This window comes from Inquilinus limosus (assembly GCF_051487185.1).
GTDB lineage: Bacteria > Pseudomonadota > Alphaproteobacteria > DSM-16000 > Inquilinaceae > Inquilinus > Inquilinus limosus_F.
In genome coordinates, this window is record NZ_JAHVDK010000003.1 from 1 (window position 1) to 55399 (window position 55399).

General features: G+C 70.1%; 51 protein-coding genes and 1 pseudogene (1 of these 52 cut by a window edge). 34 read left to right on the top strand and 18 right to left on the bottom strand.

All coding sequences use genetic code 11. The annotated features are described in order from the left end of the window. From KXR53_RS03570 to KXR53_RS03595, 6 genes and pseudogenes are all read left to right on the top strand, one after another. Positions 1–201: pseudogene (locus KXR53_RS03570) on the top strand (MBL fold metallo-hydrolase); the annotation flags it as partial. Between the two features lie 1800 nt (positions 202–2001). Further along, entirely contained in the window at positions 2002–2772 is a 771-nt protein-coding gene (locus tag KXR53_RS03575) for a hypothetical protein (protein ID WP_437373471.1), read from the top strand. A 215-nt stretch (positions 2773–2987) separates the two neighbouring features. Further along, on the top strand, positions 2988–5111 hold the full coding sequence (gene pbpC, locus KXR53_RS03580; RefSeq protein WP_437373473.1) for a penicillin-binding protein 1C: 2124 nt from the start codon (positions 2988–2990) through the stop codon (positions 5109–5111). Positions 5112–5237: 126 nt separating this feature from the next. Continuing rightward, positions 5238–5714 carry a MarR family winged helix-turn-helix transcriptional regulator gene (locus KXR53_RS03585; protein ID WP_437373475.1) on the top strand — a complete coding sequence of 159 codons (477 nt, stop codon included), beginning with the start codon at positions 5238–5240 and terminating at the stop codon, positions 5712–5714. Between the two features lies 1 nt (position 5715). After that, entirely contained in the window at positions 5716–6831 is a 1116-nt protein-coding gene (locus KXR53_RS03590) for an HlyD family secretion protein (RefSeq protein WP_437373477.1), read from the top strand. Between the two features lies 1 nt (position 6832). Continuing rightward, positions 6833–8362 (top strand): DHA2 family efflux MFS transporter permease subunit, encoded by a 1530-nt coding sequence (locus KXR53_RS03595; protein WP_437373479.1) that lies wholly within the window; start codon positions 6833–6835, stop codon positions 8360–8362. 89 nt (positions 8363–8451) lie between these two features. Here the strand turns inward: KXR53_RS03595 and KXR53_RS03600 are convergent, their stop codons facing one another. The 4 genes from KXR53_RS03600 to KXR53_RS03615 all read right to left on the bottom strand — a co-directional run bounded on the left by KXR53_RS03600 (position 8452) and on the right by KXR53_RS03615 (position 12617). Continuing rightward, complete coding sequence (locus KXR53_RS03600; RefSeq protein ID WP_437373481.1) at positions 8452–8673, bottom strand: hypothetical protein; 222 nt, start codon at positions 8671–8673, stop codon at positions 8452–8454. A gap of 156 nt (positions 8674–8829) precedes the next feature. After that, a complete protein-coding gene (locus tag KXR53_RS03605) occupies positions 8830–10785 on the bottom strand; it encodes a bifunctional 2',3'-cyclic-nucleotide 2'-phosphodiesterase/3'-nucleotidase (RefSeq protein ID WP_437373483.1) in 1956 nt (651 codons plus the stop codon). A 113-nt stretch (positions 10786–10898) separates the two neighbouring features. Beyond that, positions 10899–11081: a YegP family protein gene (locus KXR53_RS03610; protein ID WP_437373485.1), complete on the bottom strand. Its 183-nt coding sequence runs from the start codon at positions 11079–11081 to the stop codon at positions 10899–10901. Positions 11082–11174: 93 nt separating this feature from the next. Further along, entirely contained in the window at positions 11175–12617 is a 1443-nt protein-coding gene (locus KXR53_RS03615) for a short-chain fatty acyl-CoA regulator family protein (protein WP_437373487.1), read from the bottom strand. Positions 12618–12780: 163 nt separating this feature from the next. Here KXR53_RS03615 and aceA point away from each other — a divergent pair, with 163 nt between their 5' ends. Continuing rightward, positions 12781–14058 (top strand): isocitrate lyase, encoded by a 1278-nt coding sequence (gene aceA / locus KXR53_RS03620; protein ID WP_437373489.1) that lies wholly within the window; start codon positions 12781–12783, stop codon positions 14056–14058. 29 nt (positions 14059–14087) lie between these two features. Further along, a complete protein-coding gene (locus KXR53_RS03625; RefSeq protein WP_437373491.1) occupies positions 14088–14291 on the top strand; it encodes a DUF4170 domain-containing protein in 204 nt (67 codons plus the stop codon). 129 nt (positions 14292–14420) lie between these two features. Here KXR53_RS03625 and KXR53_RS03630 read toward each other — a convergent pair whose 3' ends face one another. Beyond that, on the bottom strand, positions 14421–15188 hold the full coding sequence (locus KXR53_RS03630) for a hypothetical protein (RefSeq protein ID WP_437373492.1): 768 nt from the start codon (positions 15186–15188) through the stop codon (positions 14421–14423). Positions 15189–15813: 625 nt separating this feature from the next. Here KXR53_RS03630 and aqpZ point away from each other — a divergent pair. Next, a complete protein-coding gene (gene aqpZ / locus KXR53_RS03635; RefSeq protein WP_437373494.1) occupies positions 15814–16539 on the top strand; it encodes an aquaporin Z in 726 nt (241 codons plus the stop codon). A gap of 42 nt (positions 16540–16581) precedes the next feature. On the opposite strand, the gene KXR53_RS03640 is transcribed toward aqpZ, so the two are convergent. Next, positions 16582–17043: a GNAT family N-acetyltransferase gene (locus KXR53_RS03640; RefSeq protein ID WP_437373496.1), complete on the bottom strand. Its 462-nt coding sequence runs from the start codon at positions 17041–17043 to the stop codon at positions 16582–16584. Positions 17044–17146: 103 nt separating this feature from the next. Between KXR53_RS03640 and KXR53_RS03645 the strand changes: the two genes are divergently transcribed. From KXR53_RS03645 to KXR53_RS03660, 4 genes are all read left to right on the top strand, one after another. Then, the gene (locus KXR53_RS03645) at positions 17147–18400 is read left to right on the top strand and encodes a winged helix-turn-helix domain-containing protein (protein ID WP_437373497.1); all 1254 of its coding nucleotides are present in this window, start codon (positions 17147–17149) and stop codon (positions 18398–18400) included. A 107-nt stretch (positions 18401–18507) separates the two neighbouring features. Then, a complete protein-coding gene (locus tag KXR53_RS03650; RefSeq protein WP_437373499.1) occupies positions 18508–19653 on the top strand; it encodes an alpha-D-ribose 1-methylphosphonate 5-triphosphate diphosphatase in 1146 nt (381 codons plus the stop codon). A gap of 74 nt (positions 19654–19727) precedes the next feature. Then, entirely contained in the window at positions 19728–20621 is an 894-nt protein-coding gene (locus tag KXR53_RS03655; RefSeq protein WP_437373501.1) for a c-type cytochrome, read from the top strand. Positions 20622–20719: 98 nt separating this feature from the next. Beyond that, the gene (locus tag KXR53_RS03660; protein ID WP_437373502.1) at positions 20720–21892 is read left to right on the top strand and encodes a serine hydrolase domain-containing protein; all 1173 of its coding nucleotides are present in this window, start codon (positions 20720–20722) and stop codon (positions 21890–21892) included. A gap of 136 nt (positions 21893–22028) precedes the next feature. On the opposite strand, the gene KXR53_RS03665 is transcribed toward KXR53_RS03660, so the two are convergent. Continuing rightward, a complete protein-coding gene (locus KXR53_RS03665; RefSeq protein ID WP_437373504.1) occupies positions 22029–22487 on the bottom strand; it encodes a c-type cytochrome in 459 nt (152 codons plus the stop codon). A gap of 232 nt (positions 22488–22719) precedes the next feature. Here KXR53_RS03665 and ykgO point away from each other — a divergent pair, with 232 nt between their 5' ends. The 4 genes from ykgO (at position 22720) to KXR53_RS03685 (ending at position 25968) form a co-directional block, all read left to right on the top strand. Then, positions 22720–22845, top strand: a complete 126-nt coding sequence (gene ykgO, locus KXR53_RS03670; RefSeq protein ID WP_026868615.1) for a type B 50S ribosomal protein L36 — start codon at positions 22720–22722, stop codon at positions 22843–22845. Between the two features lie 120 nt (positions 22846–22965). Then, entirely contained in the window at positions 22966–24453 is a 1488-nt protein-coding gene (locus tag KXR53_RS03675; RefSeq protein WP_437373506.1) for an FAD-linked oxidase C-terminal domain-containing protein, read from the top strand. A gap of 4 nt (positions 24454–24457) precedes the next feature. Then, positions 24458–25639, top strand: a complete 1182-nt coding sequence (gene glcE, locus KXR53_RS03680; RefSeq protein WP_437373508.1) for a glycolate oxidase subunit GlcE — start codon at positions 24458–24460, stop codon at positions 25637–25639. A gap of 71 nt (positions 25640–25710) precedes the next feature. Further along, entirely contained in the window at positions 25711–25968 is a 258-nt protein-coding gene (locus tag KXR53_RS03685; protein ID WP_437373510.1) for a GlsB/YeaQ/YmgE family stress response membrane protein, read from the top strand. Positions 25969–26002: 34 nt separating this feature from the next. Here KXR53_RS03685 and KXR53_RS03690 read toward each other — a convergent pair whose 3' ends face one another. Further along, a complete protein-coding gene (locus KXR53_RS03690) occupies positions 26003–26662 on the bottom strand; it encodes a hypothetical protein (RefSeq protein WP_437373511.1) in 660 nt (219 codons plus the stop codon). 149 nt (positions 26663–26811) lie between these two features. On the opposite strand from KXR53_RS03690, the gene glcF reads away from it, so the two are divergent. Further along, positions 26812–28107: a glycolate oxidase subunit GlcF gene (gene glcF, locus KXR53_RS03695; protein ID WP_437373513.1), complete on the top strand. Its 1296-nt coding sequence runs from the start codon at positions 26812–26814 to the stop codon at positions 28105–28107. 3 nt (positions 28108–28110) lie between these two features. Here the strand turns inward: glcF and KXR53_RS03700 are convergent, their stop codons facing one another. Then, positions 28111–30684: a penicillin-binding protein 1A gene (locus tag KXR53_RS03700; RefSeq protein WP_437373515.1), complete on the bottom strand. Its 2574-nt coding sequence runs from the start codon at positions 30682–30684 to the stop codon at positions 28111–28113. A 192-nt stretch (positions 30685–30876) separates the two neighbouring features. Here KXR53_RS03700 and KXR53_RS03705 point away from each other — a divergent pair, with 192 nt between their 5' ends. Next, positions 30877–31347, top strand: coding sequence for a phosphatase PAP2 family protein (locus KXR53_RS03705; RefSeq protein ID WP_437373517.1), 471 nt, complete (start codon positions 30877–30879; stop codon positions 31345–31347). A gap of 19 nt (positions 31348–31366) precedes the next feature. Here the strand turns inward: KXR53_RS03705 and KXR53_RS03710 are convergent, their stop codons facing one another. The 3 genes from KXR53_RS03710 to KXR53_RS03720 all read right to left on the bottom strand — a co-directional run bounded on the left by KXR53_RS03710 (position 31367) and on the right by KXR53_RS03720 (position 33942). Next, positions 31367–31810: a VOC family protein gene (locus KXR53_RS03710; RefSeq protein ID WP_437373519.1), complete on the bottom strand. Its 444-nt coding sequence runs from the start codon at positions 31808–31810 to the stop codon at positions 31367–31369. Then, a complete protein-coding gene (gene irrA / locus KXR53_RS03715) occupies positions 31803–32216 on the bottom strand; it encodes an iron response transcriptional regulator IrrA (protein ID WP_437373521.1) in 414 nt (137 codons plus the stop codon). Before irrA ends, KXR53_RS03710 begins: the two co-directional genes overlap by 8 nt. Positions 32217–32295: 79 nt before the next feature. Further along, positions 32296–33942 (bottom strand): electron transfer flavoprotein-ubiquinone oxidoreductase, encoded by a 1647-nt coding sequence (locus KXR53_RS03720; RefSeq protein ID WP_437373523.1) that lies wholly within the window; start codon positions 33940–33942, stop codon positions 32296–32298. 173 nt (positions 33943–34115) lie between these two features. On the opposite strand from KXR53_RS03720, the gene KXR53_RS03725 reads away from it, so the two are divergent. From KXR53_RS03725 to KXR53_RS03745, 5 genes are all read left to right on the top strand, one after another. Then, positions 34116–34988, top strand: a complete 873-nt coding sequence (locus KXR53_RS03725; RefSeq protein WP_437373525.1) for a uracil-DNA glycosylase — start codon at positions 34116–34118, stop codon at positions 34986–34988. A 79-nt stretch (positions 34989–35067) separates the two neighbouring features. After that, positions 35068–35601 (top strand): molybdenum cofactor biosynthesis protein B, encoded by a 534-nt coding sequence (gene moaB / locus KXR53_RS03730; protein WP_437373527.1) that lies wholly within the window; start codon positions 35068–35070, stop codon positions 35599–35601. 5 nt (positions 35602–35606) lie between these two features. Then, positions 35607–36509, top strand: coding sequence for an alpha/beta hydrolase family esterase (locus KXR53_RS03735; protein ID WP_437373529.1), 903 nt, complete (start codon positions 35607–35609; stop codon positions 36507–36509). 296 nt (positions 36510–36805) lie between these two features. Then, positions 36806–38494 carry a 2-isopropylmalate synthase gene (gene leuA, locus KXR53_RS03740; protein WP_437373531.1) on the top strand — a complete coding sequence of 563 codons (1689 nt, stop codon included), beginning with the start codon at positions 36806–36808 and terminating at the stop codon, positions 38492–38494. A 104-nt stretch (positions 38495–38598) separates the two neighbouring features. Beyond that, entirely contained in the window at positions 38599–38805 is a 207-nt protein-coding gene (locus tag KXR53_RS03745; protein WP_437373533.1) for a hypothetical protein, read from the top strand. Positions 38806–38814: 9 nt separating this feature from the next. On the opposite strand, the gene KXR53_RS03750 is transcribed toward KXR53_RS03745, so the two are convergent. Next, complete coding sequence (locus KXR53_RS03750) at positions 38815–39429, bottom strand: TetR/AcrR family transcriptional regulator (protein WP_437373535.1); 615 nt, start codon at positions 39427–39429, stop codon at positions 38815–38817. A gap of 80 nt (positions 39430–39509) precedes the next feature. On the opposite strand from KXR53_RS03750, the gene KXR53_RS03755 reads away from it, so the two are divergent. Beyond that, positions 39510–39878 (top strand): darcynin family protein, encoded by a 369-nt coding sequence (locus KXR53_RS03755; protein ID WP_437373537.1) that lies wholly within the window; start codon positions 39510–39512, stop codon positions 39876–39878. Positions 39879–39890: 12 nt separating this feature from the next. On the opposite strand, the gene KXR53_RS03760 is transcribed toward KXR53_RS03755, so the two are convergent. Then, positions 39891–41147 carry a DUF1501 domain-containing protein gene (locus tag KXR53_RS03760; RefSeq protein WP_437373538.1) on the bottom strand — a complete coding sequence of 419 codons (1257 nt, stop codon included), beginning with the start codon at positions 41145–41147 and terminating at the stop codon, positions 39891–39893. A gap of 4 nt (positions 41148–41151) precedes the next feature. Further along, positions 41152–42471, bottom strand: coding sequence for a DUF1800 domain-containing protein (locus tag KXR53_RS03765; RefSeq protein WP_437373540.1), 1320 nt, complete (start codon positions 42469–42471; stop codon positions 41152–41154). 178 nt (positions 42472–42649) lie between these two features. Here KXR53_RS03765 and KXR53_RS03770 point away from each other — a divergent pair, with 178 nt between their 5' ends. After that, positions 42650–45070 carry a 1-deoxy-D-xylulose-5-phosphate synthase N-terminal domain-containing protein gene (locus KXR53_RS03770; RefSeq protein ID WP_437373542.1) on the top strand — a complete coding sequence of 807 codons (2421 nt, stop codon included), beginning with the start codon at positions 42650–42652 and terminating at the stop codon, positions 45068–45070. A gap of 4 nt (positions 45071–45074) precedes the next feature. Here the strand turns inward: KXR53_RS03770 and KXR53_RS03775 are convergent, their stop codons facing one another. After that, positions 45075–45860 carry a 2-keto-4-pentenoate hydratase gene (locus KXR53_RS03775; protein ID WP_437373544.1) on the bottom strand — a complete coding sequence of 262 codons (786 nt, stop codon included), beginning with the start codon at positions 45858–45860 and terminating at the stop codon, positions 45075–45077. 67 nt (positions 45861–45927) lie between these two features. Between KXR53_RS03775 and KXR53_RS03780 the strand changes: the two genes are divergently transcribed. The 8 genes from KXR53_RS03780 (at position 45928) to KXR53_RS03815 (ending at position 52650) form a co-directional block, all read left to right on the top strand. Continuing rightward, entirely contained in the window at positions 45928–46680 is a 753-nt protein-coding gene (locus KXR53_RS03780; protein WP_437373546.1) for an SDR family oxidoreductase, read from the top strand. A 49-nt stretch (positions 46681–46729) separates the two neighbouring features. Further along, positions 46730–47503 (top strand): FadR/GntR family transcriptional regulator, encoded by a 774-nt coding sequence (locus KXR53_RS03785; protein ID WP_437373548.1) that lies wholly within the window; start codon positions 46730–46732, stop codon positions 47501–47503. 132 nt (positions 47504–47635) lie between these two features. Then, positions 47636–48634: a Bug family tripartite tricarboxylate transporter substrate binding protein gene (locus tag KXR53_RS03790; RefSeq protein ID WP_437373550.1), complete on the top strand. Its 999-nt coding sequence runs from the start codon at positions 47636–47638 to the stop codon at positions 48632–48634. Positions 48635–48805: 171 nt separating this feature from the next. Further along, on the top strand, positions 48806–49825 hold the full coding sequence (locus tag KXR53_RS03795) for an aldo/keto reductase (RefSeq protein WP_437373552.1): 1020 nt from the start codon (positions 48806–48808) through the stop codon (positions 49823–49825). Positions 49826–49860: 35 nt separating this feature from the next. Beyond that, a complete protein-coding gene (locus KXR53_RS03800; RefSeq protein WP_437373553.1) occupies positions 49861–50784 on the top strand; it encodes a sugar kinase in 924 nt (307 codons plus the stop codon). A gap of 215 nt (positions 50785–50999) precedes the next feature. Continuing rightward, positions 51000–51632 (top strand): bifunctional 4-hydroxy-2-oxoglutarate aldolase/2-dehydro-3-deoxy-phosphogluconate aldolase, encoded by a 633-nt coding sequence (eda, locus tag KXR53_RS03805; RefSeq protein ID WP_437373555.1) that lies wholly within the window; start codon positions 51000–51002, stop codon positions 51630–51632. Continuing rightward, positions 51629–52147 (top strand): GNAT family N-acetyltransferase, encoded by a 519-nt coding sequence (locus tag KXR53_RS03810; RefSeq protein WP_437373557.1) that lies wholly within the window; start codon positions 51629–51631, stop codon positions 52145–52147. Before eda ends, KXR53_RS03810 begins: the two co-directional genes overlap by 4 nt. Further along, positions 52144–52650, top strand: coding sequence for a GNAT family N-acetyltransferase (locus KXR53_RS03815; protein ID WP_437373559.1), 507 nt, complete (start codon positions 52144–52146; stop codon positions 52648–52650). The genes KXR53_RS03810 and KXR53_RS03815 overlap by 4 nt, the downstream gene beginning before the upstream one ends. A gap of 161 nt (positions 52651–52811) precedes the next feature. On the opposite strand, the gene pgmG is transcribed toward KXR53_RS03815, so the two are convergent. Together pgmG and KXR53_RS03825 are read right to left on the bottom strand one after the other, a co-directional pair. Continuing rightward, positions 52812–54203, bottom strand: coding sequence for a phosphoglucomutase/phosphomannomutase PgmG (gene pgmG / locus KXR53_RS03820; RefSeq protein WP_437373561.1), 1392 nt, complete (start codon positions 54201–54203; stop codon positions 52812–52814). A gap of 35 nt (positions 54204–54238) precedes the next feature. Further along, positions 54239–55399, bottom strand: the 3' portion of a protein-coding gene (locus KXR53_RS03825) for a UDP-glucose dehydrogenase family protein (protein ID WP_437373563.1). Its footprint extends 162 nt past the window's final position; only the last 1161 of its 1323 coding nucleotides appear in the window; its start codon lies beyond the right edge, outside the window; it ends in the stop codon at positions 54239–54241.

Here is a 55399-nt window from a genome sequence, read left to right on the forward strand (position 1 = left end):
GTCGGGTTCGACCACCCCGAGTGGTACAACGGCTTCGAGCATGACCCCGAGGAGGCGGCCCGCGTCCGGACCCGTCTGTTGCGGGAGCTGGCGGGGACCGGCGAGCTGCTGGTGGCCACCCACCTGCCGTTCCCGTCCGTCGGCCGGGTAGCGGCCGCCGGCGACGCCTTCCGCTGGGTGCCGGTCTTCTGGGATTACTGATCGCTTGTCGGGTTGGGGCCGAACCGGACGACCGCATGCGTTCGAACAACTGGTCGATCGCTGCCTCGTGCGACACCGCCTGGAGTGGCCCCTGTGGTGAGACAGGGGCCACTCCAAGGGTCCACTCCGGTCCGCTAAAAGTGCACTGTCACCGTTCTCAACGTATTCTCAAAGTGCACTGTCATCGTATTTGTATTTGGTCGGCGCACTCGGCTCCAGAGAGCGGACATGACCGCACGCGGCCCGATGCGGACCTTTGGGAGAGCGAGTATGATGTGCGCATTCGAGCAGCCGAGGAACTGCTGCGAGAAATCTTGATCGGCCTTTCTGCTGCGGGCGAGATAGTCAATGGTCTATCGGTTGGCGGTTCTGATCGGGCTGTTGGCCGGAATTGTTGCGGGCTCTCTCGCGGTTGCGGTAGCTATGCAGCACAATCCGCAAGGCATCTATGTTGACAACGAAACAGGAAATTTGAATTACTCTGGATTGGCGGCTATCTTCGCGTCGTGGGTCGCTGTGCTAGGAGTTTGCGCGGCAGCAATTATCTCAGTCATTGCATTTGTAGCTGGCCGACTAGGTGCTATGTTTCGCGCAAGTCGCCACACGCGTTGATCGGAAGACTATCACCCGCAACTTCCACTTTCCGCCCTTTGCAGAACGGGCTCAGTGAGGGGCTCGGGGCCATAGAGCGCCCGAGCCCCAGGCCATCACAGCACGAAGTCCGACGCGGTCAGGACGTGGTCGGCATAGACCGTGATGATCGCATCCGGGGCCTTGTCGCCGTCGACGAGAGCCCTGAACCTCCGTGCAGCATCTCTGGATGGAACGCGCCCTCGGGGCCGGAATCCAGCGAAAATCGCTCGGGCACAACTTCCGCCTTTCGGCCCTTTCCGGCCGTCCAACCATAGCGCCAGTACGGCAGGTCGCAGTATAAGCGAGTAGGTCTGTCTGTGCCTTGAGCGTCTTTCGAAGCAGATATTTTGAGAGAAGGTTAAATACCATGAAGCATAATGCAGAAGGTTTTCAGAAAATAGCTGGAATTCAACTAGTCATACTTTGCACAGCCATGGCTTCGTGTGCACCTTCGAGAGGGTTTCCCGAAAATTCGAATGTCATCCCGGAGAAATGGCACGTTGCATCCGCATGGTCTTGTCAGCCGGACTCATGGCGCAAAGTGGTGTATGACGGCAAGGGGACCGAAACCGACTCGTCGTCCGGTCGCGTCGGGACAAAGAAGCTTATAAACATGCGATCCGGAATGGTAACATATAAATTCGGCGGCGATATGAATCCAGATGAAATTATAAGTGAGCGTATAATATATACTCAGATCGAAGCTGGAAAGTATATTGGAACTTACGAACCAAAATTGACCATTGTCACAGCACAGCATAGCGTCGGCGTGCACGTATATGACATCGATTTCGAGAATGGACATTATGCTGAATACGCAGCAGGTGTTCCGCTTTCTGCGATCTGGCATGGCATGTGTAGCCCCGTCCCATAAATCTGCCTGTTATTGAACGGACAGAATGACCGCTTTCCGCCCTTGGACGACGGTCGGGCGTCTGCCAAAGCATGTGTTCCACCGTGCCGAACGCATGCCCGGCTATGGAGAGTCCTGCAACCTCCCTTCTCGCCGCGAGGCGCGACGCCTTGGCGGTCCAGGAGGGGCGCTGTCCGCACAATGTTCATTGCGCGCTCTCCCGAACCTCGTTCATTATTCGTTCTATGGAAAGCGCGCCAGAAGATCTCGACATCCCGGCCTATTGCCGCGGCCTCGCGCTGCAGCAGATTGGAATGCTCACGCGGATCGCGGAGCTCGGCATGCGGATGGTCGAGGCCGAAGGCGCCCGCGCCATCGCCGCCCAGGCCCGCGCCGCTGAGCCCAAGGCCGACGAGGCCGCGGTGGAGACGGCCAGGGCCGAGGCGCAGGAGGCCGGCCTGGCCTTCACCCGCTTCTCCGGCACGGTGCAGCGCGCCCTGGCGCTGCGCGCCCGCGCCGCCGACCGGCTCTGCGCCCATGACAGGGCCGACCGCAAGGCCCGCCGCGCCCGCCAGCGCAACCATGTCACCGAGGCCCTCTACGACCTGATCTGGGATCCCCGCCAGTCGACCGAGGAGCTCGACAAGGCCGAGGAGCGCACCGACGCTCTGAACGAGCGGCTCGACGCGCTCTACCAGGACGAGGAGAACCGGGTCGAGGACCGGCCGGTCGGCTCGGTCATCGCCGGGCTGGCCTGCGGCCTCGAGCTGTCCGACGAATGGCGCCGCCGGGCCGCCGACTGGTCGGACCCGCCCTATCCGCCGCCGCTGACCGGCACCGTCGCCGAGACCAAGACGCGGCGCTGGGCCCGGCTGGTCAAGCTGATGCAGCAGCCGGTCGACCTCGCCGAGCCCGGCCAGGCCCCCGCGCTGAAGGCCGGGATCGAGGCCCGGCTCAAGGAGCCTGACGTCGCGGCCCTGCTCGAGGCCGAGCCCCCGATGCGGGCCGCCGACCGCCTCCGCCGATCGCTCGGCCTCGACCCCTACATCTTCCCCGAAGACCCGGACGAACCCGACACCGGATGACGGCTTCGGGCCGGAGCCGCCCCCTCACCCGAAATCGCGTGCCGCGATTTCGACCTCTCCCCTGGGGAGAGGTGTCATGGGCGCCGCTCGTATTTCCCTCTCCTCGGGGAGAGGGAGGGGCCCATTCGCGGCAGCGAATGGGAGGGTGAGGGGGGCGGCTCCGCCTCCTCTCGCTCCGGCCATCAATCCGCCACCGGCTGCGCTAGAATGGCGCCATGGGCGGGATGCGGAGACTCTGGCGGCGGATCGCGATCGGGGCGGGGGCGTGCATCGTCCTGGCCGCGCTGATCGTCGGCGCCGCGCTGTGGCTCGATGCCCGCTATCCGCCGGTGCTCGACCGCTATCTCGACCGCTCCGCCATCGTGCTGGACAAGGACGGGCAGTTGCTGCGCGCCTTCACCGCCCGCGACGGCACTTGGCGGCTGAAGGCGGCGGTCGAGGACGTGTCGCCGCTCTACCTCGCTCTGCTGCAGGCCTATGAGGACAAGCGCTTCCGCCGGCATCTCGGGGTTGACCCGCTGGCGACCGCGCGCGCCTTCGGCCAGATGGTCCGGCATGGCGGCGTCGTCTCCGGCGCCTCGACCCTGACCATGCAGGCGGTGCGCCTCCTGGAGCCGCGGCCGCGCACCCTCGGCTCGAAGCTGATCGAGATGGCGCGGGCGCTGCAGCTCGAGGCGCACTATTCGAAGGACCAGATCCTCGGCATCTACCTGACCCTGGCGCCGTTCGGCGGCAATCTCGAAGGCGTGCGCGCCGCCTCGCTGGCCTATTTCGGCAAGGAGCCGAAGCTGCTGACCCCGGGCGAGGCGGCCCTCCTGGTGGCGCTGCCGCAATCGCCGACGAAGCTGCGCCCCGACCGCTTCCCGCAGGCGGCGCGGGCGGCGCGCGACCGGGTGCTGCTGCGCGTCGCCGCCGCCGGGGCGCTGGACCCAGAGGCGGCGCGCGAGGCGACGGAGCAGCCGACGCCTTCCGTCCGGCTGGCGCTGCCGTTCCGGGCGCCGCATCTGGCCGAGCGGCTGGCGGCGGAGGATCGCGGCCGGGAGGTGATGCGCAGCACCATCGACGGCCGGCTGCAGGCGGGGCTGGAGGAGCTGGCGCAGCGCTCGCTGCGCGGCCTCGACGCCAGCAGCAACATCGCCGTGGTGGCGGTGGAGAACGCCACCGGCCGGGTGGTCGGCTATATCGGCTCCGGCACCTTCTTCGAGGAGCGGCGCGACGGCCAGATGGACCTCGCCCGCGCCGTGCGCTCGCCCGGATCGGCGCTGAAGCCCTTCATCTTCGGCATGGGCTTCGAGGACCGCATCATCCTGCCGGAGACGGTGGTGCTGGACCTGCCGATGCGCTTCGGCGACTACGCCCCGACCAATTTCGACCCCGGCTATTCCGGCGAGGTCTCGGTGCGCGAGGCGCTGCAGCGGTCGCTGAACATCCCGGCGGTGCAGCTGCTGGACCATGTCGGCCCGGCCCGCTTCGCCGCCAGGCTGCGCCAGGCCGGCGCGCCGCTGCGATTCGACGACCCGACGGCGCTGCCCAGCTTGGCCGTGGCGCTGGGCGGCGGTGGCATGACGCTGCTCGACCTCGTCCGGCTCTATGCCGGCATCGCCCGCGGCGGCGCCGTGCCCGACCTCGTCTTCCGTGCCGACGCCCCGCCCTCCGGCACTGACGGGCCGCGCATCCTCGACCCGTCGGCGGCGTGGTACGTCACCGAAATCCTGGCCTCGGCGCCGCCTCCGGTGGCCATGGCCGACCCCGGCATGATGCGCGACGGCCGCCGCATCGCCTTCAAGACCGGCACCTCCTACGGCTTCCGCGACGCCTGGGCGATCGGCTTCGACGCCGGGCACACGATCGGCGTCTGGGTCGGCCGGCCGGACGGGTCGCCCAGCCCCGACCGCTTCGGCCGCAACACCGCGGCGCCGCTGCTGTTCCGCGCCTTCGCCCTGCTGCCGCCGCCGGCCCGCGACGTGGTCGGCCCGGCGCCCGCCGGCACGCCGGTGCTGCGGGCGGAGGACCTGCCGCCAAGGCTGAAGCGGCTGCCCGCCGGCCCGGTCGCGGTGGCGCCGCTGCCGTCGCTGGCCGGGATCGAGCCACTGGCCATCGCCTTCCCGGCCGATGGCGCGGCGGTGGAGCGGCCGCGGGAAGGCGACCGCTTCGGCTCGCTCTCCCTCGTCGCCACCGGCGGCCGCCGGCCGTTCCTGTGGATGGTCGACGGCCGGCCGATCCCGTCCTCGCCCTTGAAGCGCGACGCCGACTGGACGCCGCCTGGGCCGGGCGCGGCGCAGATCACCGTGATCGACGCCACCGGCGCCACCGCCACCGCCCGGGTCTGGCTGCGCTGATAGTCTGATCCGCCCTGCTGCGCGAATTCCTATCGGCAGGCCCGCGCTGCGGCGATAGGTCCGTCATTTGCGAGGGTCGGTCAGTGACCATATAGTAAGGCAGATTACAGTCAGGTCGCTTCATAGATGAGCGAGACCAAGCCTCTCGTCAGCCTCTACACCCTGATCAAGGACCTCGATCAGCTGCTGCGCCGCCGCTTCGAGGAGCGGGTGCGCGCGGCCGGTCTGGACCTCACCCGGCCGCAATACCGGGTGCTGCTCTTCATCGACCGCAATCCCGGCATCACCCAGGCGCGGCTGGCGGAGCTGCTCGACGTCGAGAAGATGACCGTCACCGGCCTGCTCGACCGGATGGAGAAGCGCGGCTGGGTCGAGCGCCGGCGCGACCCGCGCGACCGGCGCGCCCATGCGCTGCATCTGCTGCCGCCGGCGCGGCCGATCGTCGAGCAGCTCGAGACGGTGATCGAACAATGGCAGGAGGACACCAGCGCCCGGCTGCCGGCCGAGGTGATGGCCCGGCTGATCGGCGACCTGCAGACGCTGAAGACCAGGCTGACCTCCGAGACGGACGAACCGGCGGCCGATGCCGCCAGGCGGGGCTGAGATGCCAGACGGAAGCAACGACACGACCCTGAAGCCTTCGCAGCAGGCCAGCGAGACGCCGCCGGCCAGGCCGCGCCGGCGCGGCCTGCGCCTGGTGCTGCTGGTCGGGGTGCCGCTGCTGATCGCCGTCGGTGGGCTCGCCCTCTACGCCATGGGCGGCCGCTACGCCGAGACCGACAACGCCTATGTCCATGCCGACACGGTGTCGATCGCGCCCGAGATCTCGGGCCGGCTGGTCGCGGTCGACGTCGCGACCAACCAGCCGGTCCAGGCCGGCCAGGTGCTGTTCCGGATCGACGACCGGGCGCCGCGCTACGCGCTGGAGCAGGCCGAGGCCGACATGCGCCAGGCCGCGTTCGACTTCCAGGGCATCAAGGCCAATCTGGTGGAGCAGCAGGCGACGCTGGACCAGGCCCGCACCACCCAGGACTACCGGCAGAAGGATTACGACCGCATCGCCGCGCTGGCGAAGAACGGCAACGCCTCGCAGTCGCAGCTCGACGATGCCCGCCAGGCGCTCGACGTGGCCCGCAGCAATGTCGAGGTCGCGCAGTCGCAGATCGGCATGACCCTGGCCAAGCTGGGCGGCAACCCCGACCTGACGCTGGACGACTACCCGCCCTACCGACAGGCCGAGGCGCGGCGCGACCAGGCGCAGCTCGACCTCGACCACACCCAGGTCAAGGCGCCGTTCCCCGGCATCGCCGCCAAGGCCGACGCGGTGCTGCCCGGCGCCTATGTCACCGCCGGCTCGCCGGTGCTGGCTCTGGTGCGCACCGACAAGGTCTGGATCGACGCCAATCTGAACGAGACCGACCTGACCAACGTCAAGGTGGGCCAGCCGGTCGAGGTCACGGTCGACACCTATCCGGGCGTCACCTGGGACGGCCGCGTCGACAGCCTCAGCCCGGCCAGCGGCGCCGAGTTCTCGCTGCTGCCGCCGCAGAACTCCAGCGGCAACTGGGTCAAGGTCACCCAGCGCATCCCGGTCCGCATCCTCGTCGACACCGAAGGCAAGCCGCAGCTGCGCGCGGGCATGAGCACCGAGGTCGCGATCGACACCGGCCATGCGCGCGGCCTGCCCTTCCTCGGAGGCACGGCGTTCGGAGCGCAGTGACATGGCGGCACCCGGCGAATCCGTCCCCTACCGGGGCATGATCACGGTCTGCGTGATGCTGGCGACCATCATGCAGGCGCTGGACACCACCATCGCCAACATCGCCCTGCCCTACATGCAGGGCAATCTCGGCGCCAACCAGGACCAGATCAACTGGGTCCTGACCTCCTACATCGTCGCCGCGGCGATCATGACGCCGGTCACCGGCGCCCTGGTCAGCCGGATCGGCCGCAAGAACCTGTTCATCGTCTCGGTGATCGGCTTCGTCGTCGCCTCGGTGCTGTGCGGCCTGGCCCAGAACGTCACCGAGATCGTCGGCTTCCGGCTGCTGCAGGGCGTGTTCGGCGCGCCGCTGGTGCCGCTGTCCCAGGCCACGGTGATCGACATCAACCCGCCGGAGCGGCGCGGCCAGGCCATGGCGATCTGGGGCGTCGGCGTCATGGTCGGGCCGATCCTCGGCCCCGTGCTCGGTGGCTGGCTGACCGATCACTACTCCTGGCGCTGGGTGTTCTACATCAACGTGCCGATCGGCGCCCTGGCGCTGGCCGGCATGCTGATCTTCATGTCGGACAGCGGCCGGCAGGCGGCCAAGCGCTTCGACTGGCTCGGCTTCTTCTTTCTCAGCCTCGGCATCGGCGCGCTGCAGATGATGCTCGACCGCGGCCAGGACCAGGACTGGTTCAACTCGCTCGAGATCATCATCGAGCTGGTGCTGGCGGCGCTCGGCTTCTACCTCTTCGTCGTGCATCTGCTGACGGCGGAGGCGCCCTTCGTCCGTCCCGCGCTGTTCACCGACCGCAACTTCGTGGTCGCCATGGTGGTGATGGCGATCGTCGGGTCGCTCTACTACTCGATCATGGCCCTGGCGACGCCGTTCCTGCAGACCATGCTGGGCTATCCGGTGGTCACGGCCGGCCTCGTGATGGGCCCGCGCGGCATCGGTACCATGGTGGCGATGATGGCGGTCGGCCGGCTGATCGGGAAGGTCGACACCCGCCTCCTGCTGCTGATCGGCCTCGGCATGATCATCGGCTCGCTGTGGCGGATGACGGGCTACAACCTCGACATCTCCGCGACCGAGTTCATGCTCGACGGGCTGGTGCAGGGCGCCGGCCTCGGCCTCGTCTTCGTGCCGCTCTCGACCATGGCCTTCTCGACCCTGCCGCGGCTCTATCTGGACGAGGGTGCCGGCATCTACAGCGTGTCGCGCAACCTCGGCAGCTCGATCGGCATCTCGATCGTCACCGCGCTGCTGACCCGCAACATCCAGACCAACCACCAGCTGCTGGGCGAGCACGTCACCGCCTTCAGCCCGGCGGTGCGGCAGCTGCCGGAGATGATGTCCCCTGGCACCGTGACCGGCCGGGCGATCCTCGACCAGCTGGTCAACCAGCAGGCGGCGCTGATCGCTTATATCGACGACTTCAAGCTCCTGATGGTGCTGGCGATCGCGGCGATCCCTCTGCTGCTCCTGCTGCGCAAGCCCAAGGCCGGCGGCAGCGGGCCGGCGGTGCAGGTGCATGCGGATTGACGGTACGCCTTGGATCCGCTGCCATCTGATAAAGTAAGGAGGCAGGAGGCGACCATGACAGTCAAGATCTCGATCACGCTGACCGATGATCAGGAAGCCCTTGCACGCGGCTTGGTCGACAGCGGGCAATACCGAGCCTCAGCGCGGTGCTCCAGCGCCGGCTCGACATGCTGCGGCGCGACAACGAGATGCGTGACGCAGAGCTCCAGGCCCTCCGACTGCTGATCGATCAGCGTCGGGCGGGACCGTTCGTGGAACTTGACGAAGGTGAGGCGGCGACTGAAGCGCTTCTGGCCTTGAGGCGCGCTCATTAGTCGATTTGGACAAAAACTGAACTAATCTGTCATGCCCGGGCTTGACCCGGGCATCCAGAGTCTGTCGACATCTTCTGGATTGCCGGGGTCAAGCCCGGCAATGACAATAAGGGGGTGAGCTTTGCTCGGGTCGGTTCTTCCGGGGCGTTCCCTCTACCCCGCGAACACCAGCCGGTACTTGGCGAAACCGTCGCCGGCATCGCCGAGCTGCTCGATGGTCAGACCCGGCGGCACCGCCGCCTGGGCGGCAGCTGGGGCGCCGGGGAAGGTCACCACCACAGTCTTCGGCAGCGGCACGAAGCTCCAATTGCCGTCGGCGGTCGGGTTGATCCGGCCCTGCTCGTGGATGAAGCGCACCAGCACGTCGCGGTTGGTGTCCGGCGCCTCGACCACGATGGTCTTGCCGTCCAGCCCCGGGAAGCTGCCGCCGCCCCCGGCGCGGTAGTTGTTGGTGACGACGACGAACTCTTGGCTTTCGTCGATCGGCTTGCCCTGGAACTGCAGGTCGACGATGCGATGGGCGTCCGGTGCCACCAACTTGCCGTCGCCGTCGTAGCGCGAGGGCTGGGTCAGGTCGATCTTGTAGGTCACGCCATCGATCACGTCGAAATTGTAGGACGGGAAGGACGGGTCGATCAGCGGCTGCTCCTCGGCCTTCGCCGGGTCGATGCGGTTGAAGATGCCGGCCGACCGCTCCAGCCATTCGCGCACGATGGCGCCGGAGACGCGCACCGCCCGCACCGTGTTCGGGTAGAGATAGAGGTCGGCGACGTTCTTGATCGCGATCGGCCCGGCCGGGACGCTGGTGTAGTAGTCGGGCCCGCCGCGGCCGCCGGCCTTGAACGGCGCGGCGGCGGAGAGCAGCGGCAACCCCGCCGCGGGGGTGCCGGCCAGCAGCGGCGCGACGTACCAGAGCTGGGCCTGGCTGACGATCTGCACCGACGGGTCGTCCGCCACCAGGGCGAAGTAGCTGGTGATCGGCGCCGTGATCTCGCCGACCGGCTGGCGGACATAGGCGAGGGTGGCGTCGTGCTCCGCCTGCGCCGCCGCGAGGATCTCCGGCCGCGATTCGACCAGCGGCACCACCTTGCGGTCGCGGCGCTCGTAGATCGGCCGGGCCTCGGATTTGAACGCCGCGACCTTCCATGCGGCGCCGTCGCGCTCCAGCTCCAGGTCGATGATACCGAGATGGCTGCCCCAGAATCCGGCCATCACCGCCGGGATGCCGTGCAGCGTCCCGCGCTCGGCGTCGACGCCGTCGATGCCGGCGAAGTCCGGGCCGGGGAAGACCCGGTGCTGGTGGCCGGTCAGGATCACGTCGATGCCCGGCACCTCGGCCAGGAACAGGGCCGCGTTCTCCTCGCCGCCCGCGCGGGGACCGCCGGCGATGCCGGAATGGCACAGCGCCACCACCAGCTCGGCCCCTTCCTTGCGCAGCTCGGGCACGAATTTGCGGGCGGCGTCGACGATGTCGGTGGTCGTGACATGGCCTTCGAGATGGCCCTGGTCCCACTGCATGATCTGTGGCGGGACGAAGCCGATGACGCCGATCTTCACCGGCACCGTGGCGCCGGACTCATCCTTCAGATTGCGCTCCAGGATCTTGAAGGGCGGCAAATAGGGGCTGCCGTCGGTCTTCAGCAGGTTGGCGCAGACCAGCGGGAAATCGGCGCCCTGCATCATCGCCTTGCCGAGATAGTCGAGCCCGTAGTTGAACTCGTGATTGCCCATGGTCCCGCAGTCGTAGCCCAGCAGGTTCATGGCCTTGACGATCGGGTGCACCGCGCCGTTCTCCAGGCCGCGCTGATAGGCCATGTAGTCGCCCATCGGGTTGCCCTGGATCACGTCGCCGTTGTCGAACAGCAGGACATTGGTGGCCTCGGCCCGGGCGGCCGCCAGCACCGCGGCGGTGCGGGCCAGGCCCATCGTGTCGTCGCCCTTGTCGCGATAGTAGTCGTAGGGGAAGACGGCGACGTGCAGGTCCGTCGTCTCCAAGACCCGCAGCGTCAGCTTCGGCGCCGCGGCCCGCAGCGGGGCAGGCGCCAGGCCGATCGCGGCGGCGGCGACACCCGCCTTCAAGGTGGTGCGGCGGGTCAGGCGATCGGTCATGCGGCGCTCCTGCGGCTGGGACGCCGCAGTCTAGAGCGAAGAAGATGACGGTTCCTAGTCGATCGCCGCGAGGTCGAGTGCCGGGCGGGCCCCCGCCCGCCCGGCAGCCGTGGTCAGGCGGCGCTGTTGTCCTCGGTCTGGGCCTCGGGGCCGTTCTTCTTGATCGACTCGATGGCGTTCTTGGCCGAGGCCTTGCTGGCGTAGCCCTCGGTCGAGAAGATCACCTCGGAGTTGTACTTGAACTGCACCCGGTACTCGCCGGCCTTGTCCTTGTAGATGACAAATTTGTGAGCCATGGGTCGCCCCTCCGGGATTGTGACATTCGCCCGGCAGTTTGATCGCGATATCCCAATATTCGCAAGCAGCTTTGTTGATCGAAGACAAGTTTTCTACGCCGCCGGGGTGAACTGATAGGGCGTGGCACCGCGCAAATTCTCGTCCACCGACAGCACGTGGTTCAGCGGCGGGAAGGCACGCTGGTCGCAATCCGGCCGCTCGCACAGCCGGCAATGCAGCCCGATCGGCGCCGCCGCCTCGTCGGAGGCGAGATCGATGCCGTCGGCATAGACCAGCTGCGCCGCATGGGCGATCTCGCAGCCCAGCGCCAGGGCGAAGCTCTGCCCCGGCGCGCGGAAGCCGGCGCCCGGCTTGGACACGGTGCGGGCGATGGTGAACCAGCGGCTGCCGTCCGGCAGCTCCGCCACCTGGGTCTGGATCCGCCCGGGCGAGCGGAAGGCGTCGGGCAGGATCCACAACGGGCAGGCGCCGCCCATGCGGGCGAAGGCGGAGTTGGTGGCGCCCAGGCGCTTGGACACGTTGCCGGCCTTGTCGCTGCGGATCAGGAAGAAGGGCACGCCCTTGGCGCCCTGGCGCTGCAGCGTGGTCAGGCGGACGCAGACCTGCTCGAACGAAGCCTCGAACCGGCTCTGCAGCACCTCGATGTCGTAGCGCAGCGCCGTCGCCGCCCGCCAGAACCTGTCATACGGCATCATCACCGCCCCGGCCAGATAGTTGGCCAGCACGATGCGGCCGAGGCGCGACGCCTCCGGGCCGGAGAAGCCGACCGGCGCCACCATCTCGTCCAAGAGGGCCCGGTACTTGATCAGCGCGATCTGCACCGCCAGCTGGAAGCTGCGGCTGGGCAGGGGCAGCATCTCGGATAGGAGAATTCGGCGGCCGTGCCGGTCGTAGCGGCGGCGCACCGGCCCCATCACCTCGACCGGCATCACCTTGACCCGCAGCGTCAGCTCCTCGTCGAGATACCGGATCAGCCCGGGGAATAGGGCCCCGGGCTCGATCGCGCCGGCTTGCCAGATCTCCTCCGCCGCCGTCTCCAGCTCCGGGAAATGATGGCCGTGCGCCTGCACCCAGTCGCGCACCTCGTCCAGTGGTGAGGAACCCTCGGCGATGTCCGGCGCCGATTGCTGCTCGGCCAGAAGCCGCAGCGTCTCCCGCCCCTCGCGATAGGCCTGGTACAGGGCCAGCACCGCCTCGGCCGCGGCCGGAGCCTGGGCGGCCAGGTCGATGATGTCCTGCCGCTTCAGCCCGGCGGTGCCCGGCCGCGGCGTGGCGAAGAGCGGATCGCCGAACACCTCGGAGAGGCCTCCGACCAGCCGCTCGCCCTCATCCTCGGCGAAGGTCGCGAGGTCGAGGTCGAAGATCTGGCCCAGCTTCAGCAGGATCTCGACCGTCACCGGCCGCTGGTTGCTCTCGATCAGGTTGAGATAGGAGGCGGAGATGCCCAGCCGTTCGGCGAGCTGCGCCTGCGTGACCTCGCGATCGCGCCGCAGCCGCCGGATCTTGTGCCCCAGCATCGCCTTGCGCGCGGCCATGGATATTCTCCGATTTACAAAATCGACATCAACAAACTTTACAAGCTTTCCCTTTCACGCTCAACGCCGCGTTGACGCTGGGCAGAGCGCGACCCAACATCCTTCTCATCTTCGCAGCGCAACATGACGCGCCGCCGCGACGGACTTGAAAAGGATTTACAGTATGGCTCCCCTCGACTCCCCGACCCCGACCCGAAGCCTGGCCGGCCGCTTCGACGGCATCGTCCGGGACTACACCCCGGCCGATGTCGAGCGGCTGCGCGGATCGGTCCGGATCGAGCACACGCTGGCCCGGCTGGGCGCCGAGCGGCTGTGGGAGCTGATGGACAAGCGCGACTTCGTCAACGCGCTCGGCGCTACCAACGGCACCCAGGCGATGCAGCAGGTTCGCGCCGGGCTGGAGGCGATCTACCTCTCCGGCTGGCAGGTCGCGGCCGACGCCAACACCGCCGGGCAGATGTATCCGGACCAGAGCCTGTATCCGGCCAATTCGGTGCCGGAGGCGGTGCGCCGGATCAACCGCACGCTGCAGCGCGCCGACCAGATCGAGCATGCGGAAGGCGGCGCCAAGCGCCACTGGTTCGCGCCGATCGTGGCCGATGCCGAGGCCGGCTTCGGCGGGCCGCTGAACGCTTTCGAGCTGATGAAGGCGATGATCGAGGCCGGCGCCGCCGGCGTGCATTTCGAGGACCAGCTGGCCTCGGAGAAGAAGTGCGGCCATCTCGGCGGCAAGGTGCTGGTGCCGATCCGCAGCTTCATCCGCACCCTCAACGCCGCGCGCCTCGCCGCCGACGTGATGGACGTGCCGACCGTGCTGATCGCCCGCACCGATGCGGAGAGCGCGAAGCTGATCACCACCGACGTCGACGAGCGCGACCATCCCTTCATCGACCGCGGGACGCGCACGGAGGAGGGCTTCCATCCGATCAAGCCCGAGAACCGGATGGAATACTGCATCGCCCGCGGCCTGGCCTTCGCGCCCTATGCCGACCTCCTGTGGATGGAGACGTCGAAGCCCGATCTCGGCCAGGCCAAGCGCTTCGCCGAGGGCATCCACAAGCAGTTCCCGGGCAAGCGCCTGGCCTACAACTGCTCACCCAGCTTCAACTGGAAGGCCAATCTCGACGACGCCACCATTGCCAAGTTCCAGCGCGAGCTGGGCGCGATGGGCTACAAGTTCCAGTTCATCACCCTGGCCGGCTTCCACAGCCTGAACTACGCCACCTTCGAGCTGGCGCGCGGCTACAAGGACCGGCAGATGGCCGCCTATTCCGAGCTGCAGCAGGCGGAGTTCGCGGCCGAGGCCCAGGGCTACACCGCGACCAAGCACCAGCGCGAGGTCGGCACCGGCTATTTCGACGCCGTCAGCCTCGCCATCTCCGGCGGCAAGGCCTCGACCACCGCGCTCGGCGAGTCGACCGAAGCCGCCCAGTTCCACTGATCGTCTGCGCCCGAACGGAGGACAGGACCATGACCACCCGACCGAACCGCTTCTGGATCATCGGCGGCGAATACGCCGACACCCGCTTCGACCGGCTGATCGACGGCACCGAAAGCCTACAGGGTCCCTTCGACAGTTATGACGACGCGCTGCACGCCTGGCGGCAGCTGGCCTCGGCGACCACCAGCAACGCGCATCAGCGCTACACCATCGCGCATGAGGGCGCCCGGTAGGGGGGCCTGATACGCGACCGGGCCGGGCGGCGCGGGCGCACCGTCCGGCCCTTCTTTCACGCGCCGATCCTACAGACCCAACTCCGGCCCGGCCGATCCGTTCGGCCGGGCCGCTTTCCGTCGGTCTGCTCAGTTGGGCTTGGCGCCCGGGTTGAGAGGCAGATCGTTCGGCGAGATGCAGAGGTCCCTCGCCACCGCCAGAACCTGCTTGTCGACCTCGACGTCGATGCTCTGGCCGTTGCCCAGCTTCCAGTCGACCTGGGCCAAGTCCTTGAGAGCCTGGGTCTGCTTGTTGCGATCGTTCCCCGCGACCTTGTCGACATAGGCGCGGATGATCTGCTTCCGGTTGACGTCGCTGTCCTTGCCGTAATCCAGCGACAGAAGCTGCTTCACGTCATCGAACGAGGTCTCGGGATTCTTGACGTAGTCATTGATCCACGTGTTGCGCGTCTCCTGGTTCGGCGCGTCCAGGAGGCTGGCTCCGAATTTCTGGGGCGTCGAGGTGTCGGGCTTGGGGCCGGCCGGCGTCTCCGGGCCCGGCCCGGCTTCCGGCGGGACCGGAAGCATGATGAAGTCGGGAGTCAGGTCCCCCTGGTGGTAGGCGTGGATCAGATCCGGATTGGGGATGTGGTCGTTCAGCGCGACGACGCCCGCGTTGATGTCCTTGGGCGCGATGCCGGCCTCCACGCCCATGCGCCATTGCGAGTCGCCGGACTCGGGCACCTGGACGGTGCCTTCGCTCAGCAGCTCCTGGGCGTCCTTGAGGCCGTGCTGCTGGGCCAGCCCGTTCAGCGTCTGCAGCCATTGCTGCTGCTGGGCCGCGGATACCTCGTGGGTCCGCCCGTCCTTTCCCACCAGCGAGAGCTTGTTGTCCTTGTAGGTGACCGTGAGCGACATCGACACCTCCGGTTTGGGGCGCCGCCATAGGCAGGCCCTGGCCTGTCCGGCGTCGGCCGAGAAGGGCCGCACGCGATTTTCCGACCTGGGTTGAGAATAGATTCCAGTCCCCCCGAATCTCTGCACCAACCCCGCGGGAATGTAAATGTTCCGAAATGATCCCGTCATCGGACTGCAATCCAGCGCGAGCCTTTGCCCTGCAAATGATCGGTGGACCAGGATGGCCGATCTGATCGACTTTCATTCGAAGGGAAACGATCCTCGCCGCGGTCGGCCGGCCTGAAGTCTCAGGTCATCCTGGTCGGGGATCCATATCGATCCAGTCTTCGGGCGCTCTCGACAGATTCCGGCGGCGCGGATCTCTCGGCATCCGGTCACAGAATCTTATTTGACAAATAGCGGAAATTGGAACCGCGGGGACGATCGGCGGCTAAACACTCCGCAGCTGGTATCCGCCGGGCCGTCTTGCCGCGATCCATCTCGCCGGCGATTGCAATCGATCTTGAGGCAAAAGATCAACATTGGCTCAAAGTCATTTTATTGCGCACAATTACACAATACTATATGTTGGTTCTTCGATCCTCCATGCCACCAGCGGCAGTGGAGGTCGAATGGAGGGAACCACATGTTCAAACGAGTCCTTGCCGAGGCGCTGGGGACGTTCTGGCTCGTTCTCGGCGGCACGGGCACGGCGGTCCTGGCCGGCCAGCATGTCGGCTTTCAGGGCGTCGCCCTGGCCTTCGGCCTGACGGTCGTGACCGGGGCCTATGCCCTCGGCCGCGTTTCGGGTGGTCACTTCAATCCGGCGGTCACGGCCGGGCTGGTCGCCGCCGGCCGCACGCCGGTGTCCGATCTCGTGCCCTACATCATCGCCCAGGCCGTCGGCGCCATCATCGCCTCGGGCGTCGTCTATCTCATCGCGTCCGATGTGTCCGGCGGCTACGACCTCGCCAAGGGGCTCGCCGCCAACGGCTATGCCGAGCATTCGCCCGGCGGCTACGGCCTGACCGCCGGGCTGATCACCGAGGTGGTGCTGACCGCGCTGTTCCTGGTGGTGATCGTCGGCGTCACCGGCAGCCCGGCGACGGCGCCCTTCGCGCCGCTGGCGATCGGCCTGGCGCTGACCCTGATCCACCTGATCTCGATCCCGGTCACCAACACCTCGGTCAACCCGGCCCGCAGCCTGGGGCCCGCGGTGTTCGTCGGCGGCTGGGCGCTGGCGCAGCTCTGGCTGTTCATCGTCGCGCCGGTGATCGGCGGCGTCATCGGCGGCCTGATCGGCCGCTTCGTGACCGAGCCAGAGGCCTCGGCCGCCGCGGCTTCGACGCCCCCGGGCGCCCCGGCGGAGTGAACTGAACCCGGGCTGGCGCCCCGGCGGCCGATCGCCGGGACGTCAGCCCAGCTCCTTTTCCATGAACAGGCTGAGCGGGTCTGGGCCGTAGTCGCCGAACGGGCCCCGGTCCCGGTAACCGAAGCGGCGGTAGAGGCCGATCGCCTCGGGCTGGTGGATGCCGGTCTCGAGCTGGATCAGCCGGACGCCGAGGGTGCGGGCCTCATCCTCGATCCGGGCCAGCAGGTCGCGGCCCACTTTCAGGCCCCGGGCCGCAGGGTCGACGAACATCCGCTTCAGCTCGGCCTGCCCGCCGGTCCCGACCCGCAGGGCGCCGCAGCCGACCACCCGGCCTTCCCGCCGGGCCACGAAGAAGCGCACCTCCGGCCGCTCCAGCGAAGAGATGTCGAGCATGTGGTTGCTCTCGGCCGGGTACAGGCTCGCCATCAGGGCGTCCGACTGCCGGATCAGGTCGAGCACCGAGTCCTGGCGCGGCGGCTCCGGGGCGATGATGGTGGCGGTCACAATGCGAACCTCGGTCGTTTCGCCCCGACTATAGCCGGGCGCGGCGGCGCGCGAAGGGGTTTCCTCTTGCCCGGCCCATGGCGGCTATGTTCTTGTATTGTTCATGGTCGACTCTGCCCCCCTCACCATCGCCAACGCCGATGCCCGGCGCCTCTTCCTCGATCTGCATGCCCTGTCCGATCCACCGCTCGGCCGGCTGACGACGGAGGGCTGCCAGGCGGTGGTGGAGCGAATCGGCTTCGTCCAGGTCGACAGCATCAACACGGTCGAACGGGCGCATCACATGATCCTGTTCACCCGCCGGCACGGCTATGCCCAGACCCAGCTTGCGCGGCTGGTGGAGAAGACCCGCGGGCTGTTCGAGGGCTGGACCCACGACGCCTCGCTGATCCCGACCCGCTTCTTCCCCTACTGGTCGCGGCGATTCGCCGATGTCCGACAGCGCGCTGCCACCAGCCGCTGGTGGACCCAGGCCGGCCCCGATTTCCCGAAGCTGCTGGAACAGGTGCGGGCGCGGGTGGCGGCGGAAGGCCCGCTGCTGACCCGGCACTTCGAGGAGGAGCGGCAGCGCCCCTCCGGCGGCTGGTGGGACTGGACGCCGTCGAAGATGGCGCTGGAGTTCCTGTGGCGCACCGGCGAGCTGGCGGTGGCGCGGCGCGATGGATTCCAGAAGGTCTACGACCTGACCGAACGGGTGATTCCGGAGCAGCATCGCGGCCCAGCGCCCGACCCGGAAGCGGTGGTCGACTGGGCCTGCCGTTCGGCGCTGGAGCGGCTGGGCGCTGCCCGGCCCGGCGAGATCGCCGGCTTCTGGGACCTGATCACCATCCGTGAGGCGGAGCAGTGGTGCGACCGGCTGACCCGCCGCGGCGATCTGCGCGTGGTCCATGTCCAAGGCGCGGACGGCAAGACCACGGCGGCCTTCGCCTTCGCCGACATCGAGGACCGGCTGGCCGCCGCGGCCCCGGCGCCGGATGTGCTGCGGGTGCTGTCGCCGTTCGACCCGGTGATCCGCAACCGCCAGCGGCTGGAGCGGCTGTTCGGCTTCGACTACCGATTCGAGGCCTTCGTGCCGGAGGCGAAGCGGCGCTGGGGCTACTACGTCTTCCCGATCCTGGAGGGTGACCGCTTCGTCGGCCGGATCGACATGCGCGCCCGGCGCGACAGCGGCGACCTCGCGGTCGCCGCGCTGTGGTGGGAGCCCAAGGTCCGGTCCAGCCGCGCACGGCTGCGCCGGCTGGAGAAGCAGCTCGACCGCATTCGCCGCTTCGCCGGGGTCGAGCGCGTGACCTGGCCGGAGGTCAAATCGCCGCGGAATGGCGAGGGTCATCAATTCGTCGCAAAGATGAAGGCATAAAAGGCCCGGCAGGGTCCGGCTTTGCGCCGCCGGCGCGGCTGCCCATATCAAGCCGCGCGGGCGCGCCCCGCCGGACCGATCGTAGCGGAAGCGGAGAGAAGGTGGTTATGGCGGGGGATCTGATCGTCGCCCATGCGCGGATCGTGACCGAGGAGGCCGTGCTGACCGGCAGCCTCGCCGTCGCCGAGGGGCGGATCACCGATCTGGACACCGGCGCGGCCTGCCCGCCCGGCGCCATCGATTTCGAAGGCGACTACCTGCTGCCGGGCCTGGTCGAGCTGCATACCGACCACCTCGAGCGGCACTACACGCCGCGGCCCGGCGTGCGCTGGCCGGCGGTGACGGCAGTGATGGCGCATGACGCCCAGGTGGCGGCGGCCGGCATCACCACCGTGTTCGACGCGCTGGCTCTGGTCGGCGGCCGCAGCGGCGAGGACCGGCTGGAGACGCTGCGGCCGATGGTCGACGGCATCCGCCAGGCCCAGGCCGGCAGCATGCTGCGGGCCGAGCATTTCCTGCATCTACGCTGCGAGGTCACCGAGGCGCATGTGCTCGACCTGTTCGAGCCGTTCCGCGACGACCCGCTGGTGCAGTTCATGTCAGTGATGGACCACGCGCCCGGCCACCGCCAGTTCTCCGACCTCGCCAAGTACCGCGAGATCTACAAGGGCATGCTGGGCCTGACCGACGAGCAGATCGACGCCCAGATGGCGGAGCGGATCGCCGCCTCGCGCACCCATGGCGTCGCCAACCGCGAGGCGCTGGCCGCGATCGGCCGCGGGCGCGGCCTGCCGATCGCCAGCCACGACGACGAGACCCCGGCCCATGTCGAGGAGGCGGCGGCGCTGGGCATGGTCGTGTCGGAATTCCCGACCACCCTGGCCGCCGCCCGGGCCGCGCGCGAGCACGGGCTGCAGATCCTGATGGGGGCGCCGAACCTGGTCCGCGGCGGCTCGCATTCCGGCAATGTCTCGGCCGGCGAGCTGGCGCGCGAGGGGCTGGTCGATATCCTGTCCTCGGACTACGTCCCGGTCAGCCTGCTGCACGGCGCCTTCACCCTGGCCGAGGGCGAGGAGGGGATCGGCCTGCCGCAGGCGCTGGCGACGGTGACGCTCAACCCCGCCCGCGCCGCCGGTCTCGAGGACCGCGGCCGGATCGGGCCCGGGCTGCGGGCCGACCTGCTGCGCGTCCGGCTGGTCGACGGCGTGCCGGTGATTCGCGCCGTCTGGCGCGAGGGCGAAAGGGTCGCATGACGCCGGAATGACGGGTCGGAGCGAAAGATCGGGTTATAAGGGCTGAGTCGCCCGTTCGCGCTCCGGAGGCCTGCATGCGCCAGTTCCCGGTTCTGATGGCTCTGATGCTCGCCCTCGGGGCGGCCGGCGCGGCCCGGGCGGCCGATCCGGCGCCCGACCCGGCCTCGCCCGACCCGGTGGCGCGCGGCGCCTATGTCTTCGCCGCCGGGGGCTGCGCCGCCTGCCATACGGCGCCGGGCGACGCGGCCAAGCCGCTGGCCGGCGGCCGGGCCCTGAAGACGCCCTTCGGCACCTTCTACACGCCCAACATCACCCCGGACCCCGAGACCGGCATCGGCCGGTGGAGCGAGGGGGATTTCCGCCGGGCGCTGCGCGAAGGCGTGTCGCCTTCGGGCGAGGATTTCTATCCGGCCTTCCCCTACACCGCCTACACCGGCATCACCGACCGCGACCTCTCCGACCTCTGGACCTATCTGCGCAGCGTCCCGCCGGTGCAGCAGGCAAACAAGCCGCACGAGCTCGCCTGGCCCTATTCCTGGCGTGCGCTGCTGCCCGGCTGGCGGCTGCTGAACTTCACCGAGGGGCCGTTCCTGGTCCCGGCCGGCCAGTCCGCCGAATGGTACCGCGGCGCCTATCTCGTCCGCGTCCTCGGCCATTGCGGCGAATGCCACACGCCACGCGACATGCTGGGCGGGCTGAACTGGTACAGCCCCTTTGCCGGCAATCCCCAGGCGCCGGAAGGGCAGGGCAAGATCCCGAACATCACCCCGGATCCGGAGCACGGGATCGGGGAATGGAGCGACAAGGACATCGCCTACTATCTCGAGGCCGGCATGACGCCCGACGGTGATTTCGCCGGCGGGGCCATGAGCGAGGTGATCCGGGACAACACCAGCAAGCTGACCTCCGCCGACCGCGAGGCGATCGCGACTTATCTGAAGAGCCTGAAGCCGCTGGCCGGCCCGTGAGGGCGAATCGGGGCTGGGCCTGGCCGACGATCCTGTCCTAGACTGCCGCGGCCGCATCAATGCGGCGCCGCCCGCAGGGCGAAGAAGCAGGGGCAGGGATGGCGATCGAGCTGGAGACGAGTGAGGCGGCGCCGGAGGCGACGCTCGCCAATTGGCGCCAGGCGCCCTACAGCCGCTGGGGCTTCCGCAATGTCCGCCGGCTGGTGCCGGTGGCCGAGATTCCGCGCGGCGAATTCGCCGCCTGCTTCAAGCCCGGGCCGGCGCTGGAGCTGGACCGCATCGCGGTGCCGGGGCAGGGTGGGTCGGTGGCCCGGCTGATGGCCGAGAGCGACACCGACGGCCTCCTGGTGCTGCATCGCGGCGCGGTGGTGGCCGAGCATTATGCCCACGGGCTGAATCCGAAGACCCAGCACATCGTTTTCTCGATCAGCAAATCGATCGCCGGCCTCATCGCCGGCATCCTGGTCGACCGCGGCCAGCTCGACCCCGACGCGCCGGTGACGGCCTATGTGCCAGAGGCGGCGGGCTCGGCCTATGCCGGCGCCACGGTACGCCATGTGCTGGACATGACGGTCGGCATCCGCTTCGTCGAGGACTATGTCGACCCGGCCGGCGACGTTGCCCGTTACCGCGTCGCCATGGGCTGGAACCCGCCCAGCGAGGTCGCCCAGGGCGGCGACCTGCACGGCTTCATCGCCGCCTTGCCGCCGGACGGCAGCCGGCATGGCGAGACCTTCCACTACGTCTCGCCCAACTCCGACATGCTGGGCTGGATCTGCGAGCGCGCCTCCGGCATGCGCTTCGGCGCGCTGATGTCCGAGCTGCTGTGGCGGCCGATGTGGACGGAGGCGGATGCGTATATCACGCTCGACCGGCTGGGCGCGCCGCGCACCGCCGGCGGCATCTGCATGACCCTGCGCGACCTGGCCCGGATCGGCGAGCTGATGCGGCGGGACGGCCGCGCCGGCGGGCTCCAGGTAGTGCCGCAGCGCTGGGTCGACGACATCCTCGACAATGGCGACCGCCAGGCCTGGGCACGGGGCGACCTGGCGCATCTGGCGCCGCAGGGGCGCTACCGCAGCCAATGGTACGTGCTGGGCCCCGGCCGCGACGTGGTCTGCGGCATCGGCATCCACGGCCAGTGGATCTATGTCGACCGCGCCGCCGAGCTGGTCATCGCCAAGATGTCGTCGCAGCCGGTGGCGGTCGACGATGCGCTCGACCACCGCCTGCTGGCCGGCTTCCGGGCGATCGCACAGGCTGTGGGTTAAGGCGTACTTACGAGCCGGTCGTCATCGCGAGCGCAGCGAAGCGATCCGGGGCAGCTCGCACCGGCCCTGGATTGCTTCGTCGGCTTTGCCTCCTCGCAATGACGGCTCTCTCATCGGGAGACCGAGAAGGAGCTCGTCAGCTCTTCTTCACCCGATAGGTCTCGTGGCAGGCGCCGCAGGCCTGGCCGACCGCGGGGAAGGCGGCCTTCACCTTGACGGCGTCGCCGGCCTGGGCGGCGGCGTCCAGGGCCGCGATGGCATCCTGAGTGCTCTTCACCTTGGCCTGAAAATCGGCCCAGTTGGTCCAGATTTCCGGCTTGGCCGCGCTCTCGCCGACGCCGACCGCGGTGCCTTCCGGGAACAGGGCCAGAAGCTCGGCGCTCACCCCCGCCATCTTGCCGGTTGCCGCCTTGACGTCGTCGATCGTGCCTTGGTTGTCGCGCACGAAGCCGGTCAGGGCCTTGACGCCGGCGCCGAAGGTCTTCATCGCGTCCTCGCGCTTGGCGACCGCCTCCTCGGGAGTGGTCGCCCAGGCAACAACGGAGCCACAGCTGACGATGGCGGCGGTGACGGCCGCGAAACTCAACAAACGCATAGTATCTCCCCTCGGTGGATTGCCGGTCCAACGATCAATGGCGCGAGTATGCTGGAGAAGGCGAAACGATCTCCAGCCCGTTCCCGCTCCGGGCCTCGTTTCGCTGCGACATGTCGCGGGGTTACGCATGTGGTTGACAGGATGCGGGTCGGCCACTATGGTCCGCGCCTCGAATTCCGGCCCGCGAGCCCTGCTCCCGGCGGCGCCGGCGCTGCCGCATGGGATGTGAAAGATGAAAGTCGCGAACTCGCTGAAGACCCTGAAGAGCCGTCACCGCGCTTGCCGCGTCGTCCGCCGCAAGGGCCGTGTCTACGTCATCAACAAGGAGAACCCGCGCTTCAAGGCGCGCCAGGGCTGATCCCAGCCGCTCCTTCAAGTCGGTCGAAGGCCGCGTCATCGGACGCGGCCTTTTGATTTTGGTGGCCGAGCTTGCCGGATCGGCCCGGGCTTCCTATCGTCCGCGGCGGAGGTTCCGCCGATGAAGATGCCAGCCCCCGATGCCGCCGTCCTGGCGCGACGCGAGGAGATCGCCGCGGCGCTGCGCGCCATCGTGCCGGGGGAGGGCGTGATCACGGCGGAGAGCGAGCGCCGCGCCTATGAATCGGACGGGCTGACCGCCTACCGCACCCTGCCGATGATCGTGGTGCTGCCCTCGACCACCGAGCAGGTCTCGGCGGTGCTGCGCACCTGCCATGAGATGGGCGTGAAGGTGGTGCCGCGCGGCGCCGGCACCTCGCTGTCCGGCGGTGCCCTGCCGCTCGAGGACGGCGTGCTGCTGGGCCTGGGCAAGTTCAACCGGGTGCTGGAGATCGATTACGACAACCGCTGCGCCCGGGTGCAGCCGGGCGTCACCAATCTCGGCATCACCAATGCCGTCGCCCATGCCGGCTTCTATTACGCGCCCGACCCGTCCAGCCAGATCGCCTGCACCATCGGTGGCAACATCGCCGAGAACTCCGGCGGCGTGCACTGCCTGAAATACGGGCTGACCACCAACAACGTGCTGGGGCTGGAGGTGGTGCTGATCGACGGCACCGTGCTGCGGCTCGGCGGCAAGCATCTCGATTCGCCGAGCTATGACCTGCTCGGCGTGCTCACCGGCTCCGAAGGCCTTCTGGCCGTGGTCACCGAGGTGACGGTGCGCCTGCTGCGCCGGCCGGCGACCCAGCGCGCCGTGCTGATGGGCTTCCCGTCCTCCGAGGCCGGCGGCGACTGCGTCGCCCGGATCATCGGCTCCGGCATCATCCCGGGCGGGCTGGAGATGATGGACAAGCCCGCGATCCACGCGGCGGAGGCCTTCGTCAAGGCCGGCTACCCGCTCGATGTGGAGGCACTGCTGATCTGCGAGCTGGACGGGCCGGAGGCCGAGGTCGACCACCTGATCGGGCGGGTCGAGGCGATCGGCCGCGACTGCGGCGCCACCGCCTGCGTCGTCAGCCGCAGCGAGGAGGAGCGGCTGCGCTTCTGGGCCGGGCGCAAGGCCGCCTTCCCGGCGGTCGGCCGGATCAGCCCCGACTATTACTGCATGGACGGCACCATCCCTCGGAAGCGGCTGCCCGAGGTGCTGGCACGGATGCAGGAGATGTCGCGGCGTTACGGGCTGCGCGTCGCCAATGTCTTCCACGCCGGCGACGGCAACCTGCACCCGCTGATCCTGTACGACGCCAATGTGCCGGGCGAGCTGGAGAAGGCCGAGGAGTTCGGCGCCGACATCCTGAAGCTGTGCGTCGAGGTCGGCGGCGTGCTGACCGGCGAGCACGGCGTCGGGGTCGAGAAGCGCGACCTGATGGAGGTGCAGTTCGGGCCTGAGGATCTGGCACAGCAGCAGCGGCTGAAATGCGCCTTCGACCCGGACGGGCTGCTCAACCCCGGCAAGGTGTTCCCGACCCTGCACCGCTGCGCCGAGCTGGGCCGGGTGCACATCCACCACGGCGCCACGCGCTTCCCCGACCTGCCGCGGTTCTGACTTCATGACCGAGACCCTGAAGCCCGAGACCGACGACCAGGTGCTCGAGATCGTCCGCTGGGCGTTGGCCGGCGAGGTGCCGCTGGAGCTGGTGGGGCGCGGCAGCAAGCGCGGCTTCGGCCGGCCGGTGCAGGCGGCGCATGCGCTCGACCTCTCCGGCCTCGCCGGGATCGAGCTGTACGAGCCGGAGGAGCTGGTGCTGACCGCCCGGCCGGGCACGCCGATGGCTGAGATCGAGGCGGCGCTGGCGGCCCGCGGCCAGGCCCTGGCCTTCGAGCCGCTGGATCTCGGCCCGCTCTATGGCGGGCCGGCCGGGGCGGGCACGCTCGGCGGCGCGGTCGGCTGCAACCTGTCCGGGCCGCGGCGGCTGAAGGCCGGGGCGGCGCGGGATCACGTCCTGGGCATTGAGGCGGTGTCCGGCCGGGCCCAGGCCTTCAAATCCGGCGGGCGGGTGGTCAAGAACGTCACCGGCTACGACCTGCCGAAGCTCTTGACCGGCGCCTTCGGCACGCTGGCCGCCATGACCCGGATCACGGTCAAGGTGCTGCCGGCGCCGGAGACGGTGCGCACGCTCTCGATCGCCGGGCTGGACGATGCCGCCGGCGTCGCCGTGCTGACCCGGGCGCTGACCAGCCCCTACGAGGTCTCGGGCGCCGCCCATCTGCCGGCCGGCATCCTCGGCGACACCGCCCGCAGCCTGGTCCGGGTCGAAGGCTTCGGCCCGTCGGTCGACAGCCGGGTCGCGGCGCTGTCGCAGCTGCTCGGCGATGCCGGGCCGCTCACCGTCCTGGATCCCGACGAATCGGTCGAGCTGTGGCGCAGGATCCGCGACGTTGCTCCGTTTGTCGGCGACGATCGTGCTGTCTGGCGGGTTTCCGTCGCGCCGACGGCCGGGCCGCGGGTCGCGGCTGCCGCCGGCGCGGCGCATTACTTCGACTGGGGCGGCGGGCTGGTCTGGATCGCCACCCCTGTGACCGGCGACGCCGGCGCCACCGCGATCCGGGACGCGGTGGCGGCCGCGGGCGGCGGGCACGCCACCCTGGTCCGGGCGCCGGCGGGGCTGCGCGCCGCCGTGCCGGTGTTCGAGCCGCAGCCGCCGGCGCTGGAGGCGCTGGGCCGCCGGGTGCGCGAGGCCTTCGATCCGCGCGGAATCCTGTCGCCGGGGAGAATGGTCCCGGCCGCGTGAGAGGACCGGAAACCTCGCCGGGCCGTCATGGGTTATGATCGGGCGGTCGACTCGCCTCGGAGGGAGAGCCCATGGGCATCATCGGCACCATCGTCATCGGTTTCATCGTCGGTCTGGTCGCCAAGTTCCTGATGCCCGGGCGGGACCCGGGCGGTTTCATCATCACCATCCTGCTCGGCATCGCCGGCTCGGTCGTCGGCGGCTGGCTCGGCCTGCAGTTCGGCATCGTGCCGGAGACGGGGTTCGGCCGTTTCGTGCTGGGAGTGATCGGCGCGATCGTGCTGCTGATCATCTACCGGATCGTGGTCGGCCGCAGCAGCGCGGCCTGAGACCAGGGCGGCCCGCGACGGGCGGGCCGCCCCTCTACCGCACCGATTTCGCAAGATGCGCGTAGGGCTCGCCGCGGCGTGGCTGCAGCGCCTGCGCGGCATCGCTGTCGGCGTGGCTGACCCGCAGCAGCGTCGGCGTCCCGTCCGCCGCCAGCTCCACCGTCGCGAACACCAGCTCGCCGCAAGGCGCCGGCCAGCCGATCGGCCGCAGCCCCGACACCGCGGCGGCCGCGTAGGGCGAACAGTCCGAAGCGATGTCGACGCTCGCCGCCGCCGGCTGGCCGCCGACGAAGCGCCACACCGCGACCTGCTTGCCGGTCTGCTCGAACACCGCCGCCGGCTCGCCGAAGCGGGCCCTCAGCGGCGCCAGCGCGTCCGCGGCGCTGCGCGGCCCGCCGGCTTCGAAGCGCACGGTCTCGGCCACCGAATACAGCCGGTTGCCCTGGGCCGGCGGGGTGAATTGCAGCAGCAGCGTGCCGTTGCCCGGCCGCTCTGCGGCGACGAGGCCGGTCCAGGGCGCCTCGCCCGGCCCGGCGAAGATCACGGCCTGCCCGGCGAAGCCCGCGGCCTGCTGCGGCGTCTGTCCCAGCGCGATGTCCTGGATCACCGGTCCTCCGGCCAGCGCCGCGCCCGGCATGGCCAGGCCCCACAGCAGCGCGGATACCGCGAGGGGGCGCGCCCGCATGGTCGTCATCGTCGGCTCTCCCTGTTCAGGCGCCTTCCCGGCCTGCAAGGCCAAGCGTACTAACCGCCATGCCGGTTGACAACGCCGCACGCCGCATCCGCCGGGTTCCTTCGCTTGCGGCCACGAGCTAGTGTCGGCGCAACGACGGGAGGATGCGGGTGCAGACTCATTTCTCGCTGGTGCAGTTGGCCGATCCGGACAATGCGGTCTCGGAGCAGATCCTGCGCACCTGCGTGCATTGCGGCTTCTGCCTCGCCACCTGCCCGACCTATCAGGTGCTGGGCGACGAGCTCGACAGCCCGCGCGGCCGCATCTACCAGATCAAGTCGATGCTGGAAGGGGGCGGCCCGGCGCCGGCCAGCGTCGCCAAGCATCTCGACCGCTGCCTGTCCTGCCTGTCCTGCATGACCACCTGCCCTTCGGGCGTGCACTACATGCATCTGGTCGATCACGGCCGCGTGGTGGTGGAGAAGACCTATCGCCGGCCGCTGCGCGACCGAGCGGTCCGGGCGCTGCTGGCGGCGGTGCTGCCGCGGCCGCGGCTGTTCCGGCTGGCGCTGATCGGGGCGATGCTGGCCCGGCCAGCGGCGGCGCTGCTGCCCCGGCGGCTGCGCGCCATGTTGGCCCTGGCGCCGCGCCGGCTGCCGCCGCCCAGCCCGGTCGACCGGCCGCAGGTCTTCGCCGCGGAGGGGCCGCGACGGCGCCGGGTGGCGCTGCTGTCCGGCTGCGCCCAGACGGTGCTGGACCCGGCGATCAACGAGGCGACCATACGCCTGCTCACCCGCCATGGGGTGGAGGTGGTGGTGGCGCCGGGCGCCGGCTGCTGCGGGTCGCTGACCCACCATATGGGCCGGGAGGAGGCGGCGCGCGCCTCCGCCCGGGCCAATATCGAGGCCTGGAGCCGCGCGGCGGAGGAGGGCGGCCTCGACGCCATCGTCGTCAACACCTCGGGCTGCGGCACCACGGTCAAGGACTACGGCCACATGTTGCGCTCCGATCCGGCCTGGGCCGAGCGCGCGGCCAGGATCTCGGCCCTGGCGAAAGATGTCACCGAGCTGATGGACGAGATCGGGCTGAACCCGCCGGCCCGGCCGACGGGCCAGGCCGTGGCCTATCACTCCGCCTGCTCGATGCAGCACGGCCAGCGCATCGCGGCGCCGCCGCGTCGGCTGCTGGCGGCCGCCGGGTTCGAGCTGCGCGAGGTGCCGGACGGGCATCTCTGCTGCGGTTCCGCCGGCACCTACAACCTGCTGCAGCCGGAGATCGCGGACGAGCTGCGGGCGCGCAAGGTGCGGGCGGTGGAGAGCACCGGGGCGGCGATCGTCGCCGCCGGCAATATCGGCTGCATCACCCAGATCGGCCTCGGCACCGCCCTGCCGGTGGTGCACACGGTCGAGCTGCTGGACTGGGCCACGGGCGGCCCGAAGCCGGCCGCGATCCCGGACGCCGCCTGACCGTCAGTACAGTCCGCCGGTGCCGGTCAGGGCGTCCTGGCTGGTTTCGCCGAAGGTGTCGGCGACCGGCGGCGGGCCAGGTTCGGTGCCGGGGCGGAACGCCTCCAGGATCACGTCCGACCCGCCCGGCTCCGCCGCATAGCCGTTGCGGCGGTCGACATAGGCGAAGCTGACCCCGGGCGGCACGGCGAAGACGCCGGGGTCCTGCCCGGCCAGCGCGTCCTTGATGAAGTCGCTGAAGATCGGCACTGCGATCGACCCGCCGGTGGCGCCGGCGCCCAGGCTGCGCGGCTTGTCGTAGCCGACGAAGATGCCGACCGCGAGCCGCGGCGAGAAGCCGACGAACCAGACGTCGTTCGAATCATTGGTGGTGCCGGTCTTGCCGGCCAACGGCAGGCCGAGGCCGGCGAGCCGGGCGGCGGTGCCGCGCTGGGTGACGCCCTGCAGGATCGAGATCATCTGGTAGTTGGCGATCGGGTCGTCCAGCTCCGGCCCGCGCGGCCGCACCGGCGCCGGCTGGCCGGTCCAGGCGGCGGCGCAGGGCACGCAGTCGGCGCGGCCCGGGGTCACGGCGTCCTGCGGCAGGCTGCGGCCGTCGCGGTCCTGCACCCGCTCGATCAGATAGGGGCTGATCTGGTAACCGCCATTGGCGATGGTGGCATAGGCCGTGGTCAGCTTCAGCGGCGTGGTCTCGCCCGCGCCCAGGCCCATCGCCGGGTACAGCGACATCCTTTGATAGATGCCGAACGCCTCCGCCGTCTCCTTGACCGGCTGCAGGCCCATCTCGACCAGGAGGCGGATGGTCATGACGTTGCGCGACCGCTCGACGCCGGAGCGCAGCGTAGCCAGGCCGATGAAGCCGCCGCCGTAGTTGCGCGGCCGATAGCGGCCGCCGCCCTGGCCCTGGTCGACTGAGATCGGCGTGTCGTAGATCAGGCTGGACGGGGTGTAGCCGTGCTGCAGCGCCGAGAGATAGACGAAGGGCTTGAAGGCCGAGCCGGGCTGGCGCTGCGCCTGGGTGGCGCGGTTGAACTCGCTGAGCGAGAAGTCGAAGCCGCCCGACATCGCCAGCACCTTGCCGGTGAAGGGATCGATCGCGACCAGCGCGCCCGACACCTCCGGCACCTGGCGCAGCGAATAGGCGGCGAGCTGCGGCGCCGATGCCTTGTCCCCGTCCGGCTGCACCCAGATCACATCGCCCTTGGCCAGAACGTCGTCGGCGCCGCTGACCTGACGGCCGACGCGGCCGTTCTCGACCCGCCGGGCCCAGGTCAGGTCGCTGCGGTCGATGCGGCCCCGGCTGCCGTCCTCCAGCCCGATGATCGCCGCCTGGCGGTCGACCTCCAGCACCACGGCCAGGGTCCAGCCGTCGATCTGCGCCGGCCGGTCGATACCGGTGAGGAAGCGCTGCCACACCGGGCGCTCGTCCTTTGGCGGGGCGGTCGGGGCGACCGCGGGCTTCTGCTCCTGCTCCGGCAGGCGCACGCCCATGGCCGACAGCGCGCCGAGAAGCCGCCCTTGCTGCGCCGGCGGTGGGGCAGCCGGTTGGGCGGCCGGCGCCTGGGCGGCCTCGGCCTGGGCCACCTCTTCGGCCGAGGCCGGCAGGTCGAGCATGGCCGAGATGTTGGTGATCGGCCCGCGCCAGCCGCGATTGCGGTCGAAGCGCTCGAGGCCGGCGCGCAACGCCCGGTCGGCCAGGAGCTGCAGCCGCGGGTCGAGCGTGGTGCGCACCGCCAGCCCGCCGCGATAGAGCTGGTCGTTGCCGTAGGCCCGGCGCAGCGACCGGCGCACCTCCTCGGCGAAATAGGGGGCGTGCACCGTCTCCAGCGGCGCCTGGGCGCGCACCACCAGCGGCTCGGCCTTGACCGCCGCCGCCTGCTCGGCGGTGATGGCGCCGTCCTGGGCCATGCGGTCCAGCACATAGTCGCGGCGGGCGCGGGCGGCCTCCGGCCGGGTGACCGGGTTGTAGTTGTTCGGCGCCTTCGGCAGCGCCGCCAGGAACGCCGACTCGGACAGCGACAGCTCGGCCGGCGGCTTGCCGAAATAGCGGGCCGAGGCCGCGCCGACGCCATAGGCGCCGCGGCCGAGATAGATCTCGTTGAGATACATCTCCAGGATCTGGTCCTTGGAGAAGTTGTGCTCGATCTCGAAGGCCAGGATCAGCTCGCGCAGCTTGCGCAGGGCGCTGACCTCGCTGGTCAGCAGCAGGTTCTTCGCCACCTGCTGGGTGATGGTCGAGCCGCCTTCGAGCCGCCTTCCGTTCCGCAGATTGTGGATGTTGGCGACCATGGCGCGGGCCAGGCCGGAGGGGTCGACGCCGAGGTGGCGCCGGAAGTTCTGGTCCTCGGCCGAGATGAAGGCCTGCACCAGATAGGGCGGCAGGCTGGACAGCGGCACCACCACCCGGTTCTCGACATAGTATTCGCGCAGCAGCGACCCGTCGGCGGCGTAGATCCGCGTGGTCTCCGGCGGCTGATAGGCGGCGAGCTGGCCGGCGTCAGGCAGGTGCAGCTCGGGCCCGGCGGTGGCGACCAGGAGCTTCAGCAGGGCGGCGGCGACGGAAAAGCTGGCGGACATGCAGGCGGTTCATCTGTCCCAGGGCAGTTCTTACTAACCGTTCGGCCGGCGAATCGGAAACGTCTTCTTCTGGACGAAGCCATGCGGTGATGAGGGCTGGAGGGTGGGAATGGCATCCTCCCGGCTTTCGGCGATGCGATCTGCGCCGCCATGCCGCTTCGCCCGAGGCTTCGCGCATGGGATGATGGCGGCATGAAACCGATCGTCCTCCTGATGTCGATCGGCCTGCTCGGCTGGTGGTACGTCGTGATCCCTCTGCAAGTGATCGTCGCGGCGGTCGCCTTCGCCCATGGCCGATGGCGGCTGTCCCTGTTCAGCCTGACGGCGCTGGCCCTGGCGGTCGCCGCGGTCCAGGCCGCGCGGGCGCTGGTCGACTGGCACCCGGACGGGTTCGGCCAGGTCGGGGTGGTGCTGCCGAGCGGCCATTCGGCCCTGGTCGTGGTCGCGGTGACGACGCTGGCGGCGCTGGCCTGGCCGCGCTGGTCGCCATGGCGCGCCGCCGCGGCGGCGGCGCTGATCCTGGCCGTCGGGTGCGTCATGGTCGTGGGCGGTCACACGGTCGGGGATGTTCTGGTCGGCCTGGCGCTGGGCGGCGTCTCGGTCTTCGTCGCCGGCCTCACGGCGCGCCTGCGCTGGCATCGTCGCCGGGCATCGCCGGCCTGAGTCTCAACCGGCCCGAGTCTCAATAGTTCGGCCACAGCCCCGGCGTCGCCAGCTCGATGACATGCCCGTCGGGGTCGGAGAAATAGAGGCTGGTGCCGCCGCGCGGCCAAGCCATCTCCCCGGTCAGGGCCACGCCGGCCTCGGCCAGCCGGGCGCGCCAGGCGGCGAGGTCCGCGGCCGGCACGGCGAAGGCCATGTGCAGCCGCCCCGTGCCCTCGTGCCCCGGGATGGTGCCGGCGGCCTCGACCACGTTCTCCGAGGTGGCGCCAGCCAGGAACAGCAGCAGCACGCCCTGGCGGCCGGCGTCCAGCGCCACCAGCCGCGGGCTGCGCAGCATCACGCGCAAACCCAGGACGCGCTCGTAGAAAGCGCCGGAGCGGTCGAGGTCGGCGACGTAGAGCGAGGTCTCGAGCAGGCCGTCGATGCGCGGCGCGGCGGTCATGGCGCCGGCGCCGTCACTCATCCGTCAGACGGATCACCACGTCCACCCGGGCGATGCGGGTGCCGGCCGGCGGGTCGGGCAGGGCCGAGACCACCACCGCCTCGCCATGGACGTCGCGCAACTCGCCCGTCGCCTCGTGGTAGAAATGATGATGATCGCGGATGTTCGTGTCGAAATAGGACCGTCCGGCCTCGACCACCACCTCGCGCAGCAGCCCCGCCTCGGTGAACTGGTGCAGGGTGTTGTAGACGGTGGCCAGCACCATGGCCTGGCCGGCGGCCAGCGCCTCGCCGTGCAGCGCCTCGGCGGTGACGTGGCGGTCGCAGCCGCCGAACAGCAGCCGCGCCAGCGCCACGCGCTGGCGTGTCGGCCGCAGACCGGCCGCGAGCAGCCGGTCGACGGGGTCGGTGATCTCGGCTTCCGTCATTCTGGTCCCGCAATGATCCCGTCCGCACGATAATCCGTGCATGCCGGGGGGACAACACCCCGGCGCCGGGATCCGATCCTTACATCATCTGATAGTTCGGGCCGCCGCCGCCCTCCGGCACGGCCCAGACGATGTTCTGCTTCGGATCCTTGATGTCGCAGGTTTTGCAGTGCACGCAGTTCTGCGCGTTGATCACGAAGCGCGGATCGCTGCCGTCCTCGTTGCGCACCACCTCGTACACCCCGGCCGGGCAGTAGCGCTGCGCCGGCTCGTCATAGACCGGCAGGGTGTAGGCGATCGGGACCGACGGGTCCTTCAGCTTGAGGTGCGACGGCTGGTTCTCCTCGTGGTTGGTGTTCGAGAGATACACCGAAGAGAGACGGTCGAAGGTGATCACCCCGTCCGGCTTCGGATAGTCGATCTTCTTCGACTGGGCGGCCGGGCGCAGCGTCTCGTGGTCGCCATGCTTGTGGTGCAGGGTCCAGGGCAGCTTGCCGCGGGTCCACAGCTCGAGGCCGGAATAGAGCGTGCCCAGGATCGTGCCCCAGCGGAAGGCCGGGCGGCAGTTCCGCACCACCGTCAGCTCCTGCCAGACCCAGCTGGCCTTCAGCCGCTCCGGATAGGCGGTGACCTCGTCATGGCCCTCGCGGCCCTCGGCCAGGGCGTCGAACACGGCCTCGGCGCAGACCATGCCGCTCTTCATCGCGGTGTGGTTGCCCTTGATCCGCGGCACGTTGACGAAGCCGGCGGAGCATCCGATCAGGCAGCCGCCCGGGAAGGTCAGCTTGGGGATCGACTGCAGCCCGCCTTCGTTGATGGCGCGGCCGCCATAGGCCAGGCGCTTGCCGCCCTCCAGCACCGGGCGGACCAGCGGGTGGGTCTTGAAGCGCTGGAACTCCTCGAAAGGCGACAGATACGGGTTCTTGTAGTCCAGCGCGACGACGTAGCCGATCGAGACCAGGTTCTCGCCGAAATGGTAGACCCAGCTGCCGCCATAGGTCTCGTTGTCCAGCGGCCAGCCGAAGCCGTGCTGCACCAGGCCGGGCCGGTGCTTCTCCGGCTGCACCTCCCACAGCTCCTTGACGCCCAGGCCGAAGGTCTGCGGGTCGCATTCGGCGCGCAGGCTGAAGCGCTCCATCAGCTGCTTGGCCAGCGATCCGCGCACGCCTTCGCCGATCAGCGTGTATTTGGCGTGCAGCTCCATGCCCGGCGTGTGGTTGGCGGTCGGCTGGCCGTCCTTGCCGATGCCCATGTCGCCGGTGGCCACGCCCTTGACCGAGCCGTCCTCATGGTACAGCACCTCGGCCGCGGCGAAGCCGGGATAGATCTCCACCCCCAGCGCCTCGGCCTGCTGCGCCAGCCAGCGCGTCACCAGCCCCATGCTGACGATGTAGTTGCCGTGGTTGTGCAGCTCCTTCGGCAGCCCGAAGTTGGGGAACCGGAAGCTGCTGACCGCGGTGTAGTAGTGGAACTCGTCGCGGGTCACCGCCGTCTCGATCGGCGCGCCCTGGTCCTTCCAGTCGGGGATCAGCTCGTTCAGCGCGCGCGGATCCAGCACCGCGCCCGACAAGATATGGGCGCCGACCTCCGATCCCTTCTCCAGCACGCAGACGCTGACCTCGTGCCCGGTCTCCGCCGCCCGTTGCTTCAGCCGGATCGCCGCCGCGAGGCCCGCCGGCCCCGCGCCCACGATCACGACGTCGTACTCCATGAATTCGCGTTCCATCGCGCGTCCCTGTCTTCGGTTGGCGGCATGCTACAGAAATGCATCCCGGGAATCGAATGGCCGATCACATCGCGTCGACTTCGGCTCCGGCTGCGGCGCTTCAGGTCCCGATGACGCTGCGTCAGGTCGGTCGCCGGGGTTGACAGGCCGGGCGGCGCGGTCGCTTCTAGCGCATGGACAGGATCAGCGAATCAGCCGCCGCCGTGCAGCCCGCCGAGATCATCGCCCTGCTGAAATGGTACCAGGACGCCGGCGTCGACGAAGCGATCGGCGACGATCCGGGCGCGCTCGGCCGGCCCCGCGCCGCCGCGGCGCCGGCGGCCCCTGTCCAGATGGTGCCGCCGCCCCGGCCTGTCCAGCTCGAGCCGAGGCCGTCGCCGCGGCCCCAGGCCGCCGCGGTGCTGCCGGGCAGCGACGCCGCCACCGGCGATGCCCGCCGCATCGCCGCCGGCTGCCGGACGCTGGAGGAGCTGGCCGCGGCGCTCGCCGCCTTCGATGGCTGCGGGCTGAAGGCCACGGCCACCCAGATGGTGTTCGCCGACGGTAACCCCGAAGCCGACATCATGATCGTCGGCGAGGCGCCGGGGGCGGAGGAGGACCGGCTGGGCAAGCCCTTCGTCGGCCAGTCGGGCAAGCTGCTGGACCGCATGCTGGCGGCGACCGGCCTCGACCGCAGCACCGTCTACATCTCCAACATCGTCAACTGGCGGCCGCCCGGCAACCGCCAGCCCAACGCGGCCGAGATCGCGATCTCGCTGCCCTTCATCGAATGCCATATCGCGCTGATGCGGCCGAAGATCCTGCTCTGCGCCGGCGGCACCGCCGCTGCCGCGCTGCTGGCGACGCGCGAGGGCATCACCCGGATCCACGGCCGCTGGTTCGACCGCTCCTTCCCGGGCCTGCCGGCGCCGGTGCCGACCATGCCGATCTATCACCCAGCCTTCATCCTGCGGCAGCCCGGCATGAAGCGCGACGTCTGGCGCGACCTGCTGGTGCTGAAGCATCGAATGATAGAGCTGGGCTGCGCCTTCAAGCGCGACGCCTGAGCGCAACCGTTTCGCTTTTCGCGGCGCACCACCTCGGCTAGCTTGGCTGCTGCCTTCGACCACCGCATTTGGGGGGCATATGCCTGGCCGGATCGACGAGTCGCGTCCGTTCATCGCCGTCAACATCGCCCTCCTGACCGTGTCCGACACGCGCACGGCGGCCGACGACAAATCCGGCGACGCGCTGGCGGAGCGCATCGCGGCAGCGGGCCACACGGTGCGGGACCGGCGCATCGTCAAGGACGAGCAGGGCGCGATCGAGGCGCGGCTCCGCGCCTGGATCGCCGATTCGGAGGTCGACGTCGTCATCGCCACCGGCGGCACCGGCGTCACCGGCCGCGACGTGACGCCCGAAGCCTTCCACGCGGTCTACGAGAAGCACATCCCCGGCTTCGGCGAGCTGTTCCGCTGGCTGTCCTACGAGAAGATCGGGACCTCGACGATCCAGAGCCGGGCCACCGCGGGCGTCGCCGGCGGCACCTACCTGTTCGCGCTGCCGGGCTCTCCCTCCGCCTGCCGCGACGCCTGGGACCTGATCCTGAAGGACCAGCTCGACAACCGGTTCCGGCCCTGCAACTTCGTCGAGCTGATGCCGCGCCTGCGCGAGAAATAATCACCATGCCTTCGATCCTTCGCGCCGGCCGGCTGGCCGTCCTCGCCTGCCTGCTGTTTGTCGCCGCCTGCGCCGCGCCGGGCGGCGGCCCCCGCCCCGCAGCGCCGGGCCCGAACCTGGCCGAGCTGCCGCCGCAGCCGACCAGCGGCTGCGGCATCCCGGCGGCGGACGGCCGGCAGACGCTGAAATTCGAGGGCGCGTCCTGGCGCTACATCGTCGACCTGCCACCAGGCTACGACAAATCGAAGCCTTACCGGCTGATCCTGGCGTTCCACGGCCGCACCGGCACGGCCGAGAAGGTGCGGACCTATTTCGACCTGGAAGGGCCGGCGGCGCGGCCGGCGATCGTCGTCTACCCGCAGGCGCAGGGCGGCTGGGGCGCCAGGGCCGACCGCGACATGGCCTATGTCGACACCCTCCTGGCCCGGCTGAAGGCGACGCTGTGCGTCGACCAGAACCAGATCTTCGCCGCCGGACATTCGATGGGCGGCAGCTTCGTCAACGACCTGTCCTGCGGCCGCGCCGGGGTGTTCCGCGCCACCGCCGTGGTCGCAGGGGGCATCGGCAGCGTCCGCCCCTGCCGGGGCCAGATCGCGGCGATCCTGCTGCACAACCCGAAGGACAATATGGTGCCCTACCGCCAGGGACTGGCGGAGCGCGACAAGCGCATCGCCCAGAACCGGCTCCCCGACAGCCCGTCCGACGCCAGCGCCGCCTTCCGCTGCAAGCGCTGGGGCAAGGTCGATATCATCTCCCCGGTGGTGTTCTGCGATCTGCCCTCCACCATGAACGGCCGGCGGCCCTATTCGCATGGCTGGCCCGCGGGCACCGGCCCGGCCATCCTCGGCTTCTTCGACCGGGTGACCGAGCAACGGATTCAGTTGACAGAGCGGCCCGCCGCCCCTTAGGTGGGGACATGATGTTCCGACTTCGCACGCTTCGACTTATCTGATCGGCGTCCCGAGGGGCGCCGAAACCGAAGCCGTTGCGACCTCTCTTCCGGACCATCACCATGACCCCCGAACGATCGTTCAGCCAGGCTGTTTCCCGCACCCGCCGGGACCTGCTGCGACTTATCACCGGCCGCTGATCGGCGCATCACGCGCCCGGCGGCCGACTTTGCGCATCCGTGTCATGCGCCCGTCGTCATTCCATCCTATTCTTTGAATCCGGTCGGAACCGGCCGGTGCGAGAGAGAAATCCCATGTCCGTGATGCCGCCCAAATCCGGAATGCCTGTCGAGAAATACCGCCCGGTGCAGCCCGTTCCGCTGCCCGACCGGCAATGGCCGAACCGCGTCATCGACCGCGCCCCGATCTGGTGCTCGGTCGACCTCCGCGACGGCAACCAGGCGCTGATCGAGCCGATGGGGACCGACCGCAAGCAGCGCATGTGGGACCTCTTGGTCCGCATGGGCTTCAAGGAGATCGAGGTCGGCTTCCCCGCCGCCTCGCAGACCGATTTCGACTTTGTCCGCCATCTGATCGACAACCGCCTGATCCCCGACGGCGTCACCATCCAGGTGCTGACCCAGTCGCGGGAGGAGCTGATCCGCCGCACCTTCGAGGCGATCCGCGGCGCCAAGCGGGCGATCGTGCATCTCTACAACTCGACCTCGACGCTGCAGCGCCGGGTGGTGTTCGGCCTCGACCGCGACGGCATCACCGAGATCGCGGTGCGCGGGACCAGGCTGATCAAGGAGCTGGTGCCGACGGTGCCGGAAACCGAGATCGTGTTCCAGTATTCGCCGGAGAGCTTCACCGGCACCGAGCTGGACTACGCCCGCGATATCTGCGGCGCAGTGCTGGACGTCTGGCAGCCGACGCCGGAGCGGAAGGCGATCCTGAACCTGCCGGCAACGGTCGAGATGGCGACGCCGAACGTCTATGCCGACCAGATCGAATGGTGCCACCGCAACTTCGCGCGGCGTGACAGCTTCATCCTGTCGGTCCACCCGCACAACGACCGCGGCACCGGCATCGCCGCGACCGAGCTGGCGCTGATGGCCGGCGCCGACCGGGTCGAGGGCACGCTGTTCGGCAATGGCGAGCGCACCGGCAATGTCGACATCGTCACGCTGGGGCTGAACATGTTCACCCAGGGCGTCGATCCGATGCTCGACCTGCACGATGTCGGCGAGATCGTCCGCACCGTCGAATACTGCAACCAGTTGCCGGTGCATCCGCGCCACCCCTATGGCGGCGAGCTGGTGTTCACCGCCTTCTCGGGCTCGCACCAGGACGCGATCAAGAAGGGATTCGCGGCCATGGAGAAGAGCAACAGCCGGCTGTGGGAGGTGCCGTATCTGCCGATCGACCCGCAGGATATCGGCTGCAGCTACGAGGCGGTGATCCGGGTCAACAGCCAGTCGGGCAAGGGCGGCGTCGCCTATCTTCTCCTGACCGACCACGGCCTCGACCTGCCGCGCAAGCTGCAGATCGAGTTCAGCCAGGTGATCCAGAAGCTGGCCGACGAGACCGGCAAGGAGATCTCGTCCAAGGTCATTTGGCAGGAGTTCGAGCAGGAGTACCTCACCCCCGGCCGGGTCGAGGTCATCGGCCACACCACCCTGCCGACCGGCCGCGGCGAGCGCCACATCGAGGCGCAGGTGAAGATCGACGGGGTGGAGCGGACGATCCAGGGCGAGGGCAACGGCCCACTCAACGCCTTCGTCGATGCGCTCCGCCGCGAGATCGGGGTCGATGTCGACATCGCCGACTACCGCGAGCACGCGCTGCGCAGCGGCTCCGATTCCAGCGCCGCGACCTATGTCGAGGCGCGAATCGGCGGCAAGACGCTGTTCGGCGTCGGCATCGACAGCAACATTGTCATGGCCTCGCTCAAGGCGGTGGCCAGCGCGGTGAACCGCGGCGTCCGCAAGGGAGCCGCCTGACCCCGGGGCCTGCCGGGTCCGCAGCAGGCGGACCCGGACGGGGTCGTCGGGTGTTGTGCGAGACGCGACGGCAGGGGCCGGCGCGGCGATCCGAGGAGGAGACCATGTCGCAGCTTCGACCCGAGGACCTTTCCGCCGACGAGAAGGATGCCCTGGGGCGCATCCACCGCCACGAAACCGGCGTCGCCGACCATGTGCGCCTGGCCCTGCAGGCCCGCGGCCTGATCGAGGAGCGGCAGGGCAAATGGGCGCTGACCAATGACGGCAGCGTGCTGCTCGCCGCCATCGGGCTGGGCAAGCTGGACGAATAGCGCGCCGGCCTAGGCCGGCCAGCCGAGATAACCGAACACCGCCCGGGCCACCCGCTGCTCCAGAGGCCGCGGGTCGGTCTCGCCGCGTTCGCCGGCGAGATCGACCATGCCTTTGACGATGGCCAGCACGTCCCAGGCGGCGAGTCCGGCATCGCCCTGCGGCGGCAGGCCGGCCCGGTCCAGGGTGGCGGCCACCGCCGCCTGGATCTGGTCGGCGACATGGCCGTTGTGGGTCTCCAACGGCAGGCGCCGCTCCTCGAAATCCAGCAGGCGCGCCAGGACCGGCCGGCGCATCTGATACGCCACCGCCGCCGCGATCATCCGGGTCAGCGCCGCCTGGGCGTCCGGCTCCTCCCGCGCCGCGGCGATGTCGGACAGCAGCACCGCCGCCTCGCGCTCGATCAGCGCCGCGGTCAGCGCGTCCTTGCCCGGGAAATACTGGTACAGCGACCCGATGCTGACCCCCGCCCGCACCGCGACCGCATTGGTGGTGTAGCCGGTCAGCCCCCGCTCCTCGAGAATGCGAGCCGCGGCCTCCAGGATCACCGCCACGGTCTCGACCGAGCGCGCCTGGCCCGGCGTTTTCCGGGGCTTGATCCGGTCAGGGCGGGGATCGGCGGGCATGGCGGAATGCGAGTTTGAGATGTGAGCGATTGCTCGCATTCTCGCCCCGTTCGATCCACAACGCAACGGGACATCAAACCATGTCCACCGAAACCACCGACGCCGCGACCGAGGTCGTGATGACCGTCTTCATGCTGGTCAAGACCACGCCGGAATGGCTGGGCTTCAGCGTCGACGAGCGCTTCCGCCTGATGGCCGAGCATGTCGAGCCGATCCTGCGCCGGCACAGCCCGCAGGTGCGGTTCCGCTTCTACGACGTCGAGTTCTACTCCGCCCGGGTGACCGACATCTGGGTGTGGGAGGTCGCCGACCGCCACGCCTATGAGCTGGTGATCGAGGCGCTGCGCGAGACCCCGTTCTGGGACCGCTGGTTCCAGATCCTGGAGATCCTGCCCGGCATCGAGAACGCCTACGCCAAGAACTACGGCCGCGAGGCGCTGGCCGCGTGACGGGCGGGCCTGTCAGGCCCTCCGCACCAGCTCCCGCATCGGCGCCGCCTCGGCGCTGCCGGGGAAGACGACGCGGGCCAGCGCGTCCTCCGGCAGGCCGAGATGGTCGCGGAACACGCCCTTGACCACGGCGCGCAGGTCGGTAGTCGGGGCCAGGTCGCGGCCCTGGTACAGCCTGTCCGCCGCCAGCCCCGGCCAGTCGGCCAGCACCCGGCCGCCATGCACCGCGCCGCCGGCCAGGAAGGCGACCGAGGCGGTGCCGTGGTCGGTGCCGCCGGAGCCATTGGCGGCGGCGGTGCGGCCGAATTCGGTCACGGTCAGGATCGCGGTCTCCTTCCAGGCGTCGCCCAGCCCGTCGCGCAGGGCCTGCAGCGTCGCGGCATAGGCGGCCAGCAGCCGGTCCAGCCGCCTCGCCTGCTGCACATGCGTGTCCCAGCCATACAGCTCCATCACCGCGATGCGCGAGCCCTTGGGGTCGGCCAGGAACTTGCCGGCGGCCTGGGCCAGCTGCAGGTCGGCGCCCCCGGCGGCCCGCGCCATCCCGCCCTTCGCCGGCATGTCGCCGGGCTTGGCGGCATCGGCCGGCCCGGCTGAACCGCTGGCCCGCACCATCTCCTGGATCCGCCGGCCATAGGTCGTGGTGTCCAGCCCGGCGGCATAGGCCGCGTGCAGCGCCGGGTCGCGGTCGTACAGCCTGGCGACCAGGTCGGGGAAGCCGGGCGGCAGCACCGTCGGCCGGGCCGGCAGCCAGGAGGTGACGGGCGTCGACCCCCGCAGCACCAGCGGGATGTCCTCCGTGAAGGCGATGCCGAAGCGCCGGTCGGTGGCGCCGATCAGGCCCAGCGTGCGGTTCAGCCAGCCGTCGCGGGTGCCGTCCAGCCGCGGCGCGCCGGTTTCCAGCAGGTCCTGGCCGTCGAAATGCGACCGCTCGCGATAGGGCGAGGCCACGGCGTGCAGCGGCAGGAAGCTGCCCTCGGCATACCACTCCTTCAGCGGCGCCAGCCCCGGATGCAGGGCGAAGCGCCCGTCCAGGTCGACCATGCCGCCATCCTGGCCGGGGTCGGGCGGGGCCAGGGCGCCGCGCAGCGCGCGGTGGTCCGGATCGGCATAGGGCGGCACCGCGGCCAGGCCGTCCAGCGCGCCGCGCAGGATCACCAGCACGAAGCGCTGCTCGATCGGCGCCTTGGCCAGCAGCAACCGGGCCGGCAGCACCGTGGCCGCGGCGGTGGCCGCGAAGCCGCCGAGAAGATGGCGTCGGGTCAGCTCCATCCTCTCATCTCCTCTGGAATTCGGGGCTCAGCAGCGCCAGGGCGATCCCCTCGCGCTGGCTCGGCGCGCCCATCAGCACGCCCTTGGTCTTGTCCGACAGGGTCGGGCCCAGCAGCGCCTCGGCGAAGGGCAGGGGCGACTGGTCGGCGACCAGGCGGGGGATCACCTGATAGCTCCACTCGATCCGCTGCATCATCAGCTCCGGCGCCAGCCAGTCGGATTCATGATCCGGCCAGCCCTGCGGCGACGGCGCGTTGTAGATCTGCTGCCCCAGCCGGCGGGTCCAGTTCACCGCCGCCACGTCGACGTCGGTGGTGCCGAAGCCGCGCAGGGCGGAGGTCACAAGCTCCATCGGCGTCTTGAACTTCCGCCGCTCCGGCGCCCAGGCCTCGGGGCCGTCGACCAGCGCCTCGGACACCGCGGCCAGGTCCCCGCCGGTGTCCTGGAAGGCTCCGGCCAAGCGGTCCACCACGGCCCTGGGCGGGTCGTCGGCGATGAAATGGCGGGCCATCTGCGTGGCGATGTGCCGGGCCGTGGCCGGGTGGGCGGCCAGCGCGTCCAGCGCCGCCTCGCCCTCGTCCTGGCCGGCCTCGGGATAGGTCTTGCCCAGGAAGGTCTTGGGCCCGGGCTCGTGGCCGGTCGGGCGGAAGGCGAAGACGGTGCCGGGCGGGTCCTTGGCGCGGCCGGGCGTCCAGCCGGTCAAGATCATCGCCAGCGCCCGCACATCGGCCTGGGTGTAGCCGCCGTCGACGCCCAGCGTGTGCAGCTCCATCAGCTCCCGCCCCAGATTCTCGTTCAGGCCCAGCCCGGCCTGTTTCCCGCCCTTCGAGTTGGGCCCGACCGAGCGGGCATTGTCGAGATAGAACAGCATCGCCGGGTGCTTCACCACCGCACCCAGCAGGTCGCGGAACCGGCCGGTGGCATGGGGGCGGATCGCCTCGTTCTCATAGGCGCCGGCGAAGGGGACGACGTAGTTCTGGGCGTAGGAGACGGTGAAGTGGTTGGTCCAGAACTTGACCAGCCGCTCGCGGAACGGCGTGTCGGCGGCCACTGCCGACTGGATATGGGCGATGCGGTCGCGGTCGCGCAGCGCTATCGCCTCCTGCTGGTGCACCTTGCGGGTGTCCATGTCGGGCGCGGTCTGCACCGCGATCAGGACGGCCAGCCCGGCCTGGGTCATCGACAGGTCGCCCGCAGGCGCGGCCGGCTGGCGGATCTGCGCCTTCAACCAGGTCTTCGGGCTGTCGGCGATGGTCTCCAGCTCGCCCGGCCGGGCGCCGAATCCGAAACGGTTGGCGGCGATGGCCGCTTCGACGAGAGACATGGCTTCTCCGTCTCCGTTTTCGAACGATCGATCCCCCTCCCGGCCCCTGCACGGCGCGGCGGCGGGATTCCGTCGGCGGGAGTCGTCCTCAGGGCAGCGGACCGGCGTTGCGTCCGGTTCACTGACGTGCTCCTTAAGGTATAGGGTCTGATCCGCGGCAGGACGAGGACGTCGGGCGATGGGGACGGTTGGTCGCAGGGTGCGGGATGCGCGCATCGAGGCCGAGGGCGCGGCGGCAGCGGAGCGGCTGCGCCTCTTGAAGGCGCTGGAGAAGAAGATCCTCTGGCTGTCCGCCTGGACGATCCACAACGCCAACCACCTCCGGCCCAACCCGGACGGGCTCAAGGTCGGCGGCCACCAGGCGTCATCGGCCTCGCTGGTGACGCTGATGACCGCGCTCTATCTCGACGTGCTGCGGCCACAGGACCGGGTGGCGGTGAAGCCGCATGCCAGCCCGGTGTTCCACGCCATCCAGTACCTGCTCGGCCAGCAGACGCGGGAGAATCTCGAGGATTTCCGCTCCCTCGGCGGGGCCCAGTCCTACCCGTCGCGCACCAAGGACGCGGACGATGTCGATTTCTCCACCGGCTCGGTCGGGCTCGGCGTCGCCATGACGCTGTTCGCCTCGATCGCGCAGGACTATGTGGCGCTGAAGGAATGGGGCCGCACGGCCAAGACCGGCGGCCGCATGGTGGCGCTGCTGGGCGATGCCGAGCTCGACGAGGGCAACATCTACGAGGCCTTGCTGGAGGGCTGGAAGCACGACGTCCGCAACGTCTGGTGGGTGATCGACTACAACCGCCAGAGCCTCGATTCGATCGTCACCGAGCGCCTGTTCGCCCGCATCGACAAGCTGTTCGAGAACATGGGCTGGCGGGTCGTCACCCTGAAATACGGCCGGCTGCTGGAGGCCGCGTTCCGGCGGCCGGGCGGGGATGCGCTGCGGCGCTGGATCGACGAATGCCCCAACCCGCTCTACTCCGCCCTGGTCTATCAGGGCGGCGCGGCCTGGCGCCGCCAGCTGCTGGCCGATATCGGCGGGGAGCCCGGCATCCCCGAGCTCCTGGCGGATCATGACGACTCGGCGCTCGCCGCGCTGATGACCAACCTCGCCGGCCATGACATGGAGACGGTACTGTCGGCCTTCCACGGCATCGCCGACGACGTGCCGACGGTGTTCATCGCCTACACCATCAAGGGCTTCGGCCTGCCCTTCGCCGGCCACAAGGACAATCATGCCGGGCTGATGAACCCGGACCAGATGGCCGCCTTCCAGGCCAGCCAGCGCGTGCCCGAGGGAAGGGAATGGGAGCCCTTTGCCGGCATGGAGGAGATGGCGGAGGATCTCACGGCCTTCCTCGCCGCCGTGCCCTTCGCCGCCGAGGGGCGGCGGCGCTACCTGGCCGACCGGATCCCGGTGCCGCGCGATCTCGACTTCACCCGGGCCGAGACCATGTCGACCCAGGAGGGCTTCGGCCGGATCATGGGCGACCTGGCCAAGCGCGAGGACGCGCTGGCCGAGCGCGTGGTCACCACCTCACCCGACGTGACCGTCTCGACCAATCTCGGCGGCTGGGTGAACCGCCGCGGCATCTTCGACCGCCACGTCCGCGCCGACGTGTTCAAGGAGCAGAAGGTGGTCTCGGCCCAGCGCTGGGGCATGTCGCCGGACGGCCAGCATGTCGAGCTCGGCATCGCCGAGAACAACCTGTTCATCAACCTCGCGGCGCTGGGCCTGACCCATTCGCTGTTCGGCGAGCGGCTGCTGCCGGTCGGCACCCTTTACGACCCGTTCATCGCCCGCGGCCTCGATGCCCTGAACTACGCCTGCTACCAGGACGCCCGCTTCATGCTGGTGGCGACGCCCTCCGGCCTGACCCTGGCGCCGGAGGGCGGGGCGCACCAGTCGATCGGCACGCCCTTGATCGGCATGGCCCAGGACGGCCTCGCCAGCTTCGAGCCGGCTTATGTGGACGAGCTGGCGGCGATCATGGCCTGGGGCTTCGACTACATGCAGCGCGACAAGTCGGACCCGGCGGCCAGCGACTGGGTGCGCGACCATGACGGCGGCTCGGTCTATCTGCGCCTGTCGACCCGGCCGCTAGAGCAGCCGCGGCGCGAAATGACCGAGGAGCTGCGCCGGGCGATCATCGCCGGCGGCTATTGGCTGCGCGAGCCGGCGCCGGGCGCGTCGCTTGCCATCGTCTACACCGGCGCGGTGGCGCCGGAGGCGATCGCGGCCTTCGAGCAAGTGCTGGAGGACATCCCCGGCGCCGGCCTCCTGGCCGTGACCTCGGCCGACCGGCTCAACGCCGGCTGGCATGCCGAGCTGGCGGCGGTGCGCGCCGGCCACGCGGTCGAACCCTGCCTGGCGCGGCGCCTCTTGGCGCCGCTGGCGCCCGACGCGGCGCTGGTGACGGTGCTGGACGGGCATCCGGCGACGCTGTCCTGGCTCGGCGGCGTGCGCGGGCACCGGGTCAAGCCGCTCGGAGTCGAGCATTTCGGCCAGTCCGGCACGATCCCGCAGCTCTACCGCAAATACGGCCTCGACGCCGACGCCATCCTGGACGCCTGCGCCGCGGCATGCCTGGGCCGGTGAAGTCCTAAGCCTCCATCTCCGCCCGGCCCAGCGCCTCGATCTCGATGGCGACGCGGGCGCCGGGGGCGAGCCATTGCGTCTGCACCAGGCTGCCCAGCAGCACGATCTCGCCGGTCTTCAGGCTCCGGCCGCGGCGGGCCAGCGTCCCGGCCAGCCAGGCCAGGGCGTTCAGCGGATGGCCCAGCACATCGCGGCCGTGGCCGCTTCCCGCTTCGGCGCCGTCGACCAGCATCCGGCCGGACAGGGCGGCCAGGTCGAGGCCGCGCCAGTCCGTGACCGGCGGCCCCAGCACGCAGCCGGCCTGGAAGAAGTCGTCGGCCAGGAGGGTCGGCGCGCCGAGCGCGGCGAAATCGGCATAGCGGTCGTCGACCACCTCGATCGCCGGCAGCACCGCCTCCACCGCCGCCTCCAGCGCGGCGCGGTCCGGCTCGCCCGGCGGCAGGTCGCGGCCGATCCGGACCGCGATCTCGCATTCGACGCCGATCCGGTGATGCGCCGCCGCCGGGAAACGGCCGGGGCTCATCTGGATATTGGCCTGGAAGATGCCGCCCTCGCAGGGCTCCGGGATGCCGAGGAAGCGCTGCATCACCGGGGTGGTGCAGCCGATCTTCCAGCCGGTCCGCGGCCCGAGATCGGCGGACAGCCGCTCATGCACCGCATCCTGCAGGCGGCGCGCGCCGGCAAGGTCGGCCGGGCGCAGCGTCTCCGGCAGGCCGGGAAAGGCGCCGGGCCGCAGCCGATGGGCGGCCAGGATCCCGGCGGCGGCCTGGAGATCGGTGGGGTCGGCCATCGCGCTCTCCATTGGTCAGGCATTTATCCTCTGCTACGCTCATTCGTCGGACAAGAGGGAGGATGCGATGGCCGGGGTGCTGCTCGTCACCGGCGCGGGCCGGGGAATCGGCGCTGCCATCGCCCGGCTGGGCGCGGCCCGCGGCTGGCGCGTCGCGGTCAATTACAGCCGGTCGCGCGACGCGGCCGAGCGGCTGGTGGCGGAGATCGCGGCGGCGGGCGGCGAGGCCGCTTCCTTCGCCGCCGATGTCGGCGACAGCGCCGCGGTGACGGCCATGTTCGCCGGGATCGACCGCGCCCTCGGCCCGGTCACCGCCCTCGTCAACAATGCCGGGGTGATCGGCCCGGTGACCCGGGTCGATGCGATGGACGACCCGCAGGGCCTGGCCGCGCTCTACGCCACCAACGTCTTCGGCATGTTCTACTGCAGCCGCGAGGCGATCCGGCGGATGTCGCGGCGCCACGGCGGGCCGGGCGGGGTGATCGTCAACATCTCCTCGGTCGCGGCTCGGCACGGCGGCCTGCCGCAGGAGGTGGCCTATGCCTCCTCCAAGGGCGCGGTCGATTCCTTCACCACGGGCCTGGCGCGCGAGGTGGCGGCCGACGGCATCCGCGTCGTCGGCCTGCGCCCGGGCCTGACCGACACCGACATCAACGACGACCATATCGGCGGCAAGACGGTGCTGGGCGCGGTGGCGCCGACCATCCCGATCGGCCGCATCGGCCGGCCGGAGGAGATTGCCGAGGCCGTGCTGTTCCTGCTCTCCGACGCCGCCTCCTACATGACGGCGACCACGATCGACGTGTCCGGAGGGCGCTGAGCAACGATATTTTTGTCAAATCATTGCAACGCGGGAGATTTCGGCGACAATGATCCAGGATCCCAAGAAGGTCGACGACCGCGGCATGAAGAAGAACGGTTATCCCTCCGCCGGCCTGCACGGCCGGGTGGTCCACGATATCGGAGCCCGGATCGTCACCGGCCAGATTCCCCCCGGAGACACATTGCCGAGCGAAGGCGAGCTGGCCGAGACCTACGGCGCCAGCCGGTCGGCGATCCGCGAGGCGGTCAAGGTCCTGGCCGCCAAGGGGCTGGTCGAGCCGCGCCGCCGCTCCGGCACCCGCGTCCGGCCGCGCGAGGCCTGGAACCTGCTGGACCCCGACATCCTCGGCTGGCATTCGCCCGAGGCGCTGATCCCGAGCTTTCGCCGCGACCTCGTCGAGCTGCGCTGGGCAATCGAGCCGGCGGCGGCGGAGCTGGCGGCGCGCCGGTCGCAGCCCGAGGACCGGGCGCTGATCCTGGAGGCGCTGGACGACATGGAGAAGGCGGGGGAGGATCCGAACGCCTTCTACAGCGCCGATGTCCGCTTCCACCTCGCGGTCTTCGCCGCCAGCCGCAACGCGCTGATCGAGCGGCTGAGCACCATCCTGGGACCCCTCCTGACCATGAGCTTCCAGGCCCAGGCGCGGCGCAACCGGGCCTTTCCGCTGGCGGTCGGCGACCACCGCGCGGTCTACGAGGGCATTGCGGCCGGCGACGCCCGGGCGGCGCGCAAGGCGATGCAGTTCATCATGAACCAGAGCGCCCGCGAGCTGGAGGCGGCGAGCCCCGAGACCGCGATCGCCGCCGACGCGCCGGCCTGAGAGAGGCTGATCGGCGGCGGCACGGGTTGCCAGCGCCGCCATCCTCCGCGACAATCGCGGCCCGTCGCGCGGCCCCGGCCGCGCCCGGATCATAACAACGCATCACCGCACGATCGAAGTAGGGGGAGACGCATGATGTCGCTGCACGGCCTGTTCCGACGAACCGTCCTGCTTGCGGGCCTGGCGGCCTGTCTGGCGCTGCCGGCCGGGACGGCGCCGGCGGCCGACGCCTTCCCGTCGCGGCCGATCACACTGGTGGTGCCGTTCTCGGCCGGCGGCTCGACCGACCTGATCGCCCGCCTGGTCGCCGAGAAGATGAGCGCGGATCTCGGCCAGACCGTGATCGTCGAGAACAAGGCCGGGGCCGGCGGCAATATCGGCGCCGCCGCCGTCGCCAAGGCCGATCCGGACGGCTACACCATCCTGATGGGCACGATCGCGACCCATGCACTGAACCCCGCGGTCATGAAGGAGATGCCCTACGACCCGGTGAAGGATTTCGCGCCGGTGTCGCTGCTGGTGCTGGTGCCGAACGTGCTCGAGGTCCATCCCAGCCTGCCGGTGAAGTCGGTGCAGGAGCTGATCGCGCTGCTGAAGTCCAAGCCGGGCGAGTACAGCTACGCCTCCTCCGGCATCGGCACGCCGCTGCACCTGTCGGGCGAGCTGTTCAAGAGCCTCGCCGGAGTCGACATGGTGCACGTCCCCTATCGCGGCGCCGGGCCGGCGCTGAACGACGTTGTGGCGGGCCAGGTGCCGATCATGTTCGACAACCTGCCGTCCTCCACCTCCTTCATCAAGGCGGGCACGCTGCGGGCGCTGGCGATCACCACCAAGACGCGGTCGCCCAGCTTCCCCGACCTGCCGACGATGGAGGAGGCGGGCGTGCCGGGCTACGAGACCTACACCTGGAACGCGCTGTTCGCCCCGGCCGGCACGCCGCAGCCGGTGATCGACCGGCTGAACGCCGCGGCGCTGAAGGCGGTGAAGGACCCGGCGCTGCAGCCGCGCCTGGCCGAGGTCAGCGCCACCGTCGTCGGCTCGACGCCGGACGAGCTTGGCAAGCATGTGACGGCCGAGCTGGCGAAATGGGCGCCGATCGTCGAGGCCTCCGGCGCCGCCGATTCGCAGTGATACAGCGGCCTTTGGGATCGACTCTTCGATCCCTTCCCCGTCATGGCGAGGCGCGAAGCGCCGTGGCCATCCAGGGGCTGGTGCCGCTGGATGGCCACGCCCCTCCGGGGCTCGCCATGACGGGTCAATATTGGCAGCCCTTGGTATGACATCCTGACAGGAGCTCCGCCGATGCCGTTCGACACCCGCCGCCTGGGACGCACCGACCTCGAGGTGACCACGCTTGGCTTCGGCACGGCGGCGCTCGGCGAGCTCTTCGTCACGGTGCCGGAGCCGCAGGCCCACGCCACGCTGCAGGCGGCCTGGGACGCCGGCATCCGCTATTTCGACACCGCCCCCTGGTACGGGCTCGGCCTGGCCGAGCACCGGCTGGGCAGCTTCCTGCACGGCCAGCCGCGCAGCGAGTTCCGGGTCTCCAGCAAGGTCGGGCGCTGGCTCAAGCCGTCGCCCGACCCGGAGCATTTCCATTCCGAGAAATGGGCCGGCGGCCTGCCCTTCGACGTCGTCTTCGACTACGGCTATGACGGCATCATGCGGGCGGTGGAGCAGATCTGGATGCGGCTGACCCTGCCGCGGATCGACCTGCTTCTGATCCACGACCTCGACCTGCTGCACCACCCCACTGACGCCCGGGTGCGGGCCCATCTCGACCGGCTCTCCGCCTCCGGCTGGCGGGCGCTGGAGGAGCTGAAATCCGCCGGCGTGGTCGGCGCGGTCGGCGCCGGCATCAACGTCATGGGCATGATCCCGCGGCTGCTCGACGCCGCCGATCTCGACGCCTTCCTGGTGGCGATGCCCTACACGCTGATGGACCAGGAGCCGCTGGAGGCGGAGTTCCCGCTATGCGAGCGACATGGCGTCGGCATCGTCATCGGCGGCGTCTTCGCCTCCGGCATCCTCGCCACCGGCCCGGTCGCGGGCGCCAAATACGCCTATCGCGACGCGACGGCGGAGGAGCTGGAGCGCTGCCGCAAGATCGAGCGGGTCTGCGCCGCGCATGGCGTGCCGCTGGCCGCCGCGGCGCTGCAGTTCCCGCTCGGCCATCCGATCGTCGCCTCGATCATCCCGGGCGCGCTGTCGCCCGACCAGGTGCAACGCAATGTCGAGAATTTCCGCTACCCGATCCCGGCCGGGCTGTGGTCGGATCTGAAATCCGAAAGCTTGATTCGCGCCGACGCGCCGACGCCCTGACCGGGACCGGCCGCGAGCCGGGAAGGGGTTGTTTCATGCGGGTGGCATCGATCGGCGAATGCATGATCGAGATTGCGGTGAAGCCGGGCGGCGACGCCCAGCTGTCCAGCGGGGGTGACACGCTGAACACCGCGGTCTACCTCGCCCGCCAGGGCGTTGCGGTCGACTACGTCACCGCCCTCGGCGACGACCCCTACAGCGACGAGATGCTGGCCCGCTGGCGGGCGGAAGGGGTGGGGACCGGGCTGGTGCCGCGCCTGCCCGGCCGGGTGCCCGGCCTCTACATGATCCGCACCGACGACAGGGGCGAGCGCAGCTTCCATTACTGGCGCGACCGGGCGCCGGCGCGCGAGGTGTTCGAGCTGCCGGGCGCGGCGGAGCTGGCCGAGCGGCTGGCCGGCTACGACCTGCTCTACTTCTCCGGCATCACCCTGTCGCTCTACGGCGACCGCGGCCGCGACGCCTTCCACGCGGCGCTGTCGGCGGCGCGGGCGCGGGGGGCGCGCATCGCCTTCGACGGCAACTATCGGCCGCGCGGCTGGCCTGACAAGGCGAAGGCGCAGGCGGTGTTCGAGCGGTTCCTGGCGCTCGCCACCCACGCCCTGCCGACCTTCGACGACGAGCAGGCGCTGTTCGGCGACGCCGACCCGCAGGCGACCATCGCCCGGCTGCGCGGCTATGGCGTCGGCGAGGTCGTGGTGAAATGCGGCGGCGACGGCTGCCACGTCGCCACGGCTGAGGGTGTGGTCACGGTGCCGGTGCCGGCGGTGGTGACGCCGGTCGACACCACCGCGGCCGGCGACAGCTTCAACGCCGGCTATCTGGCCGGCCGTTTCGCCGGGCTGGATCCGGCGGCGGCGGCGCTGCGCGGCCATCGCCTGGCCGCCGTGGTGATCGGCCATCGGGGCGCCGTGGTGCCGCGCGACGCCATGCCCGACTTCGCCGGTGGACAGGCCTGACCGAAGGGCTGCAAGGAAGAAACCTCACACACCGTCATTGCTTCGTCGGCTTCGCCTCCTCGCAATAACGGTGGGGGGCGTTCTGAAAAGAACGCAAAGGGTGAGGCGGTGAGCCAACGATTCTCGGCAACTCGGGGCGTATGACTCTCGTCCGGCCGCCGCAATTTGCTATGGTGCGGCGCAACCCGAATGACCGCTGACCGATCGAGATTGTCATGACCGTCGACGCCATCATCGCCCGCGCCCCGATCATCCCCGTGCTGACCGTCGAGACGGTGGAGGCGGCGGTGCCGCTGGCCCGCGCGCTGGTCGATGGCGGTCTGCCGGTGCTGGAGGTGACGCTGCGCACCAAGGCCGCGATCGACGTCATCGCCGCCATGGCGGCGGAGGTGCCGGAGGCGATCGTCGGCGCCGGCACGGTGCTGTCCCCGGCCGATCTCGACGCCGCGCGCCGGGCCGGCGCCGTCTTCGGCGTCAGCCCCGGCCTGACCCCCGCCCTGGCGCGGGCGGCGGAAGGCTTCCCCTTCCTGCCCGGCGCGGTGACGCCGTCGGAGATCATGGCGGCGCGCGACCTCGGCTACGGCGTGCTGAAGTTCTTCCCGGCCGAGATCTATGGCGGCCAGGCGGCCCTGGCGGCGCTGGCCGGCCCCTTCGCCGGCATGCGCTTCTGCCCGACCGGCGGCGTCCGCGAATCCAACCTGCGGGCCTATCTGGCGCTGCCGAACGTGGCGGTGGTCGGCGGCACCTGGATCGCTGGCAAGGCCGAGGTGGCGGCCGGCGACTGGGCCGCGGTCACCGCCCGCGCCCGCCGCGCCGTCGCCATCGTCCGGGGCGAGGAGGAGGTGTGACCGACGCGCCGGCCTTCATCCTCCGGGCGCTGCGCACCGAGGACTGGCCGGATGTCGCGGAGATGCAGGCGCAGCCCGGCTTTCGCTGGGGCACGCTGCGGCCGCCCTATGAATCGGCGGACGCGATCCGCAAGTGGATCGAGGGACGGTCGCCGGGCGACGTCTATATCGTCGCGGAGGCCGAAGGCCGGGTCGTCGGGCTGACCGACCTGACGCTCGGCCGGGGCCGCCGGCGGCACAGCGCCGGGATCGGCCTGGCCGTGCACGACGCCCGGCACGGCCGTGGCATCGGCACCGCGCTGATGGCGGCGCTGATCGACGCCGCCGACAACTGGCTCGACATCCGCCGGCTGGAGCTGATGGTGTGGGCCGACAATGAGCCGGCCCTGGCGCTGTATCGCAAGTTCGGCTTCGTCGAGGAGGCGCGGATGCGGGCGCATGGCTACCGGGACGGGGCCTATGTCGATGCCCTGACGATGGCCAGGCTCAGGGACCTTGGCGGGGTCGAAGGATGACGGCCGCACCCGCCTTCGTGCTGCGCGCCAGCCGGGCCACAGACGCGGTCGGCCTGGCCGAGCTGCATAGCCAGCCGCGCTTCCGCTGGGGCACTCTGCGGCCTCCCTTCCCATCCCTGGAGGCGGTGCAGAAGTGGCTGGCCGACCGGTCGCCGGACGACGTGCACATCGTCGCCGACGCGGATGGCCGCATCATCGGCGATGCGGGGCTGCACCGCGGCAAGGGCCGCCGGGCCCATTCGGCGGCGATCGGCATGGGCGTCCATGACGACTTCGCCGGCCGCGGCGTCGGCACGGCGCTGATGGCGGCGCTGATCGACACTGCCGACAACTGGCTGGACCTGAAGCGGCTCGAGCTCACGGTCTGGACCGACAACGAGCCGGCGCTGGCCCTCTACCGCAAGTTCGACTTCGTCGAGGAAGGCCGGCTGCGCGCCTACGCCTATCGCGATGGCGCCTATGTCGACGCCCTGGCGATGGCCCGGCTGCGGGGGCTCGGGTAGAGGCCGATCTTCAACGGATGGGCCGGTGCCGCCCCCTCACCCGGAACCGCTGACGCGGTTCCGACCTCTCCCCGAGGAGAGGTGATGATCCCCTCTCCTCGGGGAGAGGGAGGGGCCCGACGCCGAAGGCGGCGGGAGGGTGAGGGGGCAACGCCGCCAGATCAATGCGCCGAGGCGGTGAAGCTCGGCTCGGCCAGGCCGCTCAGCTTCAGCTGGTCGACGATCTGGGCCTTCAGCCGCTCCAGCCCGGCCTCGTCGGCGCTCTCGGCCCGCGCCACCAGCACGTCCTGGGTGTTCGAGGCGCGCAGCAGCCACCAGCCGTCCGGCGTGGTCACCCGGGCGCCGTCGATGTCGTTGACCTCGGCGCCGGCCTCGCGCAGGCGCTCCAGCACCTCGGCGATCACCGCGAATTTCCGGCTCTCGTCGACCTGGAAGCGCACCTCGGGGGTGGAGACCGTGGCCGGGAAGCTGTCGCGCAGCGCCGCCAGCGTGCCGCCGCTGCGGCTGACCTGGGCCACCAGGCGCACGCCGCAATAGAGCGCGTCGTCGAAGCCGTACCACTTGTCGGCGAAGAAGATGTGGCCCGACATCTCACCGGCCAGCGGCGACTTCACCTCCGCCATCTTCGCCTTGATCAGCGAATGGCCGGTCTTCCACATCAGGGGCGTGCCGCCCAGCTTGGCGATTGCGTCGAACACCGTCTTGCTGGTCTTGACATCGGCGATGACGGTGGCGCCGGGATGGCCCGGCAGCACGTCGATGGCGTAGACCGCCACCAGCATGTCGCCGGGGATAATCCGGCCCTGGCCGTCGATTGCGCCGATGCGGTCGGCGTCGCCGTCGAAGGCGATGCCGAGATCGGCCCCGACCTCGGCCACCTTCGCCTGCAGCGCGACAAGGTTCTCCGGGATGGTCGGGTCCGGATGGTGGTTGGGGAAGCGGCCGTCGATCTCGTCGAACAGCAGGACATGCCAGCCCGGCAGCTTCGCCGTCAGCCGGCGCAGCACCTCGCCGGCGGCGCCGTTGCCGGCATCCCAGACCACGGTCAGCTCGCGGGTGCCGTCATAGTCGCGCAGCAGCCGTTCGACATAGAGGTCGCGGAGGTCGAGGTCGCGGACCGCGCCCGCGCCCTGTTCCAGGTCGCCGGCGGCGGCGAGGTGGCCGATCTCCTGGATCTGGTCGCCATAGACCGCGCCGGAGCGCAGCACCATCTTGATGCCGTTGTAGTCCGGCGGGTTGTGCGACCCGGTGACCATCACCCCGGCATCGGCGTCCAGATGCTTCTGCGCGAAATACAGCATCGGCGTCGGCCCCAGGCCGACGCGCACCACCTCGAGCCCGGTCGAGGCCAGGCCGCGGACCATCGCCGCCTCGAGCTCCGGCGAGCTCAGCCGGCCGTCATAGCCGACCGCCACCTGCGTGCCGCCCTTGCGCCGGACGATGGTGCCGAAGGCGGCGCCGACCGCCTGGTAGTCGGCGGCGGCCAGCGTCTTTCCGATGACGCCGCGGATGTCGTATTCGCGCAGGACCGTGGGGTGGAAGCTGTGGCTCATGATACGGGTAGGTTCCTCGGACGGGTCTTGAAGGCTCAACTGGCCGAGCCCGGAACCGGGCGGCCGATGCTGTGATAACGGAATCCGGCCGCTTCCATATCCGCCGGCTTGTAGACGTTGCGCAGGTCGACGAAGACCGGGCCGCCCATCAGCTTGAGCATCCGCGCGGGGTCGAGGGCGCGGAACTCGTTCCATTCGGTCAGCACCACGGCGCCGTCGGCGCCGCGCAGCGCCTCATAGGCGCCGGTCGCGTAGTCGACGTCGGTCAGCAGCTTGCGCGCCTCCTTCATCGCCGCCGGGTCGTAGGCGCGGATCCGGGCCCCGGCCTGCTGCAGCGCCGGCACCACGGTGAGGCTGGGGGCGTCGCGCATGTCGTCGGTGTTCTGCTTGAAGGCGAGGCCGAGCACGGCGATGGTCTTGCCGGCGACGTTGCCGTCGAAGGCCGCAACCACGCGCTGCGCCATCTCGGTCTTGCGCGCCTCGTTGACGTCGATCACGGTCTCGATCAGGCGCTGGCGCGCCCCGGCCTCGCGCGCGGTCTGGACGAAGGCCAGCGTGTCCTTCGGGAAGCAGGACCCGCCATAGCCCGGCCCGGGATGCAGGAATTTCGGCCCGATGCGCTTGTCCAGGCCGATCGCCCGGGCGACGTCGTGGACATTGGCCCCGACCTCCTCGCACAGATTGGCGACCTCGTTGATGAAGGTCACCTTCATCGCCAGGAAGCTGTTGGCGGCGTATTTGATCAGCTCCGCCGTTTCCAGCGCCGTGGTCACGATCGGCCGCTCGATCAGGTACAGCGGCCGGTAGATGTCCGACAGCACCTTCCGGGCGCGCTCGCCATCGGTGCCGATCACCACCCGGTCGGGCAGCATGAAATCGCCGATCGCCGAGCCTTCGCGCAGGAATTCGGGGTTGGAGGCGACGTCGAAATCGGCGTCCGGCCGGGCCCGGCGGATCACCTCGGCGACCTTGCGGCCGGTCCCGACCGGCACCGTCGACTTGGTGACGACGACGGCATAGCCGGTCAGCGCCCGGGCGATCTCCTCGGCCGCGGCGAAGACATAGGACAGGTCGGCATGGCCGTCGCCGCGCCGGCTCGGCGTGCCGACGGCGATGAACACCGCATCGGCGCCGTCGACCGCCGCCGCCAGGTCGGTGGTGAAGGAGAGGCGCCCCGCCGCGGCGTTCTTCGCCAC

Excerpts from the sequence above, each read along its gene's own strand:
- KXR53_RS03575 (WP_437373471.1), top strand. The coding sequence starts at position 2,002 with ATGCTCACGCGGATCGCGGAGCTCGGCATGCGGATGGTCGAGGCCGAA.
- pbpC (WP_437373473.1), top strand. The coding sequence starts at position 2,988 with ATGGGCGGGATGCGGAGACTCTGGCGGCGGATCGCGATCGGGGCGGGG.
- KXR53_RS03585 (WP_437373475.1), top strand. The coding sequence starts at position 5,238 with ATGAGCGAGACCAAGCCTCTCGTCAGCCTCTACACCCTGATCAAGGAC.
- KXR53_RS03590 (WP_437373477.1), top strand. The coding sequence starts at position 5,716 with ATGCCAGACGGAAGCAACGACACGACCCTGAAGCCTTCGCAGCAGGCC.
- KXR53_RS03595 (WP_437373479.1), top strand. The coding sequence starts at position 6,833 with ATGGCGGCACCCGGCGAATCCGTCCCCTACCGGGGCATGATCACGGTC.
- KXR53_RS03600 (WP_437373481.1), bottom strand. The coding sequence starts at position 8,673 with ATGAGCGCGCCTCAAGGCCAGAAGCGCTTCAGTCGCCGCCTCACCTTC.
- KXR53_RS03605 (WP_437373483.1), bottom strand. The coding sequence starts at position 10,785 with ATGACCGATCGCCTGACCCGCCGCACCACCTTGAAGGCGGGTGTCGCC.
- KXR53_RS03610 (WP_437373485.1), bottom strand. The coding sequence starts at position 11,081 with ATGGCTCACAAATTTGTCATCTACAAGGACAAGGCCGGCGAGTACCGG.
- KXR53_RS03615 (WP_437373487.1), bottom strand. The coding sequence starts at position 12,617 with ATGGCCGCGCGCAAGGCGATGCTGGGGCACAAGATCCGGCGGCTGCGG.
- aceA (WP_437373489.1), top strand. The coding sequence starts at position 12,781 with ATGGCTCCCCTCGACTCCCCGACCCCGACCCGAAGCCTGGCCGGCCGC.
- KXR53_RS03625 (WP_437373491.1), top strand. The coding sequence starts at position 14,088 with ATGACCACCCGACCGAACCGCTTCTGGATCATCGGCGGCGAATACGCC.
- KXR53_RS03630 (WP_437373492.1), bottom strand. The coding sequence starts at position 15,188 with ATGTCGCTCACGGTCACCTACAAGGACAACAAGCTCTCGCTGGTGGGA.
- aqpZ (WP_437373494.1), top strand. The coding sequence starts at position 15,814 with ATGTTCAAACGAGTCCTTGCCGAGGCGCTGGGGACGTTCTGGCTCGTT.
- KXR53_RS03645 (WP_437373497.1), top strand. The coding sequence starts at position 17,147 with ATGGTCGACTCTGCCCCCCTCACCATCGCCAACGCCGATGCCCGGCGC.
- KXR53_RS03650 (WP_437373499.1), top strand. The coding sequence starts at position 18,508 with ATGGCGGGGGATCTGATCGTCGCCCATGCGCGGATCGTGACCGAGGAG.
- KXR53_RS03655 (WP_437373501.1), top strand. The coding sequence starts at position 19,728 with ATGCGCCAGTTCCCGGTTCTGATGGCTCTGATGCTCGCCCTCGGGGCG.
- KXR53_RS03660 (WP_437373502.1), top strand. The coding sequence starts at position 20,720 with ATGGCGATCGAGCTGGAGACGAGTGAGGCGGCGCCGGAGGCGACGCTC.
- KXR53_RS03665 (WP_437373504.1), bottom strand. The coding sequence starts at position 22,487 with ATGCGTTTGTTGAGTTTCGCGGCCGTCACCGCCGCCATCGTCAGCTGT.
- ykgO (WP_026868615.1), top strand. The coding sequence starts at position 22,720 with ATGAAAGTCGCGAACTCGCTGAAGACCCTGAAGAGCCGTCACCGCGCT.
- KXR53_RS03675 (WP_437373506.1), top strand. The coding sequence starts at position 22,966 with ATGAAGATGCCAGCCCCCGATGCCGCCGTCCTGGCGCGACGCGAGGAG.
- glcE (WP_437373508.1), top strand. The coding sequence starts at position 24,458 with ATGACCGAGACCCTGAAGCCCGAGACCGACGACCAGGTGCTCGAGATC.
- KXR53_RS03685 (WP_437373510.1), top strand. The coding sequence starts at position 25,711 with ATGGGCATCATCGGCACCATCGTCATCGGTTTCATCGTCGGTCTGGTC.
- KXR53_RS03690 (WP_437373511.1), bottom strand. The coding sequence starts at position 26,662 with ATGACGACCATGCGGGCGCGCCCCCTCGCGGTATCCGCGCTGCTGTGG.
- KXR53_RS03700 (WP_437373515.1), bottom strand. The coding sequence starts at position 30,684 with ATGTCCGCCAGCTTTTCCGTCGCCGCCGCCCTGCTGAAGCTCCTGGTC.
- KXR53_RS03705 (WP_437373517.1), top strand. The coding sequence starts at position 30,877 with ATGAAACCGATCGTCCTCCTGATGTCGATCGGCCTGCTCGGCTGGTGG.
- KXR53_RS03710 (WP_437373519.1), bottom strand. The coding sequence starts at position 31,810 with ATGAGTGACGGCGCCGGCGCCATGACCGCCGCGCCGCGCATCGACGGC.
- irrA (WP_437373521.1), bottom strand. The coding sequence starts at position 32,216 with ATGACGGAAGCCGAGATCACCGACCCCGTCGACCGGCTGCTCGCGGCC.
- KXR53_RS03720 (WP_437373523.1), bottom strand. The coding sequence starts at position 33,942 with ATGGAACGCGAATTCATGGAGTACGACGTCGTGATCGTGGGCGCGGGG.
- KXR53_RS03725 (WP_437373525.1), top strand. The coding sequence starts at position 34,116 with ATGGACAGGATCAGCGAATCAGCCGCCGCCGTGCAGCCCGCCGAGATC.
- moaB (WP_437373527.1), top strand. The coding sequence starts at position 35,068 with ATGCCTGGCCGGATCGACGAGTCGCGTCCGTTCATCGCCGTCAACATC.
- KXR53_RS03735 (WP_437373529.1), top strand. The coding sequence starts at position 35,607 with ATGCCTTCGATCCTTCGCGCCGGCCGGCTGGCCGTCCTCGCCTGCCTG.
- leuA (WP_437373531.1), top strand. The coding sequence starts at position 36,806 with ATGTCCGTGATGCCGCCCAAATCCGGAATGCCTGTCGAGAAATACCGC.
- KXR53_RS03745 (WP_437373533.1), top strand. The coding sequence starts at position 38,599 with ATGTCGCAGCTTCGACCCGAGGACCTTTCCGCCGACGAGAAGGATGCC.
- KXR53_RS03750 (WP_437373535.1), bottom strand. The coding sequence starts at position 39,429 with ATGCCCGCCGATCCCCGCCCTGACCGGATCAAGCCCCGGAAAACGCCG.
- KXR53_RS03755 (WP_437373537.1), top strand. The coding sequence starts at position 39,510 with ATGTCCACCGAAACCACCGACGCCGCGACCGAGGTCGTGATGACCGTC.
- KXR53_RS03760 (WP_437373538.1), bottom strand. The coding sequence starts at position 41,147 with ATGGAGCTGACCCGACGCCATCTTCTCGGCGGCTTCGCGGCCACCGCC.
- KXR53_RS03765 (WP_437373540.1), bottom strand. The coding sequence starts at position 42,471 with ATGTCTCTCGTCGAAGCGGCCATCGCCGCCAACCGTTTCGGATTCGGC.
- KXR53_RS03770 (WP_437373542.1), top strand. The coding sequence starts at position 42,650 with ATGGGGACGGTTGGTCGCAGGGTGCGGGATGCGCGCATCGAGGCCGAG.
- KXR53_RS03775 (WP_437373544.1), bottom strand. The coding sequence starts at position 45,860 with ATGGCCGACCCCACCGATCTCCAGGCCGCCGCCGGGATCCTGGCCGCC.
- KXR53_RS03780 (WP_437373546.1), top strand. The coding sequence starts at position 45,928 with ATGGCCGGGGTGCTGCTCGTCACCGGCGCGGGCCGGGGAATCGGCGCT.
- KXR53_RS03785 (WP_437373548.1), top strand. The coding sequence starts at position 46,730 with ATGATCCAGGATCCCAAGAAGGTCGACGACCGCGGCATGAAGAAGAAC.
- KXR53_RS03790 (WP_437373550.1), top strand. The coding sequence starts at position 47,636 with ATGATGTCGCTGCACGGCCTGTTCCGACGAACCGTCCTGCTTGCGGGC.
- KXR53_RS03795 (WP_437373552.1), top strand. The coding sequence starts at position 48,806 with ATGCCGTTCGACACCCGCCGCCTGGGACGCACCGACCTCGAGGTGACC.
- KXR53_RS03800 (WP_437373553.1), top strand. The coding sequence starts at position 49,861 with ATGCGGGTGGCATCGATCGGCGAATGCATGATCGAGATTGCGGTGAAG.
- eda (WP_437373555.1), top strand. The coding sequence starts at position 51,000 with ATGACCGTCGACGCCATCATCGCCCGCGCCCCGATCATCCCCGTGCTG.
- KXR53_RS03815 (WP_437373559.1), top strand. The coding sequence starts at position 52,144 with ATGACGGCCGCACCCGCCTTCGTGCTGCGCGCCAGCCGGGCCACAGAC.
- pgmG (WP_437373561.1), bottom strand. The coding sequence starts at position 54,203 with ATGAGCCACAGCTTCCACCCCACGGTCCTGCGCGAATACGACATCCGC.